Consider the following 57,671-nt stretch of genomic DNA (forward strand, 5'->3'; position numbering starts at 1 on the left):
GGGTAGATATTCATGTTTTGCAAGGTGAAAGGGAATTTGTCCAAGATTGTCGCTCACTTGGACGTTTTAGCTTAAAAGTTCCTCCAATGCCTGCTGGACTAGCTAGAGTTGAGGTTAAATTTCTAATTGATGCTAATGGAATATTAAATGTTTCTGCTCGTGATGTACGTACAGGAAAAGAAAATTCCATAGATGTTAAACCTTCCTATGGTCTTAATGATGAACAAGTTGAACAAATGTTGATGGACTCTATTGAGTTTGCAGAAACAGATGTTAAAAAACGCTTATTTGTTGAAGCTTATAATGAAGCTGAATCAGTGCTAAAAGCGTCTGAAAAAGCTTTAGCAAGCGAGTCTGCTAAAGCTTTAAGTGCTTTAGAGCAAGAAGAAATCGCTAAAGCTTTAGCAGAGCTAAAAGCTGCAATGTCTTCAGATGATCATCGCGCTGTACGTACAAGTCTAAAAACTTTTAATGAAGTAACTCATAAGCTAGCTGAACTAATGATGGATAATGCTGTTCAAGTAGCATTAAAACATAAAAAAGTGTCTGAAGTATAAAATGGCTTAATTTCAAAGGATGAGTTGATGACAGAAGAAAAAGCTAAAGTAACTTTTTTACCAGAAAACCTTTCTTTTCCTGCTGAAGTGGGACAATCGGTTTTAGAAATAGCTTTAGATAATGGTATTTCCTTAGATCATGCTTGTGGTGGGTTTTGTGCTTGTTCTACCTGCCATGTGATTGTTAAATCAGGGATGCAGCTATTAACAGAAATGGAAGATAACGAAGCTGACCAACTAGATGAGGCTGCTGGATTAACCTTAGCCTCTCGTTTAAGTTGCCAAGCAAAAATTATCCAAGAAGGGGAAATAATTGTTGAAATTCCAGAATGGAACCGTAATTTTGCTAGGGAGGAACACTGATGAAGTGGACAGATATTGAAGATATTGGTATTGCCTTACAAGAAAAATACCCAGATGTTGACCCTTTGACCGTTAGATTTACGGATTTACATAAATGGGTGATGGAACTGTCTGGATTTGATGATGATGCAAAAAACTCTAATGAAAAAAAACTAGAAGCTATACAAATGGCTTGGTATGAAGAATATCAAGATGCTAATAGCTAATAAAGAGTAGGGTTAGCTTATTTTGAGTTAACCCTAAATGAAATGTTTTTTAGTTAGAATTAGTACCTATAATTGGCTTGTGTTTAAGCTAATAGGCACTGATATTTGTTATTACAATAGCCATATAAGAAGTGTAGATATAGTTATTGATTTTGAAAAAATTAAAGAAACTTCCACTTATTAGCAATATTGTTTTGTTATTGATAAGCAAAGCCAATTAATTATTTTTTATCCTGCATATCTTTTAATGCTGCTTTTATCTCCTTACGAGACATATTAAAAGTATCATCAACAGATTTTGTATTTTCTTCTAAGTATTCAGACTCTTCAAAAGAGGATCTTTCTTGAGGCATAGTTACTAGGTTAGCAGCTTCTTCATTTGAAACTAGAGTAAATTTAATCTGTGCTGAGCCAAGTAAAATTAGATCATTGTCTAATAAATTTTGACCTGTTATTTCTGCTCTAGGTAGTTCAATGATTTCCTCTTGACGAGTTATAGAAGTACCATTAGCACTACCTGTGTCATAGAGGATAAAATTTCCTTCTTCATAAACAATTTTTGCATGAAGACGGGAAACAGAACTGTTTACCGATTCTGGGTCAGGATGACGAGCAAAAATAAAATCGTTTCGCCTTATCATATGGCTGGTTTCACGATCAGTAACATTTCTAAGTCTGCCAAGGTAAGTTGTTTGTTTAGTTATTAAGTAATCACTTCGATAAGGATCACCATTTAATGCAGAAAGCCGAGCTAAAGAAGGTATTTCGGCTTGAGGTGCAAAGACTTGGAGAATTTTTCCTTCAGGCTTATTTAATAAAACTGTAAAGTCTTCTCTAACTTCTTCTGGGGAGGGCCAGTAAAATTTTAAGTTAGTTTCTTTAATTGTCTCTAAAGTTTCTATATCAATTTTGACAAAATCAAAAAGCTTATATCCCATTTCTGTCATATACTCATAAAGATACTTAATAAATACAACAGAATTAAAAATAACTTCTAATTCTTCTATTTTATCTGGGTTAGAGGCAGGTGCTAGAATTATAAGCAAATTAGGGACATAGATTGTATTATCAATCCATTGAAAGTGGTTTTCTGCTAACTGTGTTTGAATTTCTCTTATGATTGTTTCTGGATAAAGATCATCAAAAGAAAGGTAATAGTTTGCTTTAACAGTTTCTTGTAAAAATTCTTTCATTGCATTTAATGGCGTGATATTTTGATTCATAAAAAATTTATATTCTCCAAAGTAGCTAAAGGTGACTAAAGTTAAGCAAAGCTTATAATTATAGTCAAGTAATCTACTAACAAGACTAGGAAAACTAATACTAAATAATAGAATGTCTAGGAAAATTTCCTGTTTTTCATTTGTCCATAAGATTGCATCCAAAAGCTAAATAGAATACTATAAAGGGCAGTTTTGAGCCTAAACTATAATTATTAAGTTCGTAAATTAGCCGAAGTAAGAGTATTTATGAAGATACAATTGCTAGCAGGTGGAGGTACTAACCCAAAAGAGCAGTACCTAACCTCTTTTTTAATAAACAATAATTTGGCAGTTGATGCTGGGGCTTTACCTCTAGCACTTAGTCGGCAAGAACAATTAGCAATTCGCCATATTTTTATTACGCATTCCCATTTAGATCATCTAGCAGGACTACCTTTAATGCTAGACAATGTTTTTACAGAAATAGAACAAGTGATCTGGGTTTATGCAATTGAAGAAACTGTTCAAGCACTAAGAAACCACATTTTTAATAATATTATTTGGCCTGATTTTAGTAGTTTTAAGAATAGTTTTAATGTAAGTTTACAATTTCAGGAAATAACTCCTGGTCAAATAGTAAAAATTGATGATCTTGAAATAATAGCTATGCCGGTGAATCATACCGTTCCAACAGTTGGATTGATCATTAAAGATTTTAATAGTGCTGTGGTTATTTCTGGAGATACAACTAGCACAGAAGATCTTTGGAATAAATCTAAGGAGATTTTAGAATTAAAAGCAGCTTTTATTGAATGTTCCTATCCTGATAGATTAAGTGATCTTGCCTTAAAGTATGGGCATTTATCCCCAAATTTACTACTTGCAGAATATAAAAAGCTATCTAAATCTATTCCCTGTTTTGCTTATCATATAAAACCATCGCATTTTGAAGAAGTAGTAATGCAGTTAAAAATGTTAGAGTCAGAAAAAATACTGGTAGCTAATCCAGGCCAAATCTATGATTTTTAACAAGGTTTGGTTAAAAGATTTCCAATTACAATTTATTTTTGAACATCTTTAGCACAACGAAAACCAAGTGTTGGATAAGCTTTTTCTATTGAATCAAATCCACGAAAAGTAGTTGTGCAATATTCAATACTTTCTTGGAATGAACCACCTCTAAAAACTCTCTTATTTTCTGCATCTTTAATAGGCTCACTCTTAGAACTAGGATAAGCTTTAGGCGTTGAAGATGTCCATTCCCAAACATTTCGCCTCGTATCAAACGCACCAAAAGAACTTTTACTAGTTTTTACAGAACCAACTGTGCGAACACTTTTAGCCCCAAATTCTTTAGAATTAGCTCGGGTTGTATCAGCCTTTTCTCCCCAAGGATAAAGAAAATGCTCTTGACCAGATGCTGCTACTTCCCATTCTTCTTCAGAAGGTAAGCGTTTACCTGCCCATTTAGCATAGCTTTCAGCATCTTGCCAACTTACATTTGTTACAGGATCATCTGCTTTACCTGTATATTGTCCATTTTGCCAGTCTTTTGGTGCAGGATAGTTAGTAGCTTGAATAAACTTTATATATTCTTCATTTGTTACTTCATAAATGTCTATATAAAATGCGGATAATTTTACAGACCGAGAAGGACTAGAAAAAGTATCTCCATCAGGGCCAGCTTTATCAATACCAACTTTATATTCACCTTCAGGAATTAATACCATGTTTTTAGGTATTTCTACAGTAGGTTCAGGGGTTTTAGTTGGCTCAGGTGTTTGAACTGGTGTTGGACTTGGGCTAATGGCAACAGGAGTATTAATTACTTTTGTTGTATTGCTAGTTATATTTTGAATTAATTTCCAACTAATAAAAACTATCGCTATTAATAACGCTAAAATTATAATTATTAGTAGTGGTATCTTAAATGATCGTTTAGGTTTAGTTGTTGGAAGTTGTTCTTGAATAGGTTGAATAGGCTGAATAGGTGGTACTACAGGCGGTGCAATAGGTTGAACAGGTAGTTGGGGTATTGATTGTATAGGTGCAGGGAATGTTGGTTGTGTTGGAAGTGGCATTATAGGGTCTGTTACATTTGTAGAAGGAGCATTTGTAGAAGGAACATTAGATAAAGAAATAGGTGCTGTAGGTGATAAAGGTTGTTCTTGCGCCACTAGATTTTGGTATGGAGATATAGCTGTTTTAAGTGGATCCATCTCATCTAGTAAAGATGCTGAATTGTTAGCAACTGAAGAGAGTGAATTAGTTGGAACATCATTTTGTTTAGGACGACGCGGCCCAACAGAAATTGTCTTAAAAGCATCCTTTTTGGATTTTCCTTTTTCTCCTTGTGAAGCAGGAGGTGAAGCTTTGAAAGGTAAAGCATCAGTTTTTGAATCAGGAGTAGCACCAGGCATTGGCGGTACAACAGGCGATCCCCAAGGGTTGGTCGAATCAGACGGCCAAGAATTTAATGCTTTTGCAACATCTTTTGGGTCAGATGGGGGTTTTTGCATTTGCATTGTTTCAGGTGGAACTTCACCAGAACGATCTGTTGTTTCTAGATTAGGGTAAGAAAAATCTTGTGTTGAAGGGTTACTGCCTTTAGTAGCAGCCTTCATTGTTAATGTTTGTGGTATTGCTCCTAAAGGAGAATGTTCTATTGGCAAAGAATCTTTTTTATCCAAAGAAAGGCTAGGTGCAGAAGTAATAGTTTGATCAAATGGTATATCTTGTTTAGCCTTAGCACCTGTTTGACTAGCTTTAACATCTATAGGAATTATAGAAGGTTTTTTATCAATTTTTGGTTCAGGGGGCTTAGGTAAAGCCGCCATACTTAATGTCTGTTCAGATACTGTTGGAGGAGGAGGTGCAGGAGGTGGTACTTTCCATGTTTCTCCGCCTGCTTCCATTAACTCTTTTAATAACTTTAACTGTTCTTCTGGTGATTCTGGTGGTTTAGGATTTGATAAAACTGTAGGAAAATATTCTTCTGATTTTTGAGCGGAAACTTTATTAATATCACTTGCTCTAACGACAGGCATTGCTACTTGTGTGCTTTTAGCATCCTCTGGAGCAGAAAGAGAATTCATTTCCACGGTTCTTAAACTACTAGGAGTTGATTTTGCAGCATTAGAAGATGATGATAGTACATTACCCATAGCTTGGGTTTCATAAAAATTATCTACTATATCATTAGTATTTCCTTGGTTAGTATTACTAGCAAACCCAGGCAATTTATAAGCTAAGTTTGTAGCACCTGGATCTTCAGGGTCTTCTAAATTGGAAATAGGCTGTGCTGGTTCTAAAGGCTTGCTACGTTTAGGAAGACTAGGTGGAGCAGGAGGCACAAAGGGCGCGGATGGGCGTGGGTTACTGCTTACAGGCACGTGTGCTTTTGTTGGTGGTTTAGTAGTTGTTGTAGGCAGTGCCGCACCACAATTGCGGCAATACTTTTGATCTATTGCGTTGTCTGTTCCACAGAAGGGACAATACATAACTTGGTTGCTCCTGCTTAGGATACTTTCTAATTAATCATTTAATTATAACTGTTTAACTACTTTAGTGCTTTATTAAATCTATCTTTTACAAGAAAAAGCCAGTTTATTATAACTGATGTTTGATATTATTTAGGCTACAAAATACCTATTCTAGCATTTTTGAAAAAATACTTTAACGATTAAATTTGCTTTGTTTAGGGTTTCTTTGAAATTTCTAGATATATTTAAGCGCATGTATTAGGTTTAATTGTTTAGTTTGATTTTAAGTTTGCCAAAAGCCACTAAGCTAACAACAGTATAACCAAAAACGGGTGCCAGCAAATAGACCGAAGCTCGGGGGAAGCTAAGAAACTGTTAGCTGGCACATTTGGGTAGTGATCGAAACAATGAAGGTTTCTAAAGTTCCTTCGTTTTAGATAGTTATAAGATGTTGATTTTACATAGTAGAACCAAAAAACTTAAATTAACTATCTAAGAAAATAGCAAAATTAGTATTACACGCAACACTTTATACTGTCAATGCAGCCTGTTTTATTTATGTTTATCAAAAAATCTTTTTTCAATAAAACTAACTGCTTTTACCTGCTCTTTGTTTTAATGCTTCATAAAGCAGTATAGCTGTAGCAGATGAGACATTTAGCGATTCCACTGGTTTTGTCATTGGAATTAATATGCTCTCTTTAGCTGCTTTAACTACTATAGGATCTACTCCATTGGCTTCAGAGCCAACTACTAATGCTGTTGGTACTGTCCAATTAAGTTCACTATAGTCTTTGCTAGCTTTATTACTAGCAACAACAATTTGTAAATTATGAGTATTGCAAAACTCAACTATTTGTTGGCTACGTAGATTTAAGATTAAAGGTAAGCGAAAGGCTGATCCCATCGAGGATCTTAAAGCTTTTAAGCTAAATGGATTAACTGTGCCAACCGTAGTAATTAAACTATCTACTCCTACAGCTTCTGCTGTACGTATGATAGTTCCAATATTGCCAGGATCTTGTAATTGTTGTGCTACAACTACTAATGGTAAAGGCTTACTAATTGCATCATCTAAACTAGAATAAGGTATTTGTACTATAGCCGCTACCCCCTGTGGAGAAACAACATCAGACATTGCTGTCATTATGGACTCTGTTACTAATGCACCTCGGCAGGAAAGATTTAAGAGTTGGCTATAAAGCTTTCTTCCTCGTTCTGTTTTATGTAATTGATCTGTGTAGGCAATTACTTCAAAATGTAGCTCAGAACTTATAGCTTCTTCCATTAAGCGTATACCTTCTATGAGAAGCAAATGTCTTTCATGACCTTGACGAACATCACGAAATTTCTTAATTAAAGGATTTTGACGACTAGTAATTTTATCTATTAACATATTATATGAATAACATTTCGTTAGGTTTACAAATTGAGCAAGCTGCAAAAATAATTAAAACCGGGGCTATAGTAGCCTTCCCAACAGATACATTTTATGGTTTAGCTTGTGATCCATTCAATGCTAACTCGGTGGAAAAACTTTACCAGATCAAAAAACGCTCTGGCAATAAGGCAATATTATTATTGGTTTCTTCAATAGTAATGTTAGATAGATGTGTTGATTGGGAGAAAATGTCTAAAGAAGCCATGCAGCAATTTGAATTATTAGCTAAAAGCTTCTGGCCCGGGCCCCTAACTATTGTATTTCCTGCTCTTAGCACTTTACCAAAAAATTTAGTGTCTGAAAATCAAACTATAGGAATTCGTTACCCCAAATATGATATTGCCCAGAAATTTACTCAAGCATCAGGTGGAATTATTACGGCTACAAGTGCTAATTTATCAGGGCAGGCTAATGCAGAAACGGCTCAAGAAGTTTTCTCCCAGCTAGGTGACACAATAGATTATATTTTAGATGCTGGCCCAAGTCCCGGTGGTAAAGCATCTACGCTAATTGATCTAAGTTGTAGTCCTCCAAAAATTATTCGTGAAGGAGCTATTGAAACTAAAGATATTCAACTTGTGTTAAGCAATAACTTAATAACAAGCTAAAACAAGTTAAGGCAAGCTAAAATGTAAAGTTTCTTTTGACAGCTAAATAGATAAAAATTATCCTTTAACAATAAAGCTTAAATTTTATAGGAAAAATATGTTAAATCAAACGCAAAAACCTTTAATTGGTATTCCTACACGTATAAACTATAATGATGATTCATTTTACTTAAGACGTTATTATAGTGAAGCTATCTATAATGCTGGTGGCATCCCTGTTTATTTACCATTGATTCCAGAAGTTGATTATATAGAAACAGTTGCTAATAATTTGGATGGAGTAGTCTTATCAGGAAATAACAGTGATGTTGATCCATTAAGATATGGACAAGGGCCCCATATAAAATTAGGTACAGTATCTGATGAAAGAGATGAAACAGATCTTTTACTTCTACAAGCTTGTGAAAGCCGCAAACTACCAATACTAGCAATTTGTTATGGTATGCAAATACTTAATGTTTATAGAGGTGGCACGCTTTTTCAAGATTTAGAGTCTCAAATTGATGAAGTCTTAAAACATCAGCAGGAAGGCAGTTATACCCGTGTTTCTCATAGCATAAAAATAAAAGAAGAAAGTTTATTGGCTATTTTAGCTGGTGGCAACACAGCTAGAGTTAATAGCCATCATCATCAAGGTGTAGATACATTAGGAAGAGATCTTGAACCTATTGCATGGTCAGCAGATGGACTTGTAGAGGCTGTGATTAATACTAGAGTAGACCAATTTATTTTAGGTGTTCAATGGCACCCTGAAGCAGGTTGGGAAAAAGATTCTCTCTCTCAAGCGTTGTTTAAGCATTTTATTTCTAGAACTATGCGTAGATAATATTAGACTTATTTAAGAGTATATATTTAGATTGATTTTTTTCGGAAATCTAGTTTTGTATCTAAATAATAGCTTTGTTAGTATAGTCGCATTATTTGTGTAAATATTCTGTTAATTGATATTAAGCAAAATAGCAAGTTTTAAGTAGTTAAGAACTGTTTTGAGATTGTTGCCAGAAAGTTTTAGTGATTTGACTGTATTACATTGATGTTTATTGCTATATCTTTCAATTTTTTACTTACTGCCAAAATACACACCCAGTTAAAAAGCAGCTAATAAACAACTGTCTACATTTACAACTATTTAACTTTCTAAAAAACAACTTTTTTAACGTAAAATATGTTGTTTTACTTAATATAATAAGTAGTGCTGGAAGCTACTATTGAAGTATAAACTCTTTATTTTACCAGCTTTTAAAGCAGGTATATTTTATTTCGTTTTGGAGTAGAAAAAATACATGAGCGCACAATCAAGTCTCGTGCAGGAGCGTCCTTGGGAACGTCCTTGGTGGAAACCTAGCAAGAAAAATTATTTAACTTTTGTTTATATGGTTGTTGTACATATTTTAGCTATAGTAGGTATTACCTTACAGGTTCTTGGACTTACTGGAGTAATAGATTATGCTTTACCAAGTGGTAAAGTAATGTTAGGAACTTTTATATTAACCGTTTTAGGTGGTTTAGGAACAACGGTTTGTTATCACCGTGCTTTGTCACATAGAGCATTAAAACTTAATAAAGTTGTAGAGCATATTTTAATATTTTTTACAGTTCTAAATGGTAATGGTTCACCGCTAACTTGGGTTGCTAATCACCGCGAACACCATGCAAAAGCTGATACAGAGGAAGACACTTCTAGCCCTAGACATGGTGGTTTTTGGTGGGCGCATCTTCGATGGGTCTATCAATGGCCCGGATCAGAGCTTAAAAAATGGGCACCAGATATGGATAAAACACAATATCATTTCTGGGATAAAGCCCTGCCTTATATCATATTGTTTGCTATGGTTTGGGGGATTATTTGGGGATGGCAAGCATTTTTTTGGCTAGGTGCAATTCGTATGCTATATTCCTTACATTTTCAAATGGTAGTTAATAGCGTACTTCATCTTTCACCAGGCTCTGTTATGGGAGAAGATTCTAGCCGTAATATTGGTTGGTTAGGGCCTTTTCAGCTAGGTGCTTGGGGAGAAAATTGGCATCATAATCATCATAACGCTGCTAATGTAGCAAAATTTAGCCGTCATTGGACACAAATAGATGTTGGTTGGTATTGTATTTTTATCTTAGAAAAACTTGGTTTAGCTAGAGATGTACGTCTACCTAGAGAAAAAAATTAGTTTTTACTAAAAATAATTTCTATTAGCTTTAAGAAAAACTCATGAAAAAGTAAATTTCATGAGTTTTTTTCTTTTGGCTGGTTTATTATTATTTAGTAATAATCTTCAACTTAATTTGCATTAACTAAGCTATTTTCTTGTAGGATTTTTAATTATGGAAATCTATATCCCTCAAGTCCCATCTACTGGTTCCGACACACAAACTAACCCAAATGGTTATATTGTTCAGCCAGGAGATACCCTAGAAAGTATTGCAGCGCAATTTGGTGTAGAAATTAATGAGCTTATTGCTGCAAATTTTAAGGATGGTTCAGTAGGTGAATTAGTAGCAGGTCAAGAATTAGAGATTCCTTTAGACCCAAATGTTACAGGATTTATTGAACATAATGTTAAACGAGGCGATACAAAAGAAAATATTGCTACACAATATCAAGTTAGCGAAAATGTTTTATTAAGAGCTAATCCTTCGCTAGCAAATACACCAACATTACCTCCAAATTTCCTGGTAAAAATACCTCAGTTTACTGCTAATAAAGCTGATGAAGCTAATAAAAACAATAATTTGCCAGATAGTTATACAATGAAATTAGGAGACACTTTAGCGGAAATTGCTAAAAAACATGGTGTTTCAACTGAAGAATTAAAAAAAGCTAACCCAGAAATTGCGGATATAAATAAAAACTACCCTGGTATGGTAATTAAATTTGCCCAATCCAAAAAGCCTTTAGAAGAAAATAATAGCCAAATTAAAGATAGTTTTACGGCAGGTGTTGGTTTTGATAATTTTTCTAAACTCCGTTTTCAAATGATGGGCAATCAAAAATCGCTAGATAACCCTTTAACACCGCCAGGTTTTGGTACTAATCAAACTCCTATAAACCAACACGAAGAAGAGCAGGAAAAGAAACCGGATCAAAAACGTCGTCCTGCTATGCCTGCTCCCTTTGATAAATGGGCTGAATTTATTTATCTAGCGGCAGAAAAATATGCAGTAGAAGCATCTTTAATTGCTGCAATTATTTGGCAGGAAAGTGGCGGTAATAATATTATTGGTAAAAACGGTCATGGATGTGGGCTAATGCAAATAGATGACCGCCGTTACAATGATTGGTTACGTAGTAATCAGCAAGGTTTAGACCCTGCAACCAATATAGACTTTGGCACTTCTATTGTTAAGAAGTGTTTAGATCATTTTAGAGGTGATCCAAAACTAGCTTTAGCCGCTTATTCTGTTGGAATAGAAACTATAGAATGGGCAATGAAAAGCAATTTACCCGATATGATAGGCAGTCGCTATGCTTTTGATGTCCTTTCACAACGAGAATATTTTAGAAAATTTTTTGAGGACTAATTTTAGTTTGTGACAGTGAATAGTAAAAAACTTCCAATAATTCTTATTATTTTTATAGTATTAACTACTTCAGTAATACTATATTTCCAAGGTCGTTCATTAATTTGTACTTGTGGGACAGTTTTTCTTTGGGTAGGGGATATTTGGAGTTCAAATAATTCTCAACATCTATTTGATCCGTATAGTTTTACGCATTTATTACATGGCTTTTTATTTGGTTGGCTACTTTTATTACCTAAGAAAAAATTTTCTTATAGTTGGAAATTGACATTAGTAGTACTAACAGAATCTATTTGGGAAATAGTTGAAAATTCTAACTTTATAATAAATCGCTATCGGGAAAATACCTTAGCACTTGGTTATCAAGGCGATACAATTATAAACTCGCTAAGTGATATTTTAATGTGTGCAACAGGTTTTAGCCTTGCTAGATATTTAGGATTTAAAAAGTCTTTAATTGTTTTTGTTATAACAGAAATTATTTTGCTACTTTGGATTAGGGATAATCTAACACTAAACATCATTATGTTGCTATATCCTTTAGAAAGCATTAAAACTTGGCAAATGGGAAATCAATAAAAAGCTAAAAGAAAGTTGTTTTTAACATCTTGTTAGACAAGAAAAAATTACCAACTACAGCAATTATTATTGGAATAGTAAGCTTATTTTCTGATTTAAGTACAGAAATGGCTTACCCACTACTACCTTTATTTATCAGCACTTTACCCGGATACTCTCCTATTTACTTAGGTCTAATAGAAGGTGTTGCTGAGGCTACAGCTAGCATTGTCACAGCCTTTTCTGGTTGGATTTCAGATTGGTTTCAAAAACGTAAAACTATTGCAATTTTAGGCTATGGGATGACTACGCTAGCAAAACCAGTAATTGCACTTGCTACAGGTATTCCAATGGTGCTAACAGGTCGTTTTATGGATAGGTTTGGGAAAGGCATCCGTTCAGCACCAAAAGACACTATGTTAGCTAATGTTGCTACAGTAGAAAATCGAGGACAAGTTTTTGGATTTGAAAGAATGATGGATAGTGCTGGCGCGGTAATCGGGCCTGCTGTTGCAATAGCACTTTTCTATCAATTTGGATTTTCCCTACAAACAGTTTTTCTTTTAACTGTTATTCCTTCATTGCTAGCTTTTTTCTGTTTATTTTTAGTAGAAGAGAAAGAAACGCAAGAAAGCAGCAAAAAAATCTTTTCTTTTCAAGGCTTAAGCCGTGAATTTTGGTTATTTTTAGTAATAAATACAGTTTTTAACTTAGGTAATTCAACAAATGCTTTTTTAATTCTAAAAGCTAGTGAAGTTGGAATGGGAGTAATTACTTCTGTTGGTTGTTATATGCTTTATAACGCGATTTATTGTTTTGGCTCTTATCCAGCAGGGGTTTTTTCTGATAGATTAGGACGTAAGAGCATTTTATTAATAGGGTTTTTGATTTTTGCTCTTTCTTATCTAGGTTTTGCTTTTGCACAAACTTCTTTTTGGGTTTGGATATTATTTGCTTTTTATGGTGTTTATCCTGCTTTAACTGATGGTGTAGGCAAAGCAATGGCAGTAGATTTAACTACTCCTCAAGTAAGAGCAACTGCTATAGGGCTTTTTGCTGCTAGTGTTGGGCTAACTCGCATTCCTGCTAGCTATTTAGGTGGAGTGCTTTGGAAATATTATGGTAGCAGTGCGACATTTTACTTTGGAGCAATAGCCGCACTGCTAGCATTTGTGTTGCTGTTATTTTTTAATCCTAAACAAAAACAAGTAGAAATTTAGAACGATTACCCATTTTTACGTTCAAATTCCTTCATAAATTCTACTAATGTCTCTACACCTGCTTTAGGAAATGCGTTGTAAATAGAAGCTCTTAATCCACCTACTGAACGATGCCCTTTAAGGCCGTCTAAGCCTGCGGCAGTAGATTGTTTAACAAATAAATTTTCTAATTCTTCATTAGGTAATCGGAATGTAACATTCATAAGTGAACGACTATCAGTATGTGCATGACCTCGATAAAATTCGGTTGAATCTATCATGTCATAAAGTAGTTTAGCTTTTTCTTGATTAAGTTTTTGCATTGCTTCTAGTCCACCTAAATCAAGCAACCATTGGCAAACTAAATCTACAATATAAATTGAAAAAACTGGAGGAGTGTTATAGAGCGATTTAGTTTCTGTATGGGTTTTATAAGCAAGCATTGTAGGCATATCAGCAGCCGGATCCTTAACTAAGTTTTTATGAATAACTACTAAAGTAACGCCAGCAGGCCCCATATTTTTTTGCGCACCAGCATAAATTAATGAATAGCGGGACATATCTATTGGACGGCTCAAAATATCTGATGAAACATCACAAACTAGCGGAACATTACCTACTTCTGGGTCATAATGCCATTCTGTACCAAAAATAGTATTGTTAGAAGTGATATGAACATAAGTTGCTTCCGGGTCAAGCTTTAGTTCTTCTTGTTTAGGGATACGAGCAAAATTTTCGCTTTCTGTAGATGCTGCAACATTAATTTGACCAACTTTTTTTGCTTCTTTAATTGCAGCTTTTGACCATGCACCAGTGTTAACATAGTCGGCTTTTGCACCTTTAGCTAGTAGATTCATAGGAATCATAGAAAATTGTAGGCTAGCTCCACCTTGTAAAAATAGTACATGAAAATCATCAGAAATATTAAGTAGTTGTCTTAGTTTTGCTTCTACTCCTAAAATAACCTTATCAAAAGCCTTGGAACGGTGGCTTATTTCTAGGATTGACATTCCTACACCAGGCAAAGAAGTTAGATGACGTTGTGCTTCTTCTAAAACTGTTAAAGGCAACACGCCTGGCCCGGCACTAAAATTATAAATTCTTTCTGTCACAATTAAATCCTCCTAATTGTTCTATACACTTGTATTTATTAACTATAAAAGCAAGGAAAAATAAATATATAGATTAGTCTTAATTAAGCTTTCGGGTCAAATGGCTTCAACCTATTTTATGCTACTAGAGAGATTACCTAGTTGAAACTATTTAGCATTGTTTTTAACTTTAGCTATAAGGCTGTCAAGATTATTTTCGCTGGCAGAGAGACGAAATATCAATTGAGAAAAAAAAAGTGTAAATAGCTTTTTATTTGCATATAACTCTTTTTGCTGCTCGTGCATTTTATAAAAAATGTCAAAACAGTAATTTATTGAAGGATTTAAGATTAGTTCTAGCTTAGCTGAAGCCATTAAACTTTCTCGATGGCTAAGATGCGTTTCTAACATTTCTTTAAGTGAGCTAGAAGAATCCCTTAAAAATAAGTTTTTAGGTAGTTGAAAGAAATAATTAATTAAAAAAGATGAATTTATTGAGTAAAATAGCCATTCTTTTTCAAAAAAACTTGTAATAATTAAGGACGTTGCTTGGCTATTTTGATTTGATTTAGGCAATAGATGAATTTCTGCTAAAGTATGGTGTTTTGGATGGATAAAAATTCTAACAAAATAAGATTGATTTTCTTTATCTAGCTTATAGTCACCTACACGGGTAAATCCTAAAGCTTTTAATTCAAATGTGTGTTGTTGTAATTTGCTATCATCTAGGTTTGGAAAGTCGCCTATTGTAGCAGGTGAAAATTTTATATTTGATAATAATGAGTTAGGGTAAACTTCTTTAAGCGAAGTAGTTAAATAAACAAATAAATTTGCTAATACCCAACTTAAAGTAAAAGCTAAAAAAAGAACTAATAAATAATTTAAGGTAGAAATGGCTATTAAACTTGTACCAATAATAGCAGTAGAAACTGCTGTATAACGCTCTATTTTTCGGTCAATGGGATTTTTGACCAATTGTTTTATGGGTTGTTTTTCAATCTTAGTTGCTAAATTTTGGCAACGTGAGCAAATTCCTGTTTCTGGAGAAAATAGGTCTGATTGGTGACATATTTCGCACCTTTCAGCAAGTAACTCTGTTTTAACCTTAAACTCAGACATAACTTAATGAAAATAGCCACAGATATATTAATTATGTCTGTGGCTAAGACTAGCAAAACTAACAAAGTAGGTTTATTCAGATCGGTTTACTTCTTGTCCAACAATATTTTTTAATTCTGATCGTAAGCGGTTGATTTCCTCTATTTTTTGGGAGATACGGTCAAATAAACTTGATTGAGCTTTAATACCTTCGCTAATTAAAAAAGCGGCTGATTCAGATCGACTCTTAAAAATGCCAGCTTCTACTAGATGATCTAGCTTAGTCAAAGATTCGTCGTTAACTCTTACCATGACAACATGTTCACGGGCTGAGAGTGCAGTTTCAATTGCTTTTCCAATGGACTCTGGAATTTTCTGTGCTAGCTCACGAAATTGTGAAGTAATACCTTCTAAACCGCTATTTCGACTTTCATTAGGTGTTTTGCTAGGGGTCTCTGCTGGGGGAGATGCTGTATCAGGGTTTTTTTCCTCAATAATGATTTCCCCTTCTTGATAGTTGCTTTTGTTGGACATGGTTCCTCCTATCATAAATTATGTAAGCTTGTTATTGAATTACAAATTTCTTCAATAGTAAGCCTAAGTCTTGTTAGCGTCAAGGAAAAAGCTCTTAAGCATCTTAGATAAAAGCTATAAGCATCTATTAAAACTAACAGGTGAATGCTAGAATCAATTTTCTAATAACCAATTAATTAATTTAGTAAATTTTTATGGAGTAAATACCATTATGCAAAAATCTTGGTATCGTGTAATGATAATTTGTAGCTTATTAATATTAGTAAGCTTATCGATAATTACTAATGCTCAAATACGTACAGCAGAACAACCACCAGATATTGATAAGATAATCAAAGAATTTGCAGCAAAGGAAAGTGAATTTAAGGAAAACCGCAATTCTTATACTTTTCGTCAAGAAGTAAGGATTCAAACCATCGGGCCTAGCAACCGTCCAACAGGCGAATTTTTCCGAATATCAGATATTGTTTTTGATGACAGCAGCAAACGTACAGAAAGAATTGTCCGCTTTCCACAATCAACTTTAAGAGATTTAGTTATTACTCCTACAGATCTAAAAGATTTAGAAGAAATTCAAACATTCTGTCTTACCTCAAAAGACTTGCCTAAATATTCAATCAACTATGTTGGTAAAGAGAAAATAGATGAAGTTGATACTTATGTATTTGATGTTAAGCCAAAGTCAATACCAAAATATAAACGTGGTGGAGAAAGAGTTCTTTTAGGCCGAATTTGGGTAGATGATCAAGACCTGCAAATTGTAAAAGTTGCTGGTAAGGGATTGCCAGAGGGCGAAGAACGTTTTCCAAAGTTTGAGACCTATCGAGAAAATATTGATGGAAAATATTGGTTTCCTACCTATACTTTTTCTGATGATGTACTAGAATTTCCTGGTAATTCGATCCATACACGTATGGAAGTACGCTATACAAATTACAAGAGGTTTTCTTCTGATGTTAAAATTGAGTTAGGTACAGATGAAGACTAAAGTTCTTAATAGAAAACCCAAAATACTGGTTTTGGGTTTTCTGTCAAAATAACTTTTTAAACAAAATAAACAAATTTAGCATTAAGATAAAATTTTTATTGATCCTATTTAGGATTTTCTACTATTCTACCTTTTACTGCGTTACAAGTTAACTTGCCTTTTCTACATTAATAGAGTATTTTTAGCCAGTTTTGTCACTGTTTGGGGCCTCAATTTTATGAATGATGTAGAAAAAGAACCTGGCATGCTTCTTACTCAAGAAGTAGATACTACAGGTCAAACTAAAGTCATATACTTAAGTAGCCCTCGTTGCTTGCAACGTTGGCTAGATATGATTTCCCAAACACAAAAAACACATTATTTATTTGAGCTAGAAATGTGGCTTCGGTCTTTTGAATCCTACTTTATACTTAAAAACCACCCTTTTACAGAACAAGAAAATAGTAATATTGTTAATAAAAGCTTTACTGAAGAGCTAAAAATTGCTCGTAATGTTATTTTGCGTATGAATTGGCTTGCTAATGAATTAGTTAGCGAAAATAATCTTACATTAGAACTTAATACATATTATAAAGATTTATTTGAACAATTAAATTGGATAGAACAAGATGTTGAGACTTCGCTTTTTCAACCTACCCCAACAGAATCATTAGCCCTACTTACAGAAACATTAACAGATATTTGTATAATTATTGATAATTTAATAAAAACAGATGATTTTACTAGAGCAATAAATATTAATTTACAAACATTTATTACTATTGGAAAACTTACCTTAAGAGAATTTAAGCGTAGTTATTACACCAACTTGTTAGTAACTTATAGATATAAAGTTTATGATTGTATAGAAAATAATGCGCTAGTATCAATTATTAATAATATAGCAGATGATTTAATAAGACAAGAAATCACAAAAATATTATTAAATTTTTTTAGATTGCTAAAATATCTAGATTTTATTTCTAGTGATCTAGGTCAAGATCGGCCATTAAAAAACTGTTTAGCTATTTTTATATTAATTAAGACAGAAGCTTATCAACTAATTCAGTACACAGAAAAGCAAGTATTAACTATTCCAAATCTACTAAGTGAAGTATCTAGTGCTATTGATGGTTCTCTTTATGCTTTACAAATGGACTTAAAGAAAGTTTTTGGACGTGAATTAACAGGGCTTACTTCTTTAAGTCATGCTTCATCAATTTATGCTAAAGTGGAAAACTCTCATGGGCTTTTAAGAGATTGTTTTCAACAATCAGTAGTAGCAGTAGTACAAATCTTTAAGTCTGATTTTAATGGACTAGAAATTTTTAGCTCTTTTCAAACTCGCTTAGACCAATCCTTAAGGCTACGTTTAGACATTTGGCGGCTTTTATGTGCTTTTCGTCGTTTCCAAACTACTCCAGCAAAAAGTAAAATTGCTGAAGTTAATGAGCAAATAACTTTATTTAGAGAAAGCTCACTAAAATACTTAATGTATAAGGATTGGGATGATTTTGAAAAAATGACTTACCAAGCAATGTCTACTAGAGTATTAGAGGACTTTACAAAAACTATTCATATTTTTGCTACATTTTTAGAAGCTTTACTTGGTCAAATTAACATGCGTGCTGTGTTAGCAAACCATCCTTTTGATTATCCAGAAGTTTAAAAGTTCTAAATAAAATATATTCCATTATTAAATACATCGTAAACTAAGTAAGTTAATATTTCTTGAATTTCTTGAATTTCTTGAGTCCTAAAGTGACGAAATAATTGTAGCCTAGGTCGTAAGACCTAAGTTTAGTGATTATACATAAATAGAGTCGCGTAGCGACGACATAATAAACCTAATTAACACAATATTTAATTGTGTCGTCACTACGTGACTCTGTAAATACTATACTATCATACGTAGGGTTGAAACCCTACGCTACAAATATGCCGCCCCGTTGGGGCTTTAAGAAATAAAACCTCAGAAAACTTTGTTTACAGTGTATTAAATTTATTAATTTAGTTAAACATGCCTATTTTAATGTACTAAGTAAATGTCATTAGCAATATAAATTGCTCAATGGGCTTGACTCTATAGAGCTAGCCATTAGTATAAGTGATCTGTTTTGGCTCTAAAGCAAACGATCTAAATTACACAAGCATCCGATAGCTGACATATTTAATCATCAAAAAACAGTAATTATAAATATTAACTGAAGGAGTGAAAATTATTATGAAGTTAGGAGTGGGGAAAGCAAGGCTAGTAGCTTTATTAATGGCAGTTTGTACGATTTTGCCACTTTTTAATTATGCTTACGCTTATAACTCAGATGGTGGCAACCACACTTACACTAGCAATCAACGCAATCAAGAAGTTAGAGCAGGAACAATATTAAAACTAAGTATGGATACATACTTAACTTCTCGAACTGCGGCAATTGGCGATCCTTTTACTGCTACTGTGTTTGAGGATGTAAGAGTTAATGGAGAAGTGATTATTCCCAAAGGTGCAAAAATAGAAGGTAAAGTTTCTTCTGTAAAAGCAGCAGAAAGAAAAAGCAAATCTGGAACTTTAGGAATTGATTTTGACCGACTACGATTATCAAATGGTCAAGTTATTAATGTTGAGGGACAATTAGCTAGTTTAGATGCTGTTGAGCAAAAACAAATTGATGAAGAAGGCCGAGTTTCAGGAGGATCTTCTTCTAAACGTAATGTAGTCTTTATTGGTGGTGGTGCAGCAGGTGGTGCAGCAATAGGTGCTATTGCTGGTGGTGGTTCTGGTGCAGCAATTGGTGCTGGTGTAGGTGCAGCAGCAGGTATTTTAGGATCTATTTTTTCTAAGGGTGAAGAAGCTCAAGTAATGAATGGTCAAAAATTTGGTATGGAACTACTAAGACCTGTTATTCTTCCTGATGCTTATAATGCTGGCAATGATCGAGATAGATTTAATGATCGAGATCCTCGCAATAACGATCGAGATGACCGAGATAGATTTGGCGATCGAGATCCTCGCAATAATAGCAACAACCAAAATCCTCGTAGTGGTAATTTCAAAACAGCAGACCTAAAATCTCAAGTAGTGCTAAAACGCGCTCAAAAAGCTTTATTAGACCTAAATTACTATAAAGGCCCACTTAATGGTATCAATGGCCCAAGTACACGTACCGCAATACGTGCTTTTCAACGTGATTATGATTTACAACAAACTGGGGATTTAGATCTTGATACAGCTTATCAATTAGGATTAGTTAATGAAGATGGGATTGAGATTCTACCAATACGTATTCTTAATGCAACGGCTGATCGTCAAAGAGATAGTATTAGAGTTAAAGGAACGGCTGAAACAAATAGTGGCGGCTGGCAAATTTACACTAGCACTCAAGTTGATGGCGATCAATTGCATGTTTATGTAACAGGCGCACCTCCTTTTGGTAGTTCTACCCAAGCTTTAACTAAATATCCTGTTGAAGTTCCTGCTGTTCGAGATGATTCTAATGTTATTACTAAAGTAGTTGTACATGGAGAAGGAAACCCTGTTACTATTTCTTTAGCTAGCCCTAGTTTAGAGTTAGCCCAAAGGCTTAAACAACAAGCTGCTACTATGGTTGAAGGCTATAAAGATTCAACAGGTGTCACTCGTCGTGGTAGAAGGGAATTTAATGTTGGTCGTTTAACAGAAGCTCAAGCTATCACTCTATCTACATTAAATAACCTAAGTAATACAACAAGTTTTGTTGAACTTCTATTAACATCTCGTGGAAGTGAAGCTGGAATAAAAGGGGCTGTACAATCGTTAGTAAGGGAATCTCGCCAAGCAAGACGTGTAATTGAAAGAAATCGAGAATTTTATTTAGTAGAAAAAACTTGGTTTGACCTAGAAAAAGATATTCGATCTTTAGCTGATAATTACCGAATTGGGTTTGACAATAACCAAGACTAAAGATTAGTTAATTTTAATAAGAAAATTTTAGATAGATAAAAGGCACAACAAAAATTGTGCCTTTTTTGTTGTTTGCTTTCTTATCACATTGATAACTATAATTTACCCATTTCTTATAGATACCAGCTTAAATAAAACACTTTAATTAGTTCCATAGAAACAGGTAAATTTATGTCAGCCTTAAAACTTAATGAATATGAAAAGCCTATACGAACACATTATGAAATTTTGCTGATGTGCTGGGCTGGGTGGGTATTTGATTTTTATGATTTAATCCTTTACTCATTTTTACTAATTCCTATAGGAAAAGAGTTAAATTTAACTTCAGTAGAATCTGGTTGGGTATTTGGTGCTTCGTTAGCTGCTACAGCCTTGGGGGGCGGGTTATTTGGATTTTTAGCTGATAAATATGGTAGAAAAAAAGTCCTAGAATGGACAATTTTGCTTTTTAGTTTAGGTACATTTCTATCAGGATTTGCCGTAGATCTTTGGACATTAATTTTATTTCGAGCTTTAACAGGTTTTGGGGTAGGAGGTGAATGGGCAACAGGTCAAACTTATATTGGAGAAACATTTCCGCCCAAAGTACGCGCACGCTACGCAGCTTTTATGCAGTCTGGTGCGCCAGTTGGGTTTGCCATAGCTGCAATTGTTGGGGGTTTAGTCGCTCCTGAAATTGGTTGGCGGGCGTGTTTTTATATTTCCATTTTGCCAGCCTTACTTGTAGTGTTTGTTAGAAAACGTATTCCAGAATCAGATATTTGGCAGGAAAGAAAAGATTTTCTAAATAAATTACCAAAAGAAAATAAAGAGCCTCAAGTTAATTTTTGGATTCTTTTTAGCTCTCAATATAGATATTTATTTATTATTTCTTTATTTTTAGCAATTTTTGATATGGCAGCCTATTGGATTACTTTTTCTTGGCTACCAGGTTATTTATATACAGAGCGATCTTTTTCTTTGGCAAAATCAGCTTTTTGGGTGATAGTTGCACAAGTTGGAGCATTTCTTGGCAACTTAGCTTTTGGTTGGACAGCAGATAAATTTGGCCGAAGACCAGCTTATACAATATTTAGCTTTTTAATGGCGATAGGTTTAATAATGATTACTTTGATGTGGTCGGCTATTGTTGCTTATCCAGCATTAATACTTTCTTTTATGTTTTTAGTTGGCTTTGGTACAGGAATGTTTGCTGGCTATGGGCCGCTTTTTGCTGAACTCTACCCAACTAGCATTAGAAATACTGCAATGGGTTCAGCCTATAATTTTGCTAGAGGTATACAGTTTCTTGCTCCTGTACTTGTTGCCGTAACTGCTCAGTATTATGGCTTAAGCGGAGGGATATCATTAGCAGCAATTTTTGCTATTTTAAGTGGTCTCTGGATTTGGTTATTTCCAGAGACCAGAGGGTTAAAAATTCGTGCAATGCCAGAAAAAACTTATAGTTAACGTTTGGCAGTTGTTTGCATTGACCAAAGCTTAATTGTAGAGTCAGAACCGCTAGAGGCTAAGGTTTTTCCATTGCTACTATAAGCTAGGGATAAAACAAAACCTCTATGACCAGTTAAAGTGGCTTTTTCTTTTTTGCTTTTAACATCCCAAAGTCTTACAGTTGAATCAGAGCTAGCGGAAGCTAAAGTTTTTCCATTTGGACTGTAAACTACTGATAAAACTGTCTTTGTATGACCAGTTAAAGTAGCAACTTCTTTTTTAGTTTTTAAGTTCCAGAGCTTAATTGTAGAGTCAGATCCAGTTGAGGCTAAAGTTTTTCCATCAGGACTAAAAGCAACAGATAAAACGCTATCTGTATGTCCTTTTAATACAGCAATTTCTTTTCTTCCTTTTATATCCCATAAACTAATGGTTGAATCATCATTAGCAAACGCAAGTGACTTTCCATTAGGACTATAAGCTATTGATAAAATAGGAGATTTATGACCTGTTAGGGTGGCAATTTCTTGTTTATTGGCTACATCCCAAAGTTTTACAGTAGAGTCAGAGCAAGCGGAGGCTAAGTTTTTACCATCAGGACTGTAGGCAACCGATAAAACAAAGCTTTTATGACCTGATAAAGTCGCAATTTCTTCTTTAGTGGTCATATCCCAAAGTTTTACAGTAGAGTCAGAGCAAGCAGACGCAAGAGTTTTGCCATCAGGACTATAGGCAATAGAGAAAATAAAACCGCTATGACCATTTAATGTAGCTATTTCTTGCCCTTTCTCAATATCCCAAAGTTTAATTGTTGAATCTTTACTAGATGATGCAAGCATTTTACCATCAGGACTATAAGCTAGTGACAAAATACGGCCTCTATGTCCTTGAGGTAAGTCTAATACTGAAAGGTTACTTTTTACTTTTGATTGAGATTCACTTATGAATTTATTAACAGGCTTTTTGTTAAATTTTGTTGTGTTTTGTTCGTTGTTAAATTGTGCTGATGCAATGGTGGAAATGGTTGATATAAGACAAATTACTCCTAAAATCATTTTTATTCTTTGCATATAACACCTCACGAAATTTATTGGGAGTAATAAATTTACTCCGTTTCTTTAGATGCAAAGAGTTTACTTAATGGAAAAAAATATTTTTAGGTAAGACTTAGTATTTTACTTAGCTATAATTCTTGCCATTCAATACGAAATTCGCAAAAAGTGTCTCTTTCTCGTTGACAACTTGTTTTGCGTACTACAGCATTTTTCCCGCCGCATAATTCTACAGCACGGCGAAAATAACCTAGTCCACTACGACAAAACTTATCAGGTGGGGTGATTGGATAAAGAAATTGTACTAAAGCAGCATTCTCGGCAAGTCTTATATATTGAGCATCGCCAAAATCTTGATAGCTTTTATGTAAAACGGCTGTAAGTTGTAGAAATTCTTGGATATTTTTTCTAGTTAAAGGTTCATAAGCTCCACTTAAATTAACACCAGCAGAAAAAGCCCCTAAATCTTCATAAACTTTGTCATTACCTTGGCTTAAAGTTTGGCAAATTGCTTTATCTAACATCATTAATGTTGCAATTGGATACCAGTTGCCAATATATATTGTTTGGGATAAAACTTCTTTTATTTCTAAAGGCAAAGTTTCTAACACTTTTTTTACTGATGCTGCACCATAATTTACATGAATATAAAGCAAGCGGGATTTAATTAAGCTACCTTGAATGTTATAGCCTTGATATTGTTGTATTTCGTCGTTTTGTTCAAACTCAGACATTATTACTCCTAATGATTAAGCACTACTATAAAATACTAAATTATTAAACAGATATAAAATTTTAACTATTATTATCTGGCTAATTTTTTAGAGCAACCTATCCTAACCTTAAAATGGTTTATCTTAATAGTTTCTATCGGGAAAAAAGCTTTTGTTTACTAAGATTAATAGATACAATTGCTTACTTATCTTTAATTTATAGGAAGAAGCTATGGCAGATGATCGTAAAGTAGTTAAAGCATATAACAACCTAGAGTTCCTTAATAGTCCTGATGCACGGTTGATTAGAATTTTGGCAGAATATTTAGAACCTGCACGGCGATTTCGTCAATACCGTATTCAAGATACAATTGTATTTTTTGGGTCGGCTAGAATTAAACCTTCAGAAGTAACACAACTTAATTTAGAACAACTAGAAACTAAAGTAGCTGAAAACCCAACAGACGAAGCCTTAGAAGAAAAACTTCGACTAGCCAAAGTTGAAGTTAAAATGTCTCGCTATTATGAAGATGCAGTAGAAATTGCACGTCTTTTAACAGAATGGTCAAAGAGTCTTCGCGGTGGTAAACATCGCTTTATTATTTGTTCTGGTGGTGGCCCAGGCATTATGGAGGCAGCTAACCGAGGTGCAGCAGCAGCAAGAGGTATTTCTATAGGTTTAAATATTGAAATCCCCTTTGAACAAAGTGCTAACCCTTATATTTCCAGAGAGTTAAGCTTAGATTTCCATTACTTTTTTATGCGTAAGTTTTGGTTTGTTTATTTAGCTAAAGCTTTAGTAATTTTCCCTGGTGGATTTGGAACATTTGATGAACTTATGGAAGTTCTAACACTACTTCAAACAAGTAAATTACATAAACCTATGCCAGTATTAATTTATGGAAGTGAATATTGGCGAGAAGTACTTAATCTTGATGCAATGGTAAAATGGGGAACAATTAGCCCTCAAGATGTTAAATTAATGCACTTTGTTGATACTCCAGAAGATGCTTTTAATTACTTACGCCAACAGCTAGAAGAGCTTTATCCTTTAGGTTAGATTATTTAGTATTTTGCCAAGTGTATTTTAACACTGGGCAAAATACATCATCTCGTCTCATTAATTACCAATCAAATCTAGTATTTAATCCGCAACTAGGACAATAAGCATCTGAAGCCTTGGTATTAGCTCCACAATTAGCGCAACGTGGCTTGGTGTCGGGCTTTGGTTGAGGAGGAGCATTATTTATAGGCGTAACATTTGGGTTTTGTGGAGGGGGATTTTGAGGAGGAGTTTTTGGATTTTTTTCTAGCACAGCTATTGCCCCAACAATTGTTGAGCCACAAATATGACAAAATGCAGAACCTATGTCTAAACTAGCACTACAATTTGGACAATTTGTTATTGTTGCACCTCCACCACCAGAAGATGAAGGAGGGTTGTAGGGAGGGTTATAGGGAGGGTTATAGCCTGGGCTTTGATAGCCACCAAAGTTATAACCATCAGCAGAAAATGGTTGAATATCAATTCTTGGGTAAATTCCACTTAAAATATTGTTATATTCTGAAGACATTGACCATTCTTTAATCTCTTTTGCTCTTAGCACAGGAAAAGGATGTGTTCGTGTAATAACTTGTAGAAATTTATAAAGTTGGTTTAATGTGCTTTGGTCTAGTTCTTGGTAATTTTCAGCTTGACGCAAAAACTCATCTTGATCCATCTGCTCTATAACTTTACTGCAACCGCCTGCTAATTTCATTAAAGTAGAAATTACTGCTTGAGGGTTTTGTATGCCTAAAAGACCAGCCCTATCAGCAGAAAGCTCTGCTTTACGATCCCATTCATAAAAAGCAACTAGTATTGGGCCGGTAATAAGCCCACCTAATCCAAATGTTCTATCTGCAATATATTCAGCAACTACACTTAAGAAACGAGCTATCATTTTATAAAGAACATGGCCGCATTTAATATGCCCAACTTCATGACAAATTATTGTAAAAAGCTCGTCATCACTCATTAAGTCAACTAGTCCTGATTGCAGTACAACAAAAGGTTTTTCTGAGCCAAAAGTATAAGCATTGGCAATAGGATTTTGATCAATATAAAATTCAGGGACTTCAACATCTAAGATTTCGCAGGATTCAACCAACATATCATGCAGTAAAGGACATTGTTTTTGGTTAACTCTAATGCTATCAGCAATATTTGTAATATAGTAATATCGCTCATAGCCATATTCGATAACTTTACGAATTAAAAAATCAACACCTTTTGCTTTTTTTACTGCTTCTAGTGCTTTAAGATCCATTGGATGTTGAAAAGCACTAGGAGAAATACGAGGGAATGTCCGTCTGCCTTTGCGTTGCCAACGATTTTTTTCTGTCATAATTTTTGCTTCTTTCTGTCTAATTAGCTGTAAATGCTACAAAAGCATTATCTTAGCGATTAAGTGATAACTAATCTAGCTATTTGTCTAAAAATTTTACTCATAGCGTAAGGTTTCAATAGGGTCTAAGCGGGAAGCCTTCCAAGCAGGCCAAATTCCAAAACCGACTCCTAAAAGTACAGAAAAAACAAAACCTGTTATTGGAGCCCATAAAGGAATAAAAGTAGGGATAACTAACTTAATTAAACTAGCTAATCCACAACCAACTAAAATTCCAATTACTCCTCCTAAACCTGTTAGCGAAGCAGCTTCAACTAAAAATTGTAAAATTATATCTCGTCGTCTTGCTCCAATAGCTTTACGAATACCTATTTCTTTAGTACGTTCTGTAACACTTACTAGCATAATATTCATTACACCAATTCCACCAACTAATAAGCCGACACTAGAAAAAGCTACCATTAGAGCAAATACACCAAAAGTAATAGCATTAAATTGTTGGACAATTTGATCTGCCGTAGAAATACCAAAGTTATCTTTTTCAGTAAATTTAACTTTTCTTTGCTTACGCAATATTTGCCGCATTTCTTCAACCGCTTGAGTTAATTGACCAGGTTTAGCTTGTGCCATTAAAAAATGGTCTTTTATTTGTGGATAGAGTTTTCTAAGTGTTAAATATGGCATATAAACAGATTTATTTTCATTATTTGGATCTTCATCTCCTACAAGAAATGTTTCCCGTTTATCTAAAACGCCAATGACCCGAAAACTACGACCATCAATTAGCATCTCTTTATCAATCGCTGACACATTAGGAAACAGGGTATTAGCTACATCCTGACCAATTACTACCACATCTGCACGGTGATCATTTTCTGCATCGCCAAAAAATCGTCCTTCAGCAATATCAATTGTTCCCATACGAAAATATGATGGTAAACAGCTTGTTACAGTAGCATTTAGCATTTCTTTTTCTTGGTATCGGACAGGAATTCTTGGCACCAGTGGCCCAGCATCAAAGGCTACAGGAGAGAGAAAAATTGTTGATGCTTCTATTTTTTGGCTATCCTTGACTATTGCTAAATATTCATCATAACCAATAGGTTTACGCATTCTTTCTTCACGAGAGATATCAAAATTAAACCCAGGTTCAAATTTATAGACATAAATAGAGTTAGTGCCAAATGACTCTATTTCCTTTGTTACACGGCTTTCAATTCCAGAAACAAAAGCAGAAATAACAATCACAGTCATTGTGCCAATCACAACACCTAAAATAGTTAAAAGTGAGCGTAATTTGTGTTGGCGGATATTATCAAAGGCCATCAAAACATCTTCTAAAAGAACACCTCGCATAAGGATTATTTTTCTCCTAAAGCGTTATAAATTTGGTTTTTTGCAAAAAACTGAACGTTTTTCTTTTGCTTATAGTCTCTCATTGAAGTGTAGAAATTGGCAAGTCTAGTTGTTAGCTTACAAAATAAAAAAGCCAAAAGAAAATCTTTTTATCTTTTGGCTAAATTACTTATTTTTAAGAGAATGTTGCTATAAAATTTTACTCAAGACCATTTTTTCCAAGCATTTGACCTGTAGTAGTAAAAGACACCCATTTTCCATTAATTTGGTTGCTACATAAACCCTTACCAAAATAAATTGCATGATCAAAAATAGCATCAATGACAATTTGGCCTGTTTTGTCTATATATCCATATTTTTCATTAATTTTTATAGGTGCTAAACCATCGCTAAATGCTGTTAAAAGTTCATTAAACTGAGCTTTAATAACAAATTGGCCTGTTTTATCAATATACCCAAGTTTTCCTCTAAATTTTACAGCAGCTAAACCCTCGGAAAAATACCATGCTTTGTCAAATTTAGGTGCAATGACCATTTCACCTTTTTCATTAATAAAACCATATTTATCATTGACTTTTACTGCTGCTAATCCTTCTGAAAACCATAAAGCGTCTTCAAATGTGGAATTAATAACAAAATTTCCAGATGGGTCAATAAATCCTGTTTGTTTAGAATCAAGGCCAACACGTATTAATTGGCCGTCTTCTGACATACCATTAATATAGATAAACCTAGGTTCAACAATAAAATTTCCAGATTTATCAATAAGCCCACATTTATAATCAATGCTGGCTTGTGCAATACCTTTAATAAATCCTCCAGCTAAATCAAATTTAGGTTCAATAACAAATTCTCCAGACTTGTCAATAAAACCATATTTATCATTAAATTTTACTGGTGCTAAACCTTCCTCAAAATATGTTGCCATATCAAATTTAGCTTCAATAATAAATTGTCCAAAATTATCAATAAAGGCATATTTACCATCAACTTTTACAGCAGCTAAGTTTTCAGAAAAATCTCTAGCATCATCAAACTGCGGTTTGATAACCCATTGACCCATTTTATTAATAAATCCAAATTTTCCTTTTGTTTTAGCAAGAGCTAAATCTCCACGAAAAAAACTAACAAATTCAAATTTTGGAGCAATTACAGCCTTTTTATTAGAATCGAGAAAGCCCCATAAATTGTTGTAAGCAAATGGCTGAAGTTCTACATCTGCTTTTATGGTCTCTTTATCAGTTAAGGGTTTTTCAGTTTGAGCAAATACTAGTGAAATAGCTAGTATTAGAACAATACAAGCACTAAAAATATGGCTTAACACTGTTTTATTAAACATAAAATACCTCTAAATTTTTATTGATTGATTGGCAGGATTACTTGTTTAACACAAATTAGTTAGATGGGTTTCAAAACTTTTCCCAGAGAATTATCTTAAGAAATTAATAAGGGCTTAATTTTTTGATAAAGTTTGGCGGCTCGTGTTTCGTCTAGCTCATAGAGAATATGATAGTGTTTCTTAACGTTAGCCTTATCACTTAACTTAAAGTAGCATAAAGCTAAATTTACTCTAGCTAAAATAAATTGTGGCTCTAATTCTAAAGCTTTTTCAAAATGTTCTACTGCCCTTTGTAACTCGTTGGTCTTAAAATAACATAGCCCAATATTATTATAAGCTTCTGCATAATTGGCCCTAAGTTTTAGAGCGCATTTATACTCCATAATTGCTTCTCTATATTGTCCACGTTCACCATAAAGAAGACCCATAGTGTTATGATTTTCTGGTAAATTAGGGTCTAATGCTACAGCTTTATAACCTGCGGCTTCTGCTTCGTCTAGATTACCTTGTGAACGATAATTTAGAGCTAAATAATTATAAGCAACTGAGTAATCAGACTTAATCTTTATAGCATCTTTGAAAGCTTTTTGTGCTTCTACAAATTGTTTTTTGGCTCTATAGCATTGTCCTAGTAAACAATAAGCTTGGTGGTATTTAGGGTTTATTTTTATTGCTTGCTGACAAGATTTTATGGCTTCATCTGCTCGACCAGTGCGAAATTGCGTATTAGCTGCACCAAGGTAAGCTTCTGCATAATCAGCTTTTAGCTTTATAGCACGCGAAAAAGCTTCATAAGCGTGTGGATAGTCCCCCATTTCCATTAAAGCAAGTCCAATTGTATAAAAAGCTGATGGGTTAACTTGATCTATCTTTATTGCTTCACGGGCTGATTTAGCAGCGTCTTCATAACGGCCAGAACGTAGATAGGCTTGGCCTAAATCCGCATAAACTTCTCCTAAACTAGGTTGTAGTTTTATAGCTTTTTCAAATGATTCTATAGCTTTTTGGCTTTCCCCTTTAGCAAGTAAAAGCTGCCCCATAAATTGGTAAATTTCTGGTAAATGCGGGTCTAAATCTAATGCTCTTTCGCATTCATCCATAGCTAGTTTACTTTTTCCTTCTTTAGCAAGTGCCTGTGCTGATAAAAGTAAAGTGTAGCCAGGAGAAAAAGTTCTTTCTCCTTTAGATAAAGGCTGAGAAAAGGACGGAGTATTAATAGACAAGTTATTTTGAGCAATAGCTTTATTCTCTGTAGGCTGGTTAACTGGGTTAGGTGGAATGAGTGGCCCTTGTCTTTGCGCATGGGGTAGCTCTATTTTTATTGGCTTTTCTACTGCTTTGACATTTGTAGGAGGCTGGTTTACAGGTAAATTTTCTGATAAATCTGCAACAGTTGGACTATCTTTTTGGCTTCTCTTAACGCTTTTATCTGGATATTCTACGGATGGAGGAAGGTTTTGTATTGATACATAAGATGTTGCAGGCTGTGGAGTTAAGCTTTTTGAATCTTCTTTTAAGCTTGCTGCTAGGCCGGATGAGTCTGGTCTTATTGAAGCCCCACAAGCAGCGCAAAACTTAGGCTCTCCAATAATATTAGCCCCACAAACAGCACAACTACGAACCGCAGAAATACCAATAGCAGTTTCAATAATACGTTTTCTTTCTATTGCTTCTCGCTCTTGCTTAGACATTGGAACCATAGTAATTTCTGGATCATCATCTGCTTGAGCAACTATTGCACTTAAACCAGACATTAAAGCACTGCCACAACGACGGCAAAACTTAGCATCTCCGCTACATTGTGCTTCACAAGTAGGACAAGAAATAGTGTTTGCTGTATCTTCAACTTTTGCTACAGGTTGTGTACTAGGAGCCTTGGGACGAAAATTAGCATCATATTCAAATTGAACTATAGGCCCTTCAACACCAAATTGAATAAAACATCCCTTTTTTAGAGGAACTTTACCTTCTATTTGCTCTTGGTCTAAATAAGTACCATTGCGGCTATTAAGGTCTTCTAAATAAAAATTCCCCTCATAAAATGAAATTACTGCATGAAGGCGAGATACACCAGGCTCTTGAATACTATTAAATGCTAAATCACATTCTCTAGGGTCACGTCCAACACGCACAAAAGGACTTTCATATTCTGTTTTACTACCAGCTTGCGAACCTTTTATATGGGTGAGAATAATTTTCATCAAAAGCCTCTAACGCTATTTAGGCTGGAGGCAGGGGTCACAAATCTAAAAATTTAATTTGTGGCCTCTGAACCCAGACCAAACATTGTACATCCTTAACTGCTAGCTTGGAAATGAGATTTTAATAGTATTTTATGTTTTTGCCGAATATTGGGCTAACCACTGCTAAATTACTTATAAATAAACAGTTAGTTTTTAGTCTCTATATTTTTAAGAATCTCTTTAAACTTCTCTTGATCTTTTAGTTGCTGCATTTTAGGGTCAACTGCTAGCCAAATAATACGGTTATCTTTGTCTTGAAAAGCCTTTTCTAGATATTCAAAAGCCTTTTTATCTTTTCCTAATCCATAGTAAATTAGAAAAAAGTCAAATGCAGCAACATAACGCTTTTCAGATAGCTTTTCTAACTCTACTAAAAGATTTTCTGCTTCCTTATTTTGACCTGCTTTGGCGTAAGCATAGCCTAAGGCAGAAACAAATCGTAGATCTTCTTCAGTTAACTTGCTAGCTTTTTGAAATTCTAAAATTGCAGCAACATAATCCCCTTTTTGCAAATAAGTTTCTCCTAATCGAAAATGTGCTAAAGCAAAATTAGGTTCAAGATTTAATGTTTTGTTTAACTCTTCAATAGCTTTATCTTGTTGACCTGCTAAACTATAAGCTAAACCTAAATTAGTATTAATAATTAAAGAAATTGGATCTAGTTGTTCTGCCTGCTTTAATATTTCAATAGCTTCATTAAACCGCTTATTTGTTAGCAAATATAATCCATACCAATGATAAGCCGTGCTATAAGTTGGGTTAAGCTCAATTGCTCGCTTAAAAGCTTTTTCAGCTTCTTGAAATTGCCAAAAATAGTTTGTTAAACAATATCCTAAAGAAGCATAAGCATTTGCAAAATCAGGCTCTATTGCTAGTGCGTGTTTTGCTTCGGCTTGTGCTTTAGGAAAAGTGTTTTTTGGAAGTTCTAAGTTATAAGTTCCTAACAAATTATAGCAATCAGCTAGTCCAATATGTGCTAAAGCATAAGTAGGCTCTAAGTCTATTGCTTGCTTAAAATAATCTAATGCTAAATATACTTGTTTAGGTGTTCGTTTATTCCAAGCATATAAGCCTTGTAAGTAAAAACGATAAGCTTCTGTATTATGTGTAGTTTGTTTGGTGGAAATCACAGGCTTTCCAACTAAATGTTGGCTTAATTGCTGGGCAATATTTTCTGCTATCTCTTGTTGTAGCAAGGAAATATCTTTCATTTTGCGATGGTAAACTTTTTCCCCAAAGTTGATTATTATCTAATGTATCAATCAATTCTGTATGAATAGAAACATCTTCTCCTTGAACCTCTAAATGACTAAGCAATACTGCACGAACATTAAGTTGTTTGCCTAGCTCTTTTATATCTATATTTTTATTTTTATAAGTAAAAACCAGGTTGCGAGACTTTACTTTTAAGTGTGCAAGCTCGGAAATACTATTAATTAAAACTTCTGTGATACCATCGGATAAATATTCTAAATTGTTGTCTTTGCTCTTATTTGCAAATGGCATTACAGCAATAGAATCAATAACACTATTTGTTAGATTTACTGTTTTAGGCTGAGTAAAATAGTAATACCCCACAAGACTTAACACTAAAATAACTAAGCTAATTAAACCAACAAAACCAAAAGTTTTCTTATTATTTGTTAATCCAATGAAAACTATGCTCTTAGGTGTATTTACAACTGTACTTTGATTAATAACATTTTGATCAATACTGTGATTAGCTGTAGTTTTTTTTGTAGCTACTTTTTTAACATCTTCATTGATTGTATTAATTGTGTCATTGATTGTGTCATTACTTATTACGGTTGGAACTTCGCTAAGAATTTTTTGCGGCAAAGATGTTAGTTTACCTAACTTTACTTCCGCTAATAGGTTGGGATTTATTTCTAGTGATTGTTTCACTTTTTTTAGATCTGCTACTAGATCTTTTGCCGTTTGATACCGACTTGACAAGTCTTTTGAGAGGGTTTTATTAACAATTTGTACTAGCTCTATTGGTACTTTAGCATAAGTCAACAAATTAGGCACAGGTTGTTCAATAATAGAAACAAGTATATGACTAACCGTTTTACCTCTAAAAGGTGTTAAACCTGTAAGCATTTCATAGAGTACAATGCCTAAGCTAAATATATCTGTACGCTCATCTAGTTTTAATCCGCTAGCTTGTTCTGGAGACATATATTGAACAGTTCCCATTATCACGCCAGCATTTGTTTTTACAGTTTGCTCATCTGTATCTATTTTTTGTTTTTCAACAAGTTTTGCTAATCCAAAATCCAACACTTTGACATAGCCATCTGTTCGGATCATTATATTTTCTGGCTTAATATCTCGGTGAATAATCCCAGCTTTATGTGCAGCAAGCAAAGCATTAGCTGATTGAATAAAGATTTCTAGTAGTTCGCAAATATCTCCTGGATGGGCTTTCATATATTGGCGTAGGGTTTGACCTTCAATATATTCTGTAGCAATAAATTGTAACTCTTTATCTTCGCTACTAGGATTTGCTTCTGTATTAGCTACTAGCTTAGTTTCCCCTAAAGCATAAATAGTAATAATATTTGGATGGTTAAGCGCAGAAGCAGCACGGGCTTCTTGTTGAAAGCGTTGGATATTTTCTAAATTGCTAGCCATATCTGAGTTAATAACTTTTAATGCTACAACTCGATTTAATCGGCGATCTCGTGCTTTATAAACTTCACCCATTCCCCCAATACCTAGCAGGGAAATAATCTCATAAACATCTAAAATTGTGCCTGAAGCTAAAGCCATATTTTTAATCTAAATAAAATTAAGTAGCTAATTGTCGCAAAAAGCTTGAAAACTTAAAATCAACTTGTGCTTTGAATCTTAAATATTTCTTGGCTTAGACAATAAAAACCTTCTAAAAGTGGGCTTGAAACAACATCCCGACCAGATAAAATCTTTGCTAACTCTAATTTAGGAGTTTGATAGATTTCAATATTTTGTTGCTCTGGACACACTAGCCAATATTCTTTTACCCCATATTTTTGATAAATTTGCCGTTTTATTCTGCGATCTTTATGAGAACTCTCTAACGACACAGATAAAACTTCTATAACCAGTTCTGGAGCAGCACAAATCTGCTCTCCTGCTATAATTTCACCTCGCTTTAAGTTTGAAATATAAACAATGTCTGCTACTAAATAAGTAAAATCACTAAAAATTAATGCTGCACCAGGAATAACTTCCCCAACAGGATTTTGTGCCAAATATTTTCCTAGTAAAAAAAGTAGATTAAAAACGGTTCTTTGATGGCTTAAACCTGGCACAACTGACATAACTAATTCCCCTTCAATAAGTTGATAGCAAATACCATTTTCTGTAAGAAAACTTAAATCTAAAATGTTTAATAAAGGACTTATCCACATATTTTTTACACTAAAAGAAATTAAAAATTTCTTAGTGTAGACGGTTTTAATTATAAATTTTGCTAATCAAATTTACGGTTGTTAAAAAGACTTTTTATTTGCTTATTAGGCTATATGCTTATATCATTGCACACTTAGCAATAACCTAGTTCTAAATACGGATACTAAACTATAAAATTATAGATCTTTATGGAACTAAAAAATTTTGCTGATACAGAAATAAAACTTATACCTTAATACTTGCCTGAGATTACATATATGGAACTAAAAAATTTTGCTGATACAGAAATAAAACTTACACCTTTAGGGTTTGGTGCTGGACTAATAGGAGATGAAAATATTAGTGAAAAGCAAATAGAAACGCTATTAAATTCAATATTAGATTTGGGAATTAATTTTATAGACACAGCTAGAAGTTATGGTATTTCTGAAGAGAGAATAGGCAAATATCTTTCTAATAGAAGAAAAGAATTTATTCTATCAACAAAAATAGGCTATGGAGTAGAAGGATATAATGATTGGACAAGTGATTGTATAAGTGCAGGAATAGAACGAGCATTAAAGATATTAAAAACTGATTATATTGATATTGTTTATTTGCATTCTTGTCCAAAAGAAACATTAGAAAATACTGGTGTTATGGATGCGTTAATCAAAGCTGTAGATAAAGGAAAAGTAAGAATAGCTGGATATTCAGGAGAAAATGAAGCTTTAGATTATGCTATTGATACTAAACAATTTAAATCAGTTATGATGTCTGTAAATATTTGTGATCAAAGAGTAATAAAAACTGCAATTGCAAGAGCTAAAAAAGAAAAAATAGGTGTTATTGCTAAACGTCCTGTAGCTAATATTGCTTGGAATTATAAAGAAAGACCTATAGGCAATTATGCGGAAGAATATTGGTTAAGACTAAAAAAGATGAACTTAGATTTTGATATAGACTGGCTAGAATTAGCGTTAAGATTTACTGCTTTTATAGATGGGGTTGATAGTTGTGTTATAGGTACTACTAACCTATCTCATATTAAGCGAAATATTGAAATAATTGAAAAAGGCCCTTTACCTAACGAAATAGTTGTTAGCATCAAATCTGCTTTTAAGGCTAATGATGATAATTGGTTAGGTCAAATATAATAATAGCCGTTGCTTATTCTTTAAACCCATGCACTTTACTTAACTTAAATAATCTGGGAATTAGCATGTTTAGCTAAAGCTTTTATATCTAGTAAATTAATCTCTCGCCCCTCTAATTTAATCAAGCCATCTTGTTGTAGCCTGGTAAAACTTCGAGATACAACTTCTCTTACCGTCCCTACTCTAGCCGCAATTTGCTGATTAGTTAGCTTAAGTCTAAATTTAGCAGTATTATCAATTATTTTATTTTCCTGTGCTTCTGCTAAAAGTAATTCTGCAATTCGTTGGCTTACTTCTTTTAGAGACAAAGATTCTATAAGTGATGCACAGTAACGAAGACGTTTTGACAGAACTTTTAATGCTGCTAGCGCGATTTCTGGATGCTCTAGACAAAGTTGGTAAATATCTTGTTTATCAATAAATAACAGTTCACTAACTTCATCTGCTACAACTGTTGATGGATACTCTCCACCATCAAAAACAGGAATTTCTGCAAATGTTGCTCCTGCTCGCTCAATATGAATAACTTGTTCTCGTCCATCAACATTTGTTCGTAGTGCGCGAATTGCTCCACTAACTACAACATACATTCCTTGAGCAATCTGACCTTCTAAAAATATTACTTCTCCTGTATTAAAAAATTTTTCTATAGCTTTTTCGCTTAATTTGCTTAATGCCACGTCTGATAAGCTGCCAAATAATACAGTTTGTTTTATAGCTTTAATTTTATCCATAGAATTCTTAAAAGTTTTAATGGAAATTTTCGGAAAAATTCCGGCATTTTCTTTATTTATTAAGCTAGTTGTGACTTAAGTCAACGTCACCATCCAGATTTTATTTTAAGCTCAACGCTATAAAAACTTGAATTTGCAAAAAAACATTTTTTGGAGGTATTTATGATTGCTACAGCAACAAAAACTTTAAGTGATTATGCTAGCAATGTGCCTGGTGCAGTAGAAGTATTTGAAGAGTTTGGGCTTGATTACTGTTGTGGTGGCGGACGTATGTTAGATCAGGCTTGTAAAGAAATAGGTTTAACCGTTGATGAAGTTTTAACAAAAATAAGCCAAGCAGAAGAAAACAAAAAAGCTAAATCAGAGTTTATTGACTGGTCAAAAGAATCTCTTACCAATTTAGTTAATTATATTTTGACTACTCACCATATTTACACCAAACGAGAAATAGAACAACTTCCTAAATTGTTAACCAAAGTAATTATTGCTCATGCAGAAAACAATCCAGAGCTAAAAAAACTAGATCAAATTCTACAAGCTTTAGTAGACGATCTAAGCCAACATATGATGAAAGAAGAGCAAGTGTTATTTCCTTATATAACAGCCTTGGAAAAATCCAAAGCACAAAGCGAAAAATTACCCATCGCTTGTTTTGGTACTGTGCAAAATCCTATTAGAGTAATGATGTTTGAGCATGATACAGCAGGTGATTTATTAAGGAAAATGCGTCTAGTGACTAATGATTACATAATCCCTACAGATGTTTGTCCAAGTTTTCGCAGCCTTTACCAAAGATTGCAAGATTTGGAACAAGACTTGCACAAACACATTCACCTAGAAAACAACATACTTTTCCCACAAGTTATTGGGCTAGAAAGCAAAATTTTTAGCAAAGTTTAATAATAATTTTATTTATCTCTTAGCGGCTGTTTTAAGGTTAATTGCCCCCAAGTATTTTGCATAACCTGTTTTACTTCCAATAAAATAATTTGTCTTGCTTGGTAGGTAAATATGACAACGCTAAAAGTAGCTGTTCCACAAGAAAAATACCATCAAGAATTGATTTCTTGTCAAATGGCTTGTCCTGTTCATACAGATGCACGCGGTTATGTTAGAGCTATTGCAGAAGGACGTTTTGAGGAAGCTTATTTAATTGCTCGTGGGCCAAATCCTTTTGCTTCCATTTGTGGGCGAATTTGTGGCGCACCTTGTGAAGTAGCTTGTCGTCGGGGCCAAATTCCTCGCCTAGATGATGATGGTAATTTTGTAGCCTGGGATCGTCCTGTTTCCATCAGAGCCTTAAAACGTTTTGCTTGTGAACAAGCTGGAATAGACACTAACCCCACAGACACAGTTTTAGAAAACATTCGTTCTTATGTCCCTCAAATTGCTGGAAATATTGAAGAAATGAGCGCGTTTCTTCAAGCCAGCATTGCGGGGAAGCTAATAAAAGCTAATCAGGAAAAAATTGCAATTATTGGTGCTGGCCCAGCCGGACTTTCTGCTGCTCATGACTTGGCTTTAATGGGCTTTTCACCAACAGTTTTTGAGATTGAACCTGTTGCAGCAGGAATGCTAGCTGTTGGTGTACCAGCTTATAGATTACCTCGTGAATTAATTGCCCGCGAAGTGGCTTTAATTCAAGCACTTGGCGTTGAAATTCGTTGTAATACCACAGTAGGCAAAGATATTTCTTTTGCTGATTTGCGTCGGGATTTTGCAGCCGTGTTGATTGCTGTTGGTGCTAAGTCTTCTCGTAGCTTAAGTTTACCTGGTGAAGCAGGCCCAAGAGTTTATGGAGGCGTGGATTTATTAAGAGCCGTGTCTTTAGGCGAGTCTTTAGATTTAGGGCAAGATGTAATTGTTATTGGTGGTGGAAATGTTGCTTATGATGTTGCTCGCACTGTACTTAGACAAATTGCTTATGATACGGCTCGCACTGCAAAACGCTTAATGACTGTTTCTCAAGTTTGGCTAGTTTCCCTAGAAAGCTTAGAAGAAATGCCTGCCGATACCGTAGAAATCCTAGAAGGTGATGAAGAAGGCATCATTAGAATGAATGGCTGGGGCCCGCTAGAAATTAAGCGCGGTGATAATGGAGAGGTAAAAGGCGTAACTTTTAAGCGATGTTTACAGGTTTATGATGAAAATAAACGCTTTGCCCCAATCTTTGATGAAAAGATTCAACAAACTATTTCTTGTGATACTGTCCTTTTAGCTGTAGGGCAATACACTAATTTAACTTTCTTAAAAGATGGTGGCACAGACGTAGCAGAAAATCGTCCAGGCTGGCCCAAAGCCGACCCAGAAACTTTAGCTACCACCGCACCAGGTGTTTTTGTTGCAGGTGATCTAGCTCATGGAACAAGACTTTTAATTGAAGCAGTCGCTTCAGGCAAAAAAGCTGCTAGGTCAATTTATCAATATGTAACTGGTCGTAGCTTAACTGTAGAATCCACCACAGCACACATTGTTCAAGAACGATATCGCCGAGAAGCAGGTTATGAAACTATTCGCCGTACAGAAATTCCTGTAATTGAAGCAGAAGAACGGCTTAAACATCCAGAAACAGTAGTTGAAACAGGTTATAACCGTCAACAAGCTATGTGTGAAGCATCGCGCTGCTTAGATTGTGGTGTAACACCTGTTTTTGATGGTAATCGCTGTGTTTTATGTGGTGGTTGTGTTGATGTTTGCCCTACACAATGCTTAAAACTAGTCTCCCTATCGCAATTAGACCTTAGCCCAGATTTACAATCTGCAATTAATGAAAGTTTAGGTAATGATTCAAACCTAGATGAAAATACTGCAATTCTAAAAGATGAAGACCGCTGTATTCGCTGCGCTTTATGTGCAATGCGATGTCCAGCGGACGCTATCACTATGGAACGAGTAACTTTTTCAAACCTTTGGAGGTCGCAATGACAACTAGTTCTAATAGCTCTAAAAATCTTGAAACAAAACAATCTCGTTTAGATCCAGAACCAATTCCACGCCGAGACTTTCTTGGTTTATCAGCTTTAGCAGCGGCGGCTTCAACCTTATTTTTTGCTTTACTTGGAATGTTACGTTTACCAAAAACAGCCGTTTTGTCATCGCCTACCAAGCAATTTCCTGTTGTTTTGCCAGACTCACTTGCTTTAGGTGAAGCTTTTATCCCACCCGGACGAGCAGTAGCTTTATTTAAGGATGAAAAAGGTGTTCATGCAGTTTCTACTGTTTGCACTCACTTAGGTTGTGTTGTGAAAGCTAATCCAGAAGGGTTTGAATGTCCTTGTTATGGCTCTAAATTTCAAGCAGATGGAACTGTTACAAAAGGCCCTGCTCCAACTGCTTTACCTTGGTTAAAAGTTTCTCGCAATGGCGATAAATGGGTTGTTGATGAAGCAACTACAGTTGAAAAAGGCACAAAAGCAACATAAGCAAGGTTATTAGGTGATACTATGAGTACAACACCAGATAAAACAGGACTAACAGAGTTTTGGGATAACTTACGCGCTCTTCCAGAACGCTTGCGAAATGCTACTTTTAGAAGTGGCACTCCAAATACAGACCGCACTAGATCCACTTTTGTATTTGGTAATGTGTTTTTACATCTACATTCGGTTAGGACGCATCTTTGGAGCTTAAAATGGACTACAACAATGGGCTTAGGTATTGCTACAACAGCCGCTTTTTAATTACTTTAGTTACAGGCGTGTTGTTAATGTTTTATTACAAACCTTATCCAGATGTTGCTTATCAATCAATTAAAGACATTCATTTTGTTGTACCTACAGGCCAATTTATTAGAAATATTCATCGTTGGGCTGCAAATATAATGGTGTTAACGGTTATCTTGCATATGGCAAGGGCTTTTTATACTGCTTCATACCGTGCGCCACGTGAATTTAATTGGCTTATGGGCATTGCTTTACTAGCTATTACTTTAGGACTTTCTTTTACTGGTTATCTATTGCCTTGGGATCAATTAGCTTATTGGGCAATCACCATTGGTGCAAATATCGCTCAGTCGCCTAGAGAATTAACAGATGCTTTAAACATCACTCAATATTTTGACCCAGGCGGCTTAATTCGTTTGTTGTTGCTAGGGTCGGATACAGTTGGGCCAGAAGCGTTAATAAGGTTTTATTTGCTACACGTTATGATTTTGCCATTAATGCTAGGAATGCTAATGGGTGTGCATTTTTGGCGGATTCGCAAAGATGGCGGTTTGGCTCGTCCAGTTGATGCTGAAAGTCGTCTAGGACAACTCCCAACAAAAACTTATCCAGTATTTACTCAAGCTCCAGCTAAAACTTATCAATTAGCAACCATTGTTAAAGGGCGGACTGCGGCAGTAGGTCGCGGGCCAGAAACTACCGTCCCATCAATGCCACATCTTTTTTATGCTGAAATAGCAGTCTTAATGTTTACAGTTTTTCTTTGTGTCGCATTAGCCTTAATTTCTGACGCACCACTTAAAGAATTAGCTAATCCAGCCGTCCCAGAAAACCCTGCTAAAGCTCCTTGGTATTTTTTAGGTTTACAAGAGTTAGTATCTTTTTCTGCTTTTATGGGCGGAATTGGTGTTCCAACTATTGTAATGATTGGGCTTGGACTAATTCCTTTTTTAGATCGTGAAAAAACTGGCACTGGAGAATGGTTTGGCGGGCCCGGAGGTTGGTTGTTGGTTAAATGGTCAACAGTTTTTGGACTTGCTGCCCCAATTCTAATTGAAACAATTGCAATTAGGTTTGGTTGGATTCGAGAATGGTTTCCAAGCGCACCACAAATAATAGTTACTCTCATTAATCCAGCAACAATTTTAACTCTAATTTACGCGCTTTATTCTGTGTATTTAGTAAAGCGTTATAACTCCACTCGTGCAGGTGCTTTGGGCTTATTTACCTGCTTTTTATGTGGATTTTTAGTTTTAACCATTATTGGTACTTATTTTCGTGGGCCAAATTGGGTTTTCTATTGGTCGCCAGCAGATTGGCCGAAGCATTAATGTTGGAAATTTGAGTGAGGATAGAACGATGGACAAGAATAAACATCTACTTCTTTGGTCAAGTATTGCAGCATTAATAATGCTTGTTTTTGCTGCTAGCAAAGAAAATTTTTGGAAAGATTGGCAACAAATCCAAAAATCTGCCCATGCTGATGGTCAAACAATAGACGTTCGTTTACGTCAAATTGTTGTTCCAGAGCTTAAAATTACAGATCGTTGTGTTAGCTGTCATGTCTCTATGGCACCAGGTGAACAAGCAATGACTGGGCATGGTGCATTAGTGGCACATAAAAATGTAGTTCATGACCCAACTGTTTTTGGTTGTACTATTTGCCATTCAGGACAAGGACTTGCAACAACAAAAGAAGATGCTCATGGAACGGTGCATTTTTGGCCTGAACCTATGTTGCCAAAACAATTTAGCTATGCTGCTTGTGGAACGTGTCATACACCTTTAGCTATACCTAGCAGAGAAATACTTAACACCAACAAAACATTATTTGAACGCTATGATTGTTTAGCTTGTCATCGCCTAGACGGGCGAGGCGGGACAATTCGCCCTGATGGTGGAGGGATGGAAGGGCCAGACCTTTCCCGCGTTGGAATTAAAGGTTATGACTTTGGCTGGTATGAAAAACATGCTCAAAAACACCAGCAAGCAGAAACTCCTGCTTGGAAAAACTCTTTTGGCTTAATCAATGAAAACGATTTATCAGGAATAAATAGCTTTTTAGCTACTCGTATTGGCGCACCTAAACTTGTAGAAGCTAAAGCATTATTTAATTCTTTAGGCTGTTTAGGCTGTCATAAAGTTAGCGGGGTTGGTAGTGATTCAGGGCCAGACCTCTCCCTAAGCGGTTATAGAGATCCTGGACAACTAGATTTTAGCAATGTGTCAGGCAGTCGCACTTTATCTAATTGGTTAGCTGAACATTTTCGCTCGCCTGTGGCCTTGGTTGCTGGTTCGCAAATGCCTGCAATGGGATTAACTGAGGATGAAATAGAACTCTTAACAATGTATGTGCTTTCGCTACGTCGTCGAGAAGTTCCAAGCAATTTTTTCCCTAGAGATCACTCAAAAGTAGTTCAGTTTGGGGAAAGAGAATTTGCTAAGGATGGAGCAACGATTTATGGCACGTTTTGTGCTAGCTGTCATGGGCAGAAAGGCGAAGGAATGCGCTATGCTGGCACACAAGCTTTTCCTGCTATTGCTAATCCAGACTTTTTAGCTGCTGCGTCAGATGAATTTTTAACTACTAGCATTAGCAAAGGCCGTGCAGGGCGACGAATGCCAGCTTGGGAAGGTGCTAGTGGGTTAAAACCCTCAGAAATTAAAGCAGTAGTTGAACATTTACGCAAGTTGGGAGCTACAAACTTTATTGCTGAAGCTACTGCGCCACGTTGGGCTAATGGGGATGTAAAACTAGGGGCAAAACTTTATAAAGCAAGCTGTTCTGGTTGTCATGGCGCAGATGGACAAGGTGGAGAGATGGCCAGCATTAAATAACAAAACTTTTCTTGATACTGCAACAGATACATTTTTAATCCAAACCATTAGCAAAGGCCGTCGCACTACATCAATGCCTAGCTTTGAACAGCCGTCAACTGTCAGCCCAGCTTTATCTCAAAAAGAAATAGAGTCAATTGTTACGCACATTCGCACATGGAAAGGAAAATAGGTTATGAAAAAAGAAATTTCTCGCCGGGACTTTCTAAAAACTGTTAGTGCTGCTGGTTTTGGTGCTTTAGTCGCTTCAAGTGCAGGTGCTTGGGGACTAGAAAAAATTACTAACCCGCTAGCTAGTTATCCAGATCGCGGTTGGGAAAAAGTTTACCGTGATTTATGGAAACATGACTCTAAATTTACTTTCCTGTGCGCTCCAAATGATACTCATAACTGTATCTTAAATGCTTATGTCCGTTCTGGTGTAGTGACTCGCATTGGGCCAACTATGCGTTATGGTGAAGCGGCTGATTTAGCAGGCAATAAAACTAGCCATCGTTGGGATCCTCGCGTTTGCCAAAAAGGTTTAGCTCTAACACGTCGCTTTTATGGAGATCGTCGGGTTAATCAATGTATGGTGAGAGCAGGCTTCAAACGCTGGTATGAAGCAGGCTTTCCACGTGGTGAAGATGGACTACCTCCACGCGAATATTTCCAACGCGCTCGTGATGAATGGGTCAGACTTTCGCATGATGAAACAGCTAAAATTGTTGCAGCAGCATTAAAAAATATTGCTGAAAATTACACTGGAGAAGTAGGAAAACAACGCTTAAAAGCACAACATTATGATGAAGCTACCATTGAAGCTACTCAAGGTGTAGGAACTCAAGTCTTAAAGTTTCGTGGTGGAATGCCGCTTTTAGGTATAACAAGAGTTTTTGGTATGTATCGCATGGCTAATTCTATGGCTTTGTTAGATTCTGCTATCCGTAAAGTTGGCCCAGATAAAGCTGTAGGCGGCAAAGGTTTTGATAATTATTCTTGGCATACCGATTTACCGCCAGGTCATCCAATGGTGACAGGTCAACAAACCGTAGAGTTTGACCTTTGCGCCGTTGAACAAGCTAAAACCTTAGTGGTTTGGGGTATGAATTGGATTACTACAAAAATGCCTGATGCCCATTGGTTAACAGAGGCTCGGATGAAAGGCACAAGAATTGTAGTAATTGCTTGTGAATATTCAGCAACTGCTACAAAGGGCGATGATGTATTAGTTGTAAGACCTGGCACTACTCCAGCCTTAGCTCTAGGTTTTGCTAATGTAATTATGAAAGAAAAGCTCTATGACCTGGATTATGTGCGTCAATGGACTGACCTTCCTATTTTAGTAAGAATGGATAGTTTGAAATATTTACGTGCAGAAGAAGTTTTTGGACAAGGAATTAGTCCATTAACCAACCAAACTAGAGTATTAAAAGAGGGAGAAAAAGAGCCTCCTGCCGGGCAACAAAGCGAGATGTTAATCTCTGAAAAAATGCGTAATGAATGGGGTGATTATGTATGGTGGGATCAAACTAGCAACAGCCCTAAATTAGTCACTCGTGACCAAGTTGGCAAACAATCTAAAATTGGCGAAGCACTTTTAGAAGGCTCAATTGAAGTAACTTTAGCTGATGGTAAAAAAGTTCGCTGTCGTCCAGTTTTTGATTTAGTCAAAGAATATGCAGCACATTTTGACCCTAAAACAACGGAAGAACTAACCTGGGCCCCTGCTACGGCGGTTGAATCTCTAGCACGTCTTTTTGCTAAAGAACCTGGCACAACGCTTTTTGCAATTGGAATGGGGCCAAACCAATTTTTTAATAATGACAATAAAGACCGGGATATTTTCCTTTTAGCAGCATTAACGGGCAATGTAGGAAAAATTGCTGGTAATGTAGGTTCTTATGCTGGAAATTATCGAGTTTCTTTGTTTAATGGCTCACCTCAATATATCAACGAAGACCCATTTAACATTGAGCTAGACGAAACAAAACCCGCACAAGTAAAACAATATTGGCGAGCAGAATCAGCCCATTACTACAATCATGAAGATCACCCGCTAAGAGTTGGAAATAAGCTTTTAACAGGTAAAACGCATATTCCAACCCCTACCAAATCACTTTGGTTTGCTAATGCTAATTCTATTTTGGGTAATGTCAAATGGCATTACAACACGGTTGTTAATGTACTACCAAGAATAGAAATGATTGCCGTCCAAGAATGGTGGTGGTCAACTTCTTGTGAATGGGCAGATGTGGTTTTTGGTGTAGATAATTGGGCAGAACTTAAACATCCTGACATGACGGCTTCGGTGACTAATCCATTCTTACAAATATTTCCAGATACGCCATTAGAAAGAGCATTTAACACAATTGGAGATATTGAAGTTTTAGCTTTAGTAGCTTCTAAATTAGCAGAATTAACTAAAGACACTCGCTTTAATGATTACTGGAAATTTGTCAGAGAAAACAAAACTTCAGTTTATTTACAAAGAATTTTAGATAATTCAACAAATACCAAGGGCTATCAAATAGCAGACTTGATAGCCAAAGCTAAAGAAGGCATACCAGCAATAATGAATAGCCGAACGACTCCAAAAGTTGTTGGTTATGAGCAAATTACAGACTCTCGGCCTTGGTATACTAAAAGTGGTAGACTTGAATCATACCGGGAAGAAGATGAATTTATTGAAGCAGGTGAAAACTTACCAGTTCACCGCGAGCCAGTAGATTCAACCTTTTATGAGCCTAATGTAATTGTTGCACCAAAACATGAAGCTATTCGTGCAGCAGGCCCAGAAAGTTATGGAGTAAAACGCGATGATTTGTCTTGTGAAACACGTTGCGGGCGAAATGTAGTTTTAACTTGGGCTGAGACAAAACAAACTAAACATCCATTAGCCAAAGACGGCTTTAAGTTTGTTTTCCACACACCAAAATATAGACATGGCTCACATACTACGCCAATAGATACAGATATGGTAGCAGTGCTATTTGGCCCGTTTGGTGATTTATATCGTCGTGACAAGCGTAGTCCATTTGTTACAGAAGGTTACGTTGATATTAATCCAGCAGATGCACGCGAACTTGGCGTTGAAGATGGTGATTATATTTGGATTGACCCAGACCCAGAAGACCGCCCATTCCGAGGCTGGCAAAAAAACTCTAAAGATTATGCTTTTGCTCGCTTGCTTTGTCGCGCTCGTTACTACCCTGGCACACCAAGGGGTGTAACTCGTATGTGGTTTAATATGTATGCAGCAACGCCAGGTTCACAAAAAGGACAAAAAGAGCGTGCCGATGGACTAGCAAAAAATCCCGCAACCAACTATCAAGCAATGTTTCGCTCAGGTTCTCATCAATCAGCTACAAGGGGCTGGTTAAAGCCTACTTGGATGACAGACTCACTTGTAAGAAAAGGTTTATTTGGACAGGGAATTGGCAAAGGATTTTTGCCAGATGTCCATTGTCCAACAGGCGCACCACGTGAAGCAGTAGTAAAAATAACTCGCGCCGAAGCAGGCGGAATTAATGGGCAAAAACTCTGGCGACCAGCGGCTTTAGGCATTCGCCCGCGTTATGAGTCCGAAGCAATGAAAAAATATCTAGCAGGAGAATTTATTAATAAGGAGAAATAGCTATGGCACGCGTTTACAATTGGCAATTAGGCCGGGAAATGTCTTATTGGTATCCAGAAAGCCGCCCAGAAAAACAATTTGCAGCCGTTTTTGACATTAATAAATGTATTGCTTGTCAAACCTGTACTCTAGCTTGCAAAACTACTTGGACATCTGGCCGAGGGCAAGAATATATGCTCTGGAATAATGTAGAAACCAAACCTTATGGTTTTTATCCATTAGCTTGGGATATTAATTTGCTTAACTCGCTAGATGGACAAAAATGGGAAAATAACGTTTACCAAGGGCAAACCGTTTTTGAAGCAGCACCAGAAGGGGAAAGGGTGCTAGGTTGGCGACCACAAGAAGAAGATTATGCCTATCCAAATGTTGGAGAAGATGATTGTGCAGGCCAAGTTGATGGTGGGGCTAGTTTATCTTTAACTCATACTATGGCTTGGTTTTACTACCTTGCACGTATTTGTAACCATTGCACTTATCCAGCATGTTTAGCATCTTGTCCTAGAGGTTCAATTTATAAACGTCCCGAAGATGGAATTGTGCTAGTTGACCAAGATCGTTGTCGGGGCTACCAAGAATGTGTCAAGGGATGTCCTTATAAAAAAGTATTTTTTAACCCGATGACAGGCACATCAGAAAAATGTATTGCTTGTTTTCCAAAAATTGAACAAGGCATTCAACCACAATGTTTTGTTAATTGTATTGGTAAAATTCGTTTAGCTGGCTGGCTTTCTAAACCAGAAGATGCAAAACCAGAAAACCCATTAGATTATCTAGTACATATTAGAAAAATTGCTCTACCACTATTTCCACAATTTGGACTAGAACCAAATATTTATTACATTCCGCCAATTCACACCCCGCCAGCTTTTCTAAGACAGATGTTTGGCCCTGGTGTAGACGAGGCAATTAAACAATATCGCAATATGCCAAATGACCCTGATTTAGCTGGACTTTTAGCCCTTTTTGGTTCAACTGAATTTATTGTTCCTCGTTGGAAACGTGTTGGTGATTGGATAATGGGAATGAATGAAAAAGGTGCAGAGCTAATTAAAGTGCCAATGCGCGAACTTGTTCAAATTCGTGGAGCTTATGATGCTAAATATGGAGTTGCACGGGTTAATTGTCCTTAATGGTTCTTAAAACTAGGAGCATATTTTATGAATAGCGCGAAAAGATATTTATCAATTTTAATGATACTAATGATTTTAGTAGTGCTAAGTTGTCGTAGTGGTGAAGGGCCAATAACACCAGAGGTTGTAATTATACCAAGCACAAATATTCCTTTAGATCCTAATGATGCTGTTTGGAAAACTGCACCACGTCATATAGCAAAACTTGTACTTCAAGATTTAGTAGAACCGAGACTCTTAAAAGCTTCAACACCAGAAGTAGAGGTAAGAGCCGTTTCAAATGGTAGTGAAGTAGCGTTTCGTTTAGCATGGTTGGATGAAGTAAAAAATGATTTACCTGGGCCAGCTAAATTTATTGATGGTTGTGCTATTCAAATACCTAGCAAAATAGAAGCTAACGTACCAGATCCGCAAATGGGCCAGGCTAATAAATCTGTAGAAATAACTTTTTGGCGGGCAGATTGGCAAGCAATAGTAAATGGACGTAAGGACTCTATTAAGGAACTTTACCCTAATGCAGCAGTGGATCATTATCCTTTTGAAGCTAAACCATTAGAAAAAGACGCTACAGCACAATCAGAAATGGCAAAACGTTATGCTCCTGCTCGTGCTTTAGGCAATAATCGACAAGGCCCAAGAGATTCTGCCGTAGAAGAATTAATTGCCGAGGGCCCAGGCTCACTTTCTCCAGCCACCACCCCAACAGGGGCAAAAGGAAAAGGCATTTATCAAGATAAAATTAAAGGGTGGTCAGTAGTAATTCTTAGACAACTGCCAAAAGAATTATCTCCTAGCAAACGTTCCCAAATAGCTTTTGCTATTTGGGAAGGTGGAAAAGGTGAAGTTGGAGCAAGAAAAATGCGTTCAGGCTGGATTCCGCTTTTAATGAAAGCAGAAGGAGAATTAAGTAAAAATGCACACTAAAGAACGAGAGTTATTACAACAAGCAGCAGAATGGCGATTAATAGGACTACTTTTTGAGTGTCCTAAAAGTGATTGGCTAGAGCAAGTTACTAATCTAGCTAAAGAAATTCAAGATCCAAACTTAAAACTTGCTGTTCAAGCAGCAGAAATAGAAGCTAATGAAGGGCTTTACCACTCGGTTTTAGGCCCAGGCGGGCCCGCTCCAGCACGCGAAATTAGCTATAATAGCTGGGCCGAACCTGGGCGGATGATGTCAGAGTTAACTAGCTACTACAAAGCCTTTTCTTTTCAACCAGTTACTAATGAAGTTGCTGATCATATTTCATTAGAAGCTAACTTTATAAGCTATTTACGATTAAAAGAGGCTTATGCAATTGCTTGTGATGCTATGGAAGAAGCAAAAATCACGGCTGAAGCCTCAGAAAAATTTATTGCTGAACACTTAAATACAATTGCAGAACCACTAGTTAATATACTAGTGGATTTAGACGTAGAATACTTAAAAAATGCTGGACAAGCTTTGTTAATGAGGGTTGGACAAGTTAAACATAAGTCATTGCCAGTTTTTGATAATTTTTCTGAAATAGATGAGTGCCAATTTTCTTGTGAAGAAGCTTAAAGCTAAGTAAAGTAACTAATTAGTTGGAGAAAATTTTATAAAAAGTATCCATTTAACTTGCTAATTTCCTTATATCCATTCTTTTACAGGCGCACATTTTGCAGGTAAAATGCTTTAGAATAATAAAAAATAATTGTTTAGCTCGCCATTTTTAAGGAGTGGATAAAAATTGAGTGCCACAAAAAATAACATATTAGCACAAGGTTTTCGCCAAGTTCGTGAATTGATGGGCATTTCTCAACCTGCCTATGCAAGGCTTTTTGATGCTGAACGAGCTTTAGTTCAAGAACTAGAAGAAGGCCGGCTTCCTGCTGTTTTAGACCAACGCTTACTTAAGTTTATGCTACTAGTTTTTACACTTAATCGCAAAGGAGATTTTATTGCTGCTCTAATACAAGAAATTCGTAACTCTTATGGTCTAGATTATATTTTTTCTAAACCATTTCCTTTGCTTGAGTTATATAAACAAGTTTTAGACACAGATATTAATAATTGGCCTTGGATTGTTGACTCTGTGCGGTTTCGCTGTAGAGCAATTGAGCGTAAACGCTTAGGTGGATTTGTTATGCTTTGGGGTGAAAAGGGAGTTCATGAACGTTTGCTAGAAGTATTTCCTAATCAAGTTTCTGCTTTTATGAGTTTTATTGATAACCGAACTATAATTGTTGTTCCTTCAATTTACTTGTTTTTAGATATCAACACAGCAAAATCAAATAATCCTTTAGTTAAAAGCTTGGAATTAAAGCTAGAACGACGTGAAACCATAGGGTTAGCTTTGCCAAAAGAATTACCTACTGCTCAAACAATGGACACAATAGCTTGGGAAAAAATGCGCTTATTTGCTTATTCACAAGATGCTATTTTGTTAAAAGAAGCTTCTTATCACTAAAAAATTTTATTAAATATTAGGAATTTAGACTTTATATTTCGCCATTTTTTCGCTATAATTGCCCATCCTAAGAGAAAGATATTATTTTATGGAAATAAATCAACTTATTGAAATATTAAATAGCAATTATCCTAATGCCCGCTATGAACTGGACTGGGACACCCCCTTACAACTACTAATTGCAACTATTTTAGCTGCTCAATGTACGGATGTTAGAGTAAATAAAGTTACTAAAACGCTATTTCCAAAATATCAATCAGCACAAGCTTTTGTTGATGCAGATATTAATGAGCTTGAAGAGGTCTTAAAACCTACAGGATTTTTTAAGAAAAAAGCCCAACAAGTTAAAAATGTCTGCCAAGCTTTACTAACAAATTTTGGTGGTGAAGTTCCTCGTACAATGGAGCAGTTAATCACATTGCCAGGTGTTGCACGTAAAACAGCTAATGTAGTGCTAAACAACGCTTTTAGAATTCCATCAGGAATTATTGTTGATACACATGTTCATAGAATTAGTCCTAGAATGGGGCTAACCAAGGAAGGAAATCCAGAAACAATTGAACGTGCATTAATGAAAATAGTCCCCCAAAGCGAATGGGTGCAATTTGGCCCGGCAATGGTTTTACATGGTCGATATGTTTGTACAGCTAAAAAACCTAATTGTGTAGAGTGTGTATTAAAAGATATTTGCCCAAAAATAGGAGTTGAATAAACGATGAAAATTAATCTACCTGCCTCTTGGCAAAGTGTTCTTACAGAAGAGTTTAACAAGCCTTATTTTCAACAACTGGATAGTTTTGTTAGTGAAGAAAGAAAAAATCATACTATTTTCCCACCTGAAGAAGATGTGTTTTCAGCTTTTGAGCTTACCCCTTATGACAAGGTAAATGTTTTACTGCTAGGTCAAGACCCTTATCATGATGATAATCAAGCTCATGGCCTCTGTTTTTCAGTTCGTCCAGGAATTAAACCCCCACCATCATTAATTAATATGTATAAAGAGCTAAAAACAGATGTTAATTTCCGCATCCCTAATCATGGATATTTAATTGATTGGGCAAAACAAGGAATGCTAATGATTAATGCTGTTTTAACGGTTCGCTCATACTCCAAACTCCCACAAAGATAAGGGTTGGGAAAAATTTACTGATGCAGTAATTAGCAAAGTTAATGAAAAAACAGATCCAGTAGTTTTTGTTTTATGGGGTGGATATGCACAAAAGAAAGAAAAATTAATTAACAGTAGCCAGCATAAAATAATTAAATGTGCGCATCCTTCGCCACTTTCAGCCAGAAGCGGCTTTTTTGGAAGTAAAGTTTTTTCAAAAATTAATGAAACACTTGAATCTGTTGGAAAGCCGGCAATTAATTGGGAATTAGCCGACCTATAATTTTAATCAAAATAATAATCATTAAGTAAAAAAGCTATCTAGTTTTAGAAATTAGATAGCTTTTTTTGCTGCAAACAAAATTTACCTGGATTTTTTCTTGATGCTATAATCTGAGATTCTCTTTAATTAACAAATTCCGTTAAATAAGCCCTTGTTATAAATCAAAAATAAATTTTACTTAGATTGGATAAAACTTATGACTAGAAGAAAGTTTTTCTATTTGTTTTTTTCTGTCTTGTTAGCTTTTTGCTCAATTTTTCCAGTGCTAGCACAAGACAAAGTTTTTACACCTGAAACAGTTCTTACCATCAGAAATATAGTTGATGCACAAATCTCACCAGATGGTGCAAATATTGCTTTTCAGGTCAGCCGCCCAAGAACTGATGCAGAAGGCCCGGGAACAGCAATTAGCGAAATTTGGATGATGTTAAAAGGCGGTCAACCAACGCGCTTTACTTATAATGAAAAAAGTGATCGAGCAATTCAATGGGCAAAAGATGGCAAATCTTTTGCGTTTCTTTCTCAACGTGGAACGGTTGCACAAACTCAAATTTATCAGATTTCTTTAGATGGTGGCGAAGCTCAAAGAATTTCTAAAACTACGGCTTCAATTAATAATTTCAAATGGTCGCCAGATGGCAACAAAATAGCTTTTTTAATGACAGATGTAAAAAGCGCAGATGAGCTTAAAAATGAAAAAGAAGGAAAAGACTGGGTAGTTGCAGATAAAAACTATAAACATACCCGACTTTACTTATTAGATCCTAAAACAGGCGAGCATAAGCTAGTTACTCAAAAAGACATGACAGTTCATGACTTTGACTGGTCGCCAGATGGCAAAGAGTTAATTTTAGCTGCGTCTGATACACCTACAATTGATGATCAATTTATGAAAAGCAAACTACTTGTTCAATCTGTTGATGGTGGAGATGCAAAATTACTAGTTAAAACAGAAGGAAAACTTCTTTCTCCGCGTTGGTCGCCAGATGGTAAATGGGTTTCTTGGTTAGGGGCTGTTTCTTTTAATGATCCTTTTGCTGGTAGTGTTTTTGTTGTTTCCTCTCAAGGTGGAGCAGCAGAAAATTTAGTGCCAGGTTTTATAGGTTCTGCTACGTCTTTAAGCTGGCTGGCTCCAAGCACAGTTGTTTTTACTGCTACAGAACGTCAAGTTAGCACATTGACCACAATTACTTTACCTGCAAAAGCAAAAACAGTCGTTAACAACCAAGAGCTAGCCTTTAGCTCAAATCCAAGTTTTACTAGCGATGGAAAAACCTGGGTAATTGCTGCTAACACACCAAAACATCCAAATGAAATTTTTATTAGCGAACTAACAAGTAAACAAGCTAATAAACTGACTAATTTTAATCCTCAACTTGCAGGTCTTAAGCTTGGTGAACAAGAAGTTATTAAATGGAAAAGTAGCGTTGATGGACTAGATATTGAAGGTGTAATTGTTAAGCCTGTTGGTTTTGAAAAAGGTAAACGCTACCCATTAGTTATGCAGCCTCACGGAGGCCCGGAAGCAGCAGAGCTAAACGGTTGGTTTGGTTCTTATTCACGTTGGGGGCAAGTTCTAGCAGGTAAAGGTTATATAACTTTTTATCCAAATTATCGCGGTAGCATTGGACGTGGTGTAGATTTTTCTAAAGCTGATCATCGTGATTTAATGGGTAAAGAATTTCAAGATATGGTTGATGGTGTAGATTATTTAGTTAGCCAAGGAATGGTTGATCAAAACCGTGTTGGTGTTGGTGGTGGTAGCTATGGTGGTTATACTTCAGCCTGGGCCGCTACTGCTGGTAGCAAACGTTTTAAGGCTGCTATTGCTTGGATGGGTATTAGCAATTGGCATAGTATGACTGGAACCTGTGAAATTTTCTTAGAAAATTCTACTGTCCATTGGGATTTAATGATGTATGACAACTACCAAATTTATTTTGACCGTTCTCCAATTGCCCATGTTAAAAATGCTAATACTGCTACTTTAATTATTCACGGCGCACAAGATACCCGCGTTCCTATAGGTCAATCTCAAGAACTTTACACAGCATTAAAATATAAAGGTGTTCCAGTAGAATTTGTTACTTATCCCCGCGAAGGTCATGGTGTAGGCGAAAAAGCCCACCAATATGATTTTATGCAACGTGTCTTTGGTTGGTTTGATAAATATTTACAATAAACTAACTATAGCAAAATCAATAGTTACAACTAGCCCAGCAAAAACACTGGGCTTTAATTTTTTATTTACAATTTGCTTGTACTAGTTTAGTGTATGGTGTATAGTGACACTATACACTTTTTGAAGTTGGTACTAAAAATATGTTTATAACAATTGATGAAAAAGATCGGCGGCCAATTTATCAGCAAGTAGCGGACGAAATTAAAGAACTAATTGCGCGAGGGGAGTTAAGCGAAGGGGCACCACTTCCACCAGTAAGACAAGTTGCTGCTAATTTAGGGGTAAACCTAAATACCATTGCTACAGCTTATCGGGAGTTACAACGAGAAGGCTTTATCACTGTCCGACATGGTGCAGGTGCAGTAGTTATATCAACAAAGGTTAGCAATAATGAACAAGATGAACTTCGTCGCCCGCTTCGTTCAGCATTGACTCAACTGGTACTAGCAGGACTATCTAGCACGGAAATTTTAGAGATAGTCACGCAGGAATTAAGGCAGTTAATCCAGGGAGGGAAATAAGATGTCTAACTTAATGATTTTTGGGGGTTATTTGATCTATTTATGCTAGGTATTCTTCTTTATATGCCAATTATGCGTAAGGAAGAGGCTTTTTTTTGGCACTAAAGTTAGTGAGGAAACCTATTCTACCGTTGGGCGAAAAATACATACTCGCTATTGTATTTGGTTAATACTTAGTTTTATCCAAATTCAAGTTATAGGTTTGATAATATCGTTTTATCGTACAGATATGCCTTATGCAAGGCTAGTAGGACTACCAATATTTGTTGTTGCAGCAATGATTTTTTATGTAGTTTTTGCTCGTCAAGTTAAGCCTTTTCAAGTAATTGAAGAAAATCAACGCTTTGCAACATCATTAAAAGTGCGTCATTTAAGTGATTATACTAGTATAGGTTTAGAAATATTGATTGGGTTAACTATAGTAATTCCTATGTTAATTTTGATTTATTATTACCCATTATTGCCTGATCGTATTCCAGTACATTGGGATTGGAAAGGGAATCCAGATCGATGGGCTGAGAAAAATTTCTTTTCAGTTTTTACGTTGCCCGTAGTGATGATTTATTTTCAAGGGATGTTTTGGCTAATTAAATATGGCCTAACACAAGTTAAAATGATGTTACCAGCAGAACATACAGCAGAATATTTAGCCGCTAAAGAAGAAGGTTTACGGGTGACTATGAGTTTGATGGATCAAATTCGCTTGCTACAAAGCATTTTATTTGGTGGGCTTTCCTTAAATATCTTGTCTGGAATTTTAAGCGGAGGTTTTTCTATAAAATGGATTTTAGGTTTAGTCGTAGTTTCAGATATGTTTATTTTGCTTATTTGTGCTTATAACATTTATAAAATGATGAAGATAGAAGATAGACTTAAAGCTATAGCAGGAAAAACTTATGTTCAACGTGAAAGCGATGCAAATCAATGGTATGCAGGCGGGCTTTTTTACTATAACCCAGATGATCCAGCATTGTTTGTAGAAAAAATGGTAGGTTATGGCTATACAATGAATTTTGCCAATAAACAAGTTTATCTCTATATTGGTTATGGGCTGTTATTGCCTGTTGGATTAGCTTTATTAGGAATTTTAGGAAAACTCTAAACTATGCGCTTTCAAGTTAAAACTAAAGGTCATCATGATTTTATTGATATTACTGATAAAGTAGCATCACTAGTGAAACAATCCGGTGTAAAAGATGGTATAGCACTAGTTTTTGTTCCCGGCTCAACCGCCGCTATTACCACTATTGAGTATGAAAGTGGTGTGATTGAAGATTTAATAGATGTTTTTGAGTCTCTAGCACCAGAAAACGCTAATTATAAACATCATGAAAGATGGGGCGATAGTAATGGCGCGGCTCATATTAAATCTGCTTTAGTTGGAACAAGTTTTACTGTGCCAATAGAAGGCGGACATTTAGTTTTAGGCACTTGGCAACAAATTGTTTTAATTGATTTTGACGAACGGCCTAGAACCAGAGAAATTGTAGTTAAAATTGTTGCTTCTATAGCTTAAAATCTTAGTCTAAGCCATTTATTATCAATAACTAAAAAGCTCAACATCAATTGATGTTGAGCTTTTAGTTTTATAGTGTATGAATTTTGTCTAAAAATAATCTAAATTATTTTTAGACAAATATTAGACAAAAGCTTGACAAACATTAAAATAACTTATACTATCCAGCCTGTTAACAACATATGACAAAAAATAAGGGAGTGTTAAAGAATGGGATTACCAGAAACATCATCGATGGATCAAAACATGCTAGAGCAATCACTTAAGCATATGTGGAATGACATACAAAGGTTAATGGCAGAAAATCAAAGGCTTAAAGAATGTTTAGCATCTCTTGGAAGATGGGATCTTATAAATCCACCAAATATAGAAAATAGCACTCAACCACAATTTTCAGTTACAGCAGAAGGAAGTAAAACCTTCCCAGCAAAACCATTAAATAACATTCCTGTAGTAGTAGAAAATCCTTCTTTAGCTCCTGTTAAAAATAAACTATCTCTTATGCAAGCACTCAATGCCACATATCAAACAAGTCAAACCGCAATAGCTCCAGCAAAAATAGATACAGGTAGACTACCAAATATAGATGTAGGGCTTGTCAAACAGTTAACAGTTGAACAATTAAATAATCTTCCTTACGGAGTTGTTACAGTTGATAGAGATGGGATAGTGCTTTCCTACAATGACACAGAAAGCCGTTTGGCAGGAGTACCAAGGGAAAGAGTTTTAATGAGGAACTTTTTCAAAGATGTTGCTCCTTGTACCCAAGTAAAAGAATTTGAAGGACGCTTTCAATCTTTTGCAAGAGGTGAAAGTAGAGCTATAGAAGAATTTGATTTTGTTTTTAATCTTCCATCAGGAACACAATATATAACTATTATTTTTACTCCAGGTCGCGCACGAGGAACTATAAACATAGTTATGACACGTCGCTAAAGCTTGTAAATTCAAATAATTAAGGAGAAACAATGTCTATACCTACAATTGAAAGCATAAATGAAATGCTAAGAAGTGATAAAAATTTTACTCAAGAAAGTCCACAAGAATTATTAGAAAAAGCTTGTTATGAACTTCCAAACATTGATGGTGTATTTTTGTTTGACCCAGAAGGTAGCACTTTTGCTTGTGCAGGTAGCCAAGCAACAAATGATGCTGCCATTCAAGCTTTAGTTGGAGGTCTTATCCAGCTTGCAGACCGCACTTCAGGCGATCTTGGCAGAGGAGCATTAAATCATATCGCGCTTCAAGGGCAATTAGGCTTTATAGTAGCAACAATACTAGATAGTGGTTATACGTTAGTTGTATTAGGTAGTAATGAAGCTCGTTTAGGGTTGCTACTTCATGATTTAGAGTGGATAGGCTCTAAAATATCGCCTCTTTTAATATAAGTAAAACAAAGCAGATGTTGAGTAACTAAAAAAATTATTTGGAGGAAAATAATGATAGAAATAGACCTTTATAGCCTATCAGCAATTGCAGCCCTTAGCACAGGTGTAGCAATGAGTAGCCTTTGGTTTTATGCTAGTAAATTACTAAAAAGCGAGCGGCAACAACGTCAAAAATTAGAACAAGAATTAAATAAAACAAAGGAATTAGAAAGATGGTTACGCTTAGATATTTCTGAGTCAAAAGCGGAAAACAAAAGGTTAAAAGCCCTTTTTGAAATACCTACATTACCCAACAAAGTAAATTATAATGAAAAATGGTCATCTTTAGCTCAAGTTTTTGAGTCACAACTAGCCCGGTTAGGCTGTGAGTCAAGAGATGTAATTTCTGCTGTTGGGTCAATGAAAACAGCCTTACCCATTGCAATGGAACAATTAAATGGTTCAGCCGC

General features: G+C 35.5%; 52 protein-coding genes and 1 pseudogene (2 of these 53 cut by a window edge). 37 read left to right on the forward strand and 16 right to left on the reverse strand.

The genetic code is table 11. The annotated features are described in order from the left end of the window. The 3 genes in view from hscA to iscX are tightly spaced (at most 27 nt apart) and all read left to right on the forward strand, a layout consistent with a single transcriptional unit that may run on beyond the window. A protein-coding gene (gene hscA, locus IPK14_05955) for a Fe-S protein assembly chaperone HscA (GenBank protein MBK7992965.1) crosses the window boundary here: on the forward strand, positions 1 to 557 show its final stretch. It extends 1,270 nt beyond the left edge of the window; the window shows 557 of its 1,827 coding nt (coding positions 1,271–1,827); its start codon lies off the left edge, out of view; its stop codon occupies positions 555 to 557. Between the two features lie 27 nt (positions 558 to 584). Continuing rightward, positions 585 to 920 (forward strand): 2Fe-2S iron-sulfur cluster binding domain-containing protein, encoded by a 336-nt coding sequence (locus tag IPK14_05960; GenBank protein MBK7992966.1) that lies wholly within the window; start codon positions 585 to 587, stop codon positions 918 to 920. Further along, the gene (gene iscX, locus IPK14_05965; GenBank protein MBK7992967.1) at positions 920 to 1,126 is read left to right on the forward strand and encodes a Fe-S cluster assembly protein IscX; all 207 of its coding nucleotides are present in this window, start codon (positions 920 to 922) and stop codon (positions 1,124 to 1,126) included. The genes IPK14_05960 and iscX overlap by 1 nt, the downstream gene beginning before the upstream one ends. Before the next feature lie 221 nt (positions 1,127 to 1,347). Here the strand turns inward: iscX and IPK14_05970 are convergent, their stop codons facing one another. Next, the gene (locus IPK14_05970) at positions 1,348 to 2,349 is read right to left on the reverse strand and encodes an FHA domain-containing protein (protein ID MBK7992968.1); all 1,002 of its coding nucleotides are present in this window, start codon (positions 2,347 to 2,349) and stop codon (positions 1,348 to 1,350) included. 246 nt (positions 2,350 to 2,595) lie between these two features. Here IPK14_05970 and IPK14_05975 point away from each other — a divergent pair, with 246 nt between their 5' ends. Next, the gene (locus tag IPK14_05975; protein MBK7992969.1) at positions 2,596 to 3,357 is read left to right on the forward strand and encodes a 3',5'-cyclic-nucleotide phosphodiesterase; all 762 of its coding nucleotides are present in this window, start codon (positions 2,596 to 2,598) and stop codon (positions 3,355 to 3,357) included. A gap of 32 nt (positions 3,358 to 3,389) precedes the next feature. Here IPK14_05975 and IPK14_05980 read toward each other — a convergent pair whose 3' ends face one another. Both IPK14_05980 and IPK14_05985 read right to left on the reverse strand, forming a co-directional pair. Beyond that, positions 3,390 to 5,828: an SUMF1/EgtB/PvdO family nonheme iron enzyme gene (locus IPK14_05980; GenBank protein MBK7992970.1), complete on the reverse strand. Its 2,439-nt coding sequence runs from the start codon at positions 5,826 to 5,828 to the stop codon at positions 3,390 to 3,392. Between the two features lie 571 nt (positions 5,829 to 6,399). Further along, positions 6,400 to 7,206 (reverse strand): RNA methyltransferase, encoded by an 807-nt coding sequence (locus IPK14_05985; protein MBK7992971.1) that lies wholly within the window; start codon positions 7,204 to 7,206, stop codon positions 6,400 to 6,402. A 5-nt stretch (positions 7,207 to 7,211) separates the two neighbouring features. On the opposite strand from IPK14_05985, the gene IPK14_05990 reads away from it, so the two are divergent. The 6 genes from IPK14_05990 to IPK14_06015 all read left to right on the forward strand — a co-directional run bounded on the left by IPK14_05990 (position 7,212) and on the right by IPK14_06015 (position 13,153). Further along, entirely contained in the window at positions 7,212 to 7,859 is a 648-nt protein-coding gene (locus tag IPK14_05990; protein ID MBK7992972.1) for a threonylcarbamoyl-AMP synthase, read from the forward strand. 97 nt (positions 7,860 to 7,956) lie between these two features. Beyond that, positions 7,957 to 8,685 carry a gamma-glutamyl-gamma-aminobutyrate hydrolase family protein gene (locus tag IPK14_05995; protein MBK7992973.1) on the forward strand — a complete coding sequence of 243 codons (729 nt, stop codon included), beginning with the start codon at positions 7,957 to 7,959 and terminating at the stop codon, positions 8,683 to 8,685. A 457-nt stretch (positions 8,686 to 9,142) separates the two neighbouring features. Further along, the gene (locus IPK14_06000) at positions 9,143 to 10,024 is read left to right on the forward strand and encodes a fatty acid desaturase (GenBank protein ID MBK7992974.1); all 882 of its coding nucleotides are present in this window, start codon (positions 9,143 to 9,145) and stop codon (positions 10,022 to 10,024) included. Positions 10,025 to 10,178: 154 nt separating this feature from the next. After that, positions 10,179 to 11,375, forward strand: a complete 1,197-nt coding sequence (locus tag IPK14_06005; protein MBK7992975.1) for a LysM peptidoglycan-binding domain-containing protein — start codon at positions 10,179 to 10,181, stop codon at positions 11,373 to 11,375. Between the two features lie 9 nt (positions 11,376 to 11,384). Beyond that, positions 11,385 to 11,954: a DUF2585 family protein gene (locus IPK14_06010; GenBank protein ID MBK7992976.1), complete on the forward strand. Its 570-nt coding sequence runs from the start codon at positions 11,385 to 11,387 to the stop codon at positions 11,952 to 11,954. 29 nt (positions 11,955 to 11,983) lie between these two features. Then, complete coding sequence (locus IPK14_06015; protein ID MBK7992977.1) at positions 11,984 to 13,153, forward strand: MFS transporter; 1,170 nt, start codon at positions 11,984 to 11,986, stop codon at positions 13,151 to 13,153. 5 nt (positions 13,154 to 13,158) lie between these two features. On the opposite strand, the gene serC is transcribed toward IPK14_06015, so the two are convergent. From serC to IPK14_06030, 3 genes are all read right to left on the reverse strand, one after another. Beyond that, complete coding sequence (serC, locus tag IPK14_06020) at positions 13,159 to 14,244, reverse strand: 3-phosphoserine/phosphohydroxythreonine transaminase (GenBank protein MBK7992978.1); 1,086 nt, start codon at positions 14,242 to 14,244, stop codon at positions 13,159 to 13,161. Between the two features lie 147 nt (positions 14,245 to 14,391). After that, the gene (locus IPK14_06025; GenBank protein MBK7992979.1) at positions 14,392 to 15,342 is read right to left on the reverse strand and encodes a hypothetical protein; all 951 of its coding nucleotides are present in this window, start codon (positions 15,340 to 15,342) and stop codon (positions 14,392 to 14,394) included. Between the two features lie 72 nt (positions 15,343 to 15,414). Further along, positions 15,415 to 15,855 (reverse strand): hypothetical protein, encoded by a 441-nt coding sequence (locus tag IPK14_06030; GenBank protein MBK7992980.1) that lies wholly within the window; start codon positions 15,853 to 15,855, stop codon positions 15,415 to 15,417. Between the two features lie 211 nt (positions 15,856 to 16,066). On the opposite strand from IPK14_06030, the gene IPK14_06035 reads away from it, so the two are divergent. From IPK14_06035 to IPK14_06050, 4 genes are all read left to right on the forward strand, one after another. Continuing rightward, positions 16,067 to 16,843: a hypothetical protein gene (locus IPK14_06035; protein ID MBK7992981.1), complete on the forward strand. Its 777-nt coding sequence runs from the start codon at positions 16,067 to 16,069 to the stop codon at positions 16,841 to 16,843. A 217-nt stretch (positions 16,844 to 17,060) separates the two neighbouring features. After that, on the forward strand, positions 17,061 to 18,491 hold the full coding sequence (locus tag IPK14_06040; GenBank protein MBK7992982.1) for a hypothetical protein: 1,431 nt from the start codon (positions 17,061 to 17,063) through the stop codon (positions 18,489 to 18,491). 555 nt (positions 18,492 to 19,046) lie between these two features. Further along, positions 19,047 to 20,756 carry a peptidoglycan-binding protein gene (locus IPK14_06045; protein ID MBK7992983.1) on the forward strand — a complete coding sequence of 570 codons (1,710 nt, stop codon included), beginning with the start codon at positions 19,047 to 19,049 and terminating at the stop codon, positions 20,754 to 20,756. Positions 20,757 to 20,927: 171 nt separating this feature from the next. Next, positions 20,928 to 22,205 (forward strand): MFS transporter, encoded by a 1,278-nt coding sequence (locus IPK14_06050; protein ID MBK7992984.1) that lies wholly within the window; start codon positions 20,928 to 20,930, stop codon positions 22,203 to 22,205. On the opposite strand, the gene IPK14_06055 is transcribed toward IPK14_06050, so the two are convergent. Continuing rightward, positions 22,202 to 23,257: a WD40 repeat domain-containing protein gene (locus tag IPK14_06055; protein MBK7992985.1), complete on the reverse strand. Its 1,056-nt coding sequence runs from the start codon at positions 23,255 to 23,257 to the stop codon at positions 22,202 to 22,204. The two genes, IPK14_06050 and IPK14_06055, sit on opposite strands and share 4 nt — an antisense overlap. Before the next feature lie 113 nt (positions 23,258 to 23,370). Next, on the reverse strand, positions 23,371 to 23,973 hold the full coding sequence (locus IPK14_06060; protein ID MBK7992986.1) for a hypothetical protein: 603 nt from the start codon (positions 23,971 to 23,973) through the stop codon (positions 23,371 to 23,373). Positions 23,974 to 24,184: 211 nt separating this feature from the next. Here IPK14_06060 and IPK14_06065 point away from each other — a divergent pair, with 211 nt between their 5' ends. Further along, positions 24,185 to 25,012, forward strand: a complete 828-nt coding sequence (locus IPK14_06065) for an LOG family protein (GenBank protein MBK7992987.1) — start codon at positions 24,185 to 24,187, stop codon at positions 25,010 to 25,012. 64 nt (positions 25,013 to 25,076) lie between these two features. Here IPK14_06065 and IPK14_06070 read toward each other — a convergent pair whose 3' ends face one another. From IPK14_06070 to IPK14_06100, 7 genes are all read right to left on the reverse strand, one after another. Continuing rightward, complete coding sequence (locus tag IPK14_06070) at positions 25,077 to 26,339, reverse strand: M48 family metallopeptidase (protein ID MBK7992988.1); 1,263 nt, start codon at positions 26,337 to 26,339, stop codon at positions 25,077 to 25,079. Positions 26,340 to 26,435: 96 nt separating this feature from the next. After that, positions 26,436 to 27,695: an ABC transporter permease gene (locus tag IPK14_06075; GenBank protein ID MBK7992989.1), complete on the reverse strand. Its 1,260-nt coding sequence runs from the start codon at positions 27,693 to 27,695 to the stop codon at positions 26,436 to 26,438. A 199-nt stretch (positions 27,696 to 27,894) separates the two neighbouring features. Then, positions 27,895 to 29,034 (reverse strand): WG repeat-containing protein, encoded by a 1,140-nt coding sequence (locus IPK14_06080; protein MBK7992990.1) that lies wholly within the window; start codon positions 29,032 to 29,034, stop codon positions 27,895 to 27,897. A 95-nt stretch (positions 29,035 to 29,129) separates the two neighbouring features. Next, positions 29,130 to 31,235, reverse strand: coding sequence for a tetratricopeptide repeat protein (locus IPK14_06085; GenBank protein ID MBK7992991.1), 2,106 nt, complete (start codon positions 31,233 to 31,235; stop codon positions 29,130 to 29,132). 188 nt (positions 31,236 to 31,423) lie between these two features. Continuing rightward, positions 31,424 to 32,407 carry a tetratricopeptide repeat protein gene (locus tag IPK14_06090; protein MBK7992992.1) on the reverse strand — a complete coding sequence of 328 codons (984 nt, stop codon included), beginning with the start codon at positions 32,405 to 32,407 and terminating at the stop codon, positions 31,424 to 31,426. Next, positions 32,379 to 34,052, reverse strand: coding sequence for a protein kinase (locus tag IPK14_06095; protein ID MBK7992993.1), 1,674 nt, complete (start codon positions 34,050 to 34,052; stop codon positions 32,379 to 32,381). Before IPK14_06095 ends, IPK14_06090 begins: the two co-directional genes overlap by 29 nt. 59 nt (positions 34,053 to 34,111) lie before the next feature. Then, complete coding sequence (locus IPK14_06100) at positions 34,112 to 34,672, reverse strand: Uma2 family endonuclease (protein MBK7992994.1); 561 nt, start codon at positions 34,670 to 34,672, stop codon at positions 34,112 to 34,114. Between the two features lie 258 nt (positions 34,673 to 34,930). On the opposite strand from IPK14_06100, the gene IPK14_06105 reads away from it, so the two are divergent. Then, on the forward strand, positions 34,931 to 35,809 hold the full coding sequence (locus IPK14_06105; protein ID MBK7992995.1) for an aldo/keto reductase: 879 nt from the start codon (positions 34,931 to 34,933) through the stop codon (positions 35,807 to 35,809). A gap of 44 nt (positions 35,810 to 35,853) precedes the next feature. Here IPK14_06105 and IPK14_06110 read toward each other — a convergent pair whose 3' ends face one another. Beyond that, entirely contained in the window at positions 35,854 to 36,543 is a 690-nt protein-coding gene (locus IPK14_06110) for a Crp/Fnr family transcriptional regulator (protein ID MBK7992996.1), read from the reverse strand. Positions 36,544 to 36,705: 162 nt separating this feature from the next. Here IPK14_06110 and ric point away from each other — a divergent pair, with 162 nt between their 5' ends. The 21 genes and pseudogenes from ric to IPK14_06215 form a co-directional block, all read left to right on the forward strand. Next, entirely contained in the window at positions 36,706 to 37,443 is a 738-nt protein-coding gene (ric, locus tag IPK14_06115) for an iron-sulfur cluster repair di-iron protein (GenBank protein MBK7992997.1), read from the forward strand. A gap of 111 nt (positions 37,444 to 37,554) precedes the next feature. After that, positions 37,555 to 39,468, forward strand: coding sequence for an FAD-dependent oxidoreductase (locus IPK14_06120; protein ID MBK7992998.1), 1,914 nt, complete (start codon positions 37,555 to 37,557; stop codon positions 39,466 to 39,468). Beyond that, positions 39,465 to 39,965 (forward strand): Rieske 2Fe-2S domain-containing protein, encoded by a 501-nt coding sequence (locus tag IPK14_06125; protein MBK7992999.1) that lies wholly within the window; start codon positions 39,465 to 39,467, stop codon positions 39,963 to 39,965. Before IPK14_06120 ends, IPK14_06125 begins: the two co-directional genes overlap by 4 nt. Before the next feature lie 21 nt (positions 39,966 to 39,986). Continuing rightward, positions 39,987 to 40,223, forward strand: a complete 237-nt coding sequence (locus IPK14_06130) for a hypothetical protein (GenBank protein MBK7993000.1) — start codon at positions 39,987 to 39,989, stop codon at positions 40,221 to 40,223. Next, on the forward strand, positions 40,175 to 41,536 hold the full coding sequence (locus IPK14_06135; GenBank protein MBK7993001.1) for a cytochrome b N-terminal domain-containing protein: 1,362 nt from the start codon (positions 40,175 to 40,177) through the stop codon (positions 41,534 to 41,536). The genes IPK14_06130 and IPK14_06135 overlap by 49 nt, the downstream gene beginning before the upstream one ends. A gap of 28 nt (positions 41,537 to 41,564) precedes the next feature. Further along, entirely contained in the window at positions 41,565 to 43,043 is a 1,479-nt protein-coding gene (locus tag IPK14_06140) for a c-type cytochrome (protein MBK7993002.1), read from the forward strand. After that, positions 43,018 to 43,215 carry a hypothetical protein gene (locus IPK14_06145; GenBank protein MBK7993003.1) on the forward strand — a complete coding sequence of 66 codons (198 nt, stop codon included), beginning with the start codon at positions 43,018 to 43,020 and terminating at the stop codon, positions 43,213 to 43,215. The genes IPK14_06140 and IPK14_06145 overlap by 26 nt, the downstream gene beginning before the upstream one ends. Before the next feature lie 3 nt (positions 43,216 to 43,218). Further along, entirely contained in the window at positions 43,219 to 46,659 is a 3,441-nt protein-coding gene (locus IPK14_06150) for a molybdopterin-dependent oxidoreductase (GenBank protein ID MBK7993004.1), read from the forward strand. A gap of 2 nt (positions 46,660 to 46,661) precedes the next feature. Further along, on the forward strand, positions 46,662 to 47,792 hold the full coding sequence (locus IPK14_06155; GenBank protein MBK7993005.1) for a dehydrogenase: 1,131 nt from the start codon (positions 46,662 to 46,664) through the stop codon (positions 47,790 to 47,792). A gap of 27 nt (positions 47,793 to 47,819) precedes the next feature. Then, complete coding sequence (locus IPK14_06160) at positions 47,820 to 48,716, forward strand: hypothetical protein (protein MBK7993006.1); 897 nt, start codon at positions 47,820 to 47,822, stop codon at positions 48,714 to 48,716. Continuing rightward, the gene (locus IPK14_06165; GenBank protein MBK7993007.1) at positions 48,706 to 49,335 is read left to right on the forward strand and encodes a molecular chaperone TorD family protein; all 630 of its coding nucleotides are present in this window, start codon (positions 48,706 to 48,708) and stop codon (positions 49,333 to 49,335) included. The genes IPK14_06160 and IPK14_06165 overlap by 11 nt, the downstream gene beginning before the upstream one ends. A gap of 169 nt (positions 49,336 to 49,504) precedes the next feature. Beyond that, positions 49,505 to 50,224, forward strand: a complete 720-nt coding sequence (locus IPK14_06170) for a hypothetical protein (GenBank protein MBK7993008.1) — start codon at positions 49,505 to 49,507, stop codon at positions 50,222 to 50,224. Positions 50,225 to 50,312: 88 nt separating this feature from the next. Then, positions 50,313 to 50,936 carry an endonuclease III gene (gene nth, locus IPK14_06175; protein ID MBK7993009.1) on the forward strand — a complete coding sequence of 208 codons (624 nt, stop codon included), beginning with the start codon at positions 50,313 to 50,315 and terminating at the stop codon, positions 50,934 to 50,936. A 3-nt stretch (positions 50,937 to 50,939) separates the two neighbouring features. Continuing rightward, a pseudogene (gene ung, locus IPK14_06180) lies at positions 50,940 to 51,615 on the forward strand (uracil-DNA glycosylase). Positions 51,616 to 51,811: 196 nt separating this feature from the next. After that, a complete protein-coding gene (locus tag IPK14_06185) occupies positions 51,812 to 53,797 on the forward strand; it encodes a S9 family peptidase (protein ID MBK7993010.1) in 1,986 nt (661 codons plus the stop codon). Between the two features lie 140 nt (positions 53,798 to 53,937). Next, positions 53,938 to 54,318: a GntR family transcriptional regulator gene (locus IPK14_06190; protein ID MBK7993011.1), complete on the forward strand. Its 381-nt coding sequence runs from the start codon at positions 53,938 to 53,940 to the stop codon at positions 54,316 to 54,318. A gap of 202 nt (positions 54,319 to 54,520) precedes the next feature. Continuing rightward, entirely contained in the window at positions 54,521 to 55,420 is a 900-nt protein-coding gene (locus IPK14_06195) for a DUF1648 domain-containing protein (protein MBK7993012.1), read from the forward strand. Between the two features lie 3 nt (positions 55,421 to 55,423). Continuing rightward, a complete protein-coding gene (locus tag IPK14_06200) occupies positions 55,424 to 55,834 on the forward strand; it encodes a YjbQ family protein (protein ID MBK7993013.1) in 411 nt (136 codons plus the stop codon). A 210-nt stretch (positions 55,835 to 56,044) separates the two neighbouring features. After that, the gene (locus IPK14_06205) at positions 56,045 to 56,770 is read left to right on the forward strand and encodes a PAS domain-containing protein (protein ID MBK7993014.1); all 726 of its coding nucleotides are present in this window, start codon (positions 56,045 to 56,047) and stop codon (positions 56,768 to 56,770) included. Positions 56,771 to 56,802: 32 nt separating this feature from the next. Continuing rightward, on the forward strand, positions 56,803 to 57,222 hold the full coding sequence (locus tag IPK14_06210) for a roadblock/LC7 domain-containing protein (GenBank protein ID MBK7993015.1): 420 nt from the start codon (positions 56,803 to 56,805) through the stop codon (positions 57,220 to 57,222). Between the two features lie 51 nt (positions 57,223 to 57,273). After that, on the forward strand, positions 57,274 to 57,671 hold the 5' end (the start) of the coding sequence (locus IPK14_06215) for a hypothetical protein (GenBank protein ID MBK7993016.1). The gene runs 670 nt beyond the window's last position; only the first 398 of its 1,068 coding nucleotides appear in the window; its start codon is at positions 57,274 to 57,276; the stop codon falls past the right edge of the window.

It is taken from the genome of Blastocatellia bacterium (assembly GCA_016713405.1).
Lineage (GTDB): Bacteria > Acidobacteriota > Blastocatellia > Chloracidobacteriales > JADJPF01 > JADJPF01.

What these genes read in the sequence shown, in the direction of transcription:
- IPK14_06070 (MBK7992988.1), bottom strand. Translation starts at nt 26,339, where the DNA reads ATGACAGAAAAAAATCGTTGGCAACGCAAAGGCAGACGGACATTCCCT.
- iscX (MBK7992967.1), top strand. Translation starts at nt 920, where the DNA reads ATGAAGTGGACAGATATTGAAGATATTGGTATTGCCTTACAAGAAAAA.
- ric (MBK7992997.1), top strand. Translation starts at nt 36,706, where the DNA reads ATGATTGCTACAGCAACAAAAACTTTAAGTGATTATGCTAGCAATGTG.
- IPK14_05980 (MBK7992970.1), bottom strand. Translation starts at nt 5,828, where the DNA reads ATGTATTGTCCCTTCTGTGGAACAGACAACGCAATAGATCAAAAGTAT.
- IPK14_06060 (MBK7992986.1), bottom strand. Translation starts at nt 23,973, where the DNA reads ATGTCTGAGTTTGAACAAAACGACGAAATACAACAATATCAAGGCTAT.
- IPK14_05990 (MBK7992972.1), top strand. Translation starts at nt 7,212, where the DNA reads ATGAATAACATTTCGTTAGGTTTACAAATTGAGCAAGCTGCAAAAATA.
- IPK14_06210 (MBK7993015.1), top strand. Translation starts at nt 56,803, where the DNA reads ATGTCTATACCTACAATTGAAAGCATAAATGAAATGCTAAGAAGTGAT.
- IPK14_06000 (MBK7992974.1), top strand. Translation starts at nt 9,143, where the DNA reads ATGAGCGCACAATCAAGTCTCGTGCAGGAGCGTCCTTGGGAACGTCCT.
- IPK14_06205 (MBK7993014.1), top strand. Translation starts at nt 56,045, where the DNA reads ATGGGATTACCAGAAACATCATCGATGGATCAAAACATGCTAGAGCAA.
- IPK14_06120 (MBK7992998.1), top strand. Translation starts at nt 37,555, where the DNA reads ATGACAACGCTAAAAGTAGCTGTTCCACAAGAAAAATACCATCAAGAA.
- IPK14_06190 (MBK7993011.1), top strand. Translation starts at nt 53,938, where the DNA reads ATGTTTATAACAATTGATGAAAAAGATCGGCGGCCAATTTATCAGCAA.
- IPK14_05960 (MBK7992966.1), top strand. Translation starts at nt 585, where the DNA reads ATGACAGAAGAAAAAGCTAAAGTAACTTTTTTACCAGAAAACCTTTCT.
- IPK14_06085 (MBK7992991.1), bottom strand. Translation starts at nt 31,235, where the DNA reads ATGAAAATTATTCTCACCCATATAAAAGGTTCGCAAGCTGGTAGTAAA.
- IPK14_06200 (MBK7993013.1), top strand. Translation starts at nt 55,424, where the DNA reads ATGCGCTTTCAAGTTAAAACTAAAGGTCATCATGATTTTATTGATATT.
- IPK14_06065 (MBK7992987.1), top strand. Translation starts at nt 24,185, where the DNA reads ATGGCAGATGATCGTAAAGTAGTTAAAGCATATAACAACCTAGAGTTC.
- IPK14_06030 (MBK7992980.1), bottom strand. Translation starts at nt 15,855, where the DNA reads ATGTCCAACAAAAGCAACTATCAAGAAGGGGAAATCATTATTGAGGAA.
- IPK14_05985 (MBK7992971.1), bottom strand. Translation starts at nt 7,206, where the DNA reads ATGTTAATAGATAAAATTACTAGTCGTCAAAATCCTTTAATTAAGAAA.
- IPK14_06185 (MBK7993010.1), top strand. Translation starts at nt 51,812, where the DNA reads ATGACTAGAAGAAAGTTTTTCTATTTGTTTTTTTCTGTCTTGTTAGCT.
- IPK14_06130 (MBK7993000.1), top strand. Translation starts at nt 39,987, where the DNA reads ATGAGTACAACACCAGATAAAACAGGACTAACAGAGTTTTGGGATAAC.
- IPK14_06055 (MBK7992985.1), bottom strand. Translation starts at nt 23,257, where the DNA reads ATGCAAAGAATAAAAATGATTTTAGGAGTAATTTGTCTTATATCAACC.
- IPK14_06165 (MBK7993007.1), top strand. Translation starts at nt 48,706, where the DNA reads ATGCACACTAAAGAACGAGAGTTATTACAACAAGCAGCAGAATGGCGA.
- IPK14_06150 (MBK7993004.1), top strand. Translation starts at nt 43,219, where the DNA reads ATGAAAAAAGAAATTTCTCGCCGGGACTTTCTAAAAACTGTTAGTGCT.
- IPK14_06025 (MBK7992979.1), bottom strand. Translation starts at nt 15,342, where the DNA reads ATGTCTGAGTTTAAGGTTAAAACAGAGTTACTTGCTGAAAGGTGCGAA.
- IPK14_06035 (MBK7992981.1), top strand. Translation starts at nt 16,067, where the DNA reads ATGCAAAAATCTTGGTATCGTGTAATGATAATTTGTAGCTTATTAATA.
- IPK14_06080 (MBK7992990.1), bottom strand. Translation starts at nt 29,034, where the DNA reads ATGTTTAATAAAACAGTGTTAAGCCATATTTTTAGTGCTTGTATTGTT.
- IPK14_06105 (MBK7992995.1), top strand. Translation starts at nt 34,931, where the DNA reads ATGGAACTAAAAAATTTTGCTGATACAGAAATAAAACTTACACCTTTA.
- nth (MBK7993009.1), top strand. Translation starts at nt 50,313, where the DNA reads ATGGAAATAAATCAACTTATTGAAATATTAAATAGCAATTATCCTAAT.
- IPK14_05975 (MBK7992969.1), top strand. Translation starts at nt 2,596, where the DNA reads ATGAAGATACAATTGCTAGCAGGTGGAGGTACTAACCCAAAAGAGCAG.
- IPK14_06160 (MBK7993006.1), top strand. Translation starts at nt 47,820, where the DNA reads ATGAATAGCGCGAAAAGATATTTATCAATTTTAATGATACTAATGATT.
- IPK14_06100 (MBK7992994.1), bottom strand. Translation starts at nt 34,672, where the DNA reads ATGTGGATAAGTCCTTTATTAAACATTTTAGATTTAAGTTTTCTTACA.
- IPK14_06005 (MBK7992975.1), top strand. Translation starts at nt 10,179, where the DNA reads ATGGAAATCTATATCCCTCAAGTCCCATCTACTGGTTCCGACACACAA.
- IPK14_06110 (MBK7992996.1), bottom strand. Translation starts at nt 36,543, where the DNA reads ATGGATAAAATTAAAGCTATAAAACAAACTGTATTATTTGGCAGCTTA.
- IPK14_06050 (MBK7992984.1), top strand. Translation starts at nt 20,928, where the DNA reads ATGTCAGCCTTAAAACTTAATGAATATGAAAAGCCTATACGAACACAT.
- IPK14_06125 (MBK7992999.1), top strand. Translation starts at nt 39,465, where the DNA reads ATGACAACTAGTTCTAATAGCTCTAAAAATCTTGAAACAAAACAATCT.
- IPK14_06045 (MBK7992983.1), top strand. Translation starts at nt 19,047, where the DNA reads ATGAAGTTAGGAGTGGGGAAAGCAAGGCTAGTAGCTTTATTAATGGCA.
- IPK14_06075 (MBK7992989.1), bottom strand. Translation starts at nt 27,695, where the DNA reads ATGCGAGGTGTTCTTTTAGAAGATGTTTTGATGGCCTTTGATAATATC.
- IPK14_05995 (MBK7992973.1), top strand. Translation starts at nt 7,957, where the DNA reads ATGTTAAATCAAACGCAAAAACCTTTAATTGGTATTCCTACACGTATA.
- IPK14_05970 (MBK7992968.1), bottom strand. Translation starts at nt 2,349, where the DNA reads ATGAATCAAAATATCACGCCATTAAATGCAATGAAAGAATTTTTACAA.
- IPK14_06140 (MBK7993002.1), top strand. Translation starts at nt 41,565, where the DNA reads ATGGACAAGAATAAACATCTACTTCTTTGGTCAAGTATTGCAGCATTA.
- IPK14_06155 (MBK7993005.1), top strand. Translation starts at nt 46,662, where the DNA reads ATGGCACGCGTTTACAATTGGCAATTAGGCCGGGAAATGTCTTATTGG.
- IPK14_06095 (MBK7992993.1), bottom strand. Translation starts at nt 34,052, where the DNA reads ATGGCTTTAGCTTCAGGCACAATTTTAGATGTTTATGAGATTATTTCC.
- IPK14_06135 (MBK7993001.1), top strand. Translation starts at nt 40,175, where the DNA reads ATGGACTACAACAATGGGCTTAGGTATTGCTACAACAGCCGCTTTTTA.
- IPK14_06040 (MBK7992982.1), top strand. Translation starts at nt 17,061, where the DNA reads ATGAATGATGTAGAAAAAGAACCTGGCATGCTTCTTACTCAAGAAGTA.